The organism is Blastocatellia bacterium, assembly GCA_035275065.1.
Classification (GTDB): Bacteria; Acidobacteriota; Blastocatellia; order UBA7656; family UBA7656; genus DATENM01.
On the sequence record DATENM010000140.1, the window covers coordinates 1 to 57,324 of the forward strand.

Annotated in this window: 52 protein-coding genes and 1 tRNA gene (1 of these 53 only partly in view); 30 read left to right on the plus strand and 23 right to left on the minus strand. The window is 61.2% G+C overall.

Features of this window, described 5'->3' with window-relative positions; translation table 11 throughout:
- The coding region (locus VJ464_25920; GenBank protein ID HKQ08586.1) for an MOSC N-terminal beta barrel domain-containing protein at positions 1 to 153 on the minus strand (153 nt) is incomplete at its 3' end.
- Positions 154 to 373: 220 nt separating this feature from the next.
- Between VJ464_25920 and VJ464_25925 the strand changes: the two genes are divergently transcribed.
- From VJ464_25925 to VJ464_25940, 4 genes are all read left to right on the plus strand, one after another.
- On the plus strand, positions 374 to 2,827 hold the full coding sequence (locus VJ464_25925; GenBank protein ID HKQ08587.1) for an AAA family ATPase: 2,454 nt from the start codon (positions 374 to 376) through the stop codon (positions 2,825 to 2,827).
- Positions 2,828 to 3,148: 321 nt separating this feature from the next.
- Positions 3,149 to 6,088, plus strand: a complete 2,940-nt coding sequence (gene bamA, locus VJ464_25930) for an outer membrane protein assembly factor BamA (protein HKQ08588.1) — start codon at positions 3,149 to 3,151, stop codon at positions 6,086 to 6,088.
- A 183-nt stretch (positions 6,089 to 6,271) separates the two neighbouring features.
- Positions 6,272 to 6,901, plus strand: a complete 630-nt coding sequence (locus VJ464_25935) for an OmpH family outer membrane protein (GenBank protein HKQ08589.1) — start codon at positions 6,272 to 6,274, stop codon at positions 6,899 to 6,901.
- 18 nt (positions 6,902 to 6,919) lie between these two features.
- Positions 6,920 to 7,525 carry an OmpH family outer membrane protein gene (locus VJ464_25940; protein ID HKQ08590.1) on the plus strand — a complete coding sequence of 202 codons (606 nt, stop codon included), beginning with the start codon at positions 6,920 to 6,922 and terminating at the stop codon, positions 7,523 to 7,525.
- 91 nt (positions 7,526 to 7,616) lie between these two features.
- Here VJ464_25940 and VJ464_25945 read toward each other — a convergent pair whose 3' ends face one another.
- The 6 genes from VJ464_25945 to lpxD all read right to left on the minus strand — a co-directional run bounded on the left by VJ464_25945 (position 7,617) and on the right by lpxD (position 12,738).
- On the minus strand, positions 7,617 to 8,327 hold the full coding sequence (locus VJ464_25945) for a DUF4388 domain-containing protein (GenBank protein ID HKQ08591.1): 711 nt from the start codon (positions 8,325 to 8,327) through the stop codon (positions 7,617 to 7,619).
- Positions 8,328 to 8,432: 105 nt separating this feature from the next.
- Positions 8,433 to 9,239 (minus strand): UDP-2,3-diacylglucosamine diphosphatase LpxI, encoded by an 807-nt coding sequence (gene lpxI, locus VJ464_25950; protein ID HKQ08592.1) that lies wholly within the window; start codon positions 9,237 to 9,239, stop codon positions 8,433 to 8,435.
- Between the two features lie 159 nt (positions 9,240 to 9,398).
- Entirely contained in the window at positions 9,399 to 10,385 is a 987-nt protein-coding gene (locus VJ464_25955) for an ornithine cyclodeaminase family protein (GenBank protein HKQ08593.1), read from the minus strand.
- Positions 10,382 to 11,167 (minus strand): acyl-ACP--UDP-N-acetylglucosamine O-acyltransferase, encoded by a 786-nt coding sequence (lpxA, locus tag VJ464_25960; protein ID HKQ08594.1) that lies wholly within the window; start codon positions 11,165 to 11,167, stop codon positions 10,382 to 10,384. Before lpxA ends, VJ464_25955 begins: the two co-directional genes overlap by 4 nt.
- A 5-nt stretch (positions 11,168 to 11,172) precedes the next feature.
- Positions 11,173 to 11,670 (minus strand): 3-hydroxyacyl-ACP dehydratase FabZ, encoded by a 498-nt coding sequence (fabZ, locus tag VJ464_25965; protein ID HKQ08595.1) that lies wholly within the window; start codon positions 11,668 to 11,670, stop codon positions 11,173 to 11,175.
- A 12-nt stretch (positions 11,671 to 11,682) separates the two neighbouring features.
- The gene (lpxD, locus tag VJ464_25970; GenBank protein HKQ08596.1) at positions 11,683 to 12,738 is read right to left on the minus strand and encodes a UDP-3-O-(3-hydroxymyristoyl)glucosamine N-acyltransferase; all 1,056 of its coding nucleotides are present in this window, start codon (positions 12,736 to 12,738) and stop codon (positions 11,683 to 11,685) included.
- Positions 12,739 to 13,014: 276 nt separating this feature from the next.
- Here lpxD and gcvT point away from each other — a divergent pair, with 276 nt between their 5' ends.
- The 5 genes from gcvT to VJ464_25995 all read left to right on the plus strand — a co-directional run bounded on the left by gcvT (position 13,015) and on the right by VJ464_25995 (position 18,205).
- Positions 13,015 to 14,115, plus strand: coding sequence for a glycine cleavage system aminomethyltransferase GcvT (gene gcvT / locus VJ464_25975; protein HKQ08597.1), 1,101 nt, complete (start codon positions 13,015 to 13,017; stop codon positions 14,113 to 14,115).
- 92 nt (positions 14,116 to 14,207) lie between these two features.
- Positions 14,208 to 14,603 (plus strand): glycine cleavage system protein GcvH, encoded by a 396-nt coding sequence (gene gcvH, locus VJ464_25980; GenBank protein HKQ08598.1) that lies wholly within the window; start codon positions 14,208 to 14,210, stop codon positions 14,601 to 14,603.
- Between the two features lie 6 nt (positions 14,604 to 14,609).
- Positions 14,610 to 15,941, plus strand: coding sequence for an aminomethyl-transferring glycine dehydrogenase subunit GcvPA (gene gcvPA / locus VJ464_25985; protein HKQ08599.1), 1,332 nt, complete (start codon positions 14,610 to 14,612; stop codon positions 15,939 to 15,941).
- Between the two features lie 7 nt (positions 15,942 to 15,948).
- Positions 15,949 to 17,490: an aminomethyl-transferring glycine dehydrogenase subunit GcvPB gene (gene gcvPB / locus VJ464_25990; GenBank protein HKQ08600.1), complete on the plus strand. Its 1,542-nt coding sequence runs from the start codon at positions 15,949 to 15,951 to the stop codon at positions 17,488 to 17,490.
- A 166-nt stretch (positions 17,491 to 17,656) separates the two neighbouring features.
- A complete protein-coding gene (locus tag VJ464_25995; protein ID HKQ08601.1) occupies positions 17,657 to 18,205 on the plus strand; it encodes a DUF2934 domain-containing protein in 549 nt (182 codons plus the stop codon).
- Between the two features lie 194 nt (positions 18,206 to 18,399).
- On the opposite strand, the gene VJ464_26000 is transcribed toward VJ464_25995, so the two are convergent.
- A complete protein-coding gene (locus VJ464_26000; GenBank protein HKQ08602.1) occupies positions 18,400 to 19,461 on the minus strand; it encodes a VWA domain-containing protein in 1,062 nt (353 codons plus the stop codon).
- A 416-nt stretch (positions 19,462 to 19,877) separates the two neighbouring features.
- Here VJ464_26000 and bla point away from each other — a divergent pair, with 416 nt between their 5' ends.
- Positions 19,878 to 20,732, plus strand: coding sequence for a class A beta-lactamase (gene bla, locus VJ464_26005; GenBank protein ID HKQ08603.1), 855 nt, complete (start codon positions 19,878 to 19,880; stop codon positions 20,730 to 20,732).
- An 18-nt stretch (positions 20,733 to 20,750) separates the two neighbouring features.
- Here bla and VJ464_26010 read toward each other — a convergent pair whose 3' ends face one another.
- From VJ464_26010 to VJ464_26035, 6 genes are all read right to left on the minus strand, one after another.
- Complete coding sequence (locus tag VJ464_26010; protein ID HKQ08604.1) at positions 20,751 to 21,797, minus strand: VWA domain-containing protein; 1,047 nt, start codon at positions 21,795 to 21,797, stop codon at positions 20,751 to 20,753.
- Positions 21,798 to 21,996: 199 nt separating this feature from the next.
- Positions 21,997 to 23,262, minus strand: coding sequence for a DUF1501 domain-containing protein (locus tag VJ464_26015; GenBank protein HKQ08605.1), 1,266 nt, complete (start codon positions 23,260 to 23,262; stop codon positions 21,997 to 21,999).
- 75 nt (positions 23,263 to 23,337) lie between these two features.
- The gene (locus tag VJ464_26020; GenBank protein HKQ08606.1) at positions 23,338 to 25,404 is read right to left on the minus strand and encodes a DUF1800 domain-containing protein; all 2,067 of its coding nucleotides are present in this window, start codon (positions 25,402 to 25,404) and stop codon (positions 23,338 to 23,340) included.
- Between the two features lie 205 nt (positions 25,405 to 25,609).
- Positions 25,610 to 26,110, minus strand: a complete 501-nt coding sequence (locus VJ464_26025) for a PIN domain-containing protein (protein ID HKQ08607.1) — start codon at positions 26,108 to 26,110, stop codon at positions 25,610 to 25,612.
- Complete coding sequence (locus VJ464_26030) at positions 26,107 to 26,412, minus strand: hypothetical protein (protein HKQ08608.1); 306 nt, start codon at positions 26,410 to 26,412, stop codon at positions 26,107 to 26,109. The genes VJ464_26025 and VJ464_26030 overlap by 4 nt, the downstream gene beginning before the upstream one ends.
- A 103-nt stretch (positions 26,413 to 26,515) precedes the next feature.
- Positions 26,516 to 27,556, minus strand: coding sequence for a tocopherol cyclase family protein (locus VJ464_26035; GenBank protein HKQ08609.1), 1,041 nt, complete (start codon positions 27,554 to 27,556; stop codon positions 26,516 to 26,518).
- A gap of 242 nt (positions 27,557 to 27,798) precedes the next feature.
- On the opposite strand from VJ464_26035, the gene VJ464_26040 reads away from it, so the two are divergent.
- The 7 genes from VJ464_26040 (at position 27,799) to VJ464_26070 (ending at position 34,806) form a co-directional block, all read left to right on the plus strand.
- A complete protein-coding gene (locus VJ464_26040) occupies positions 27,799 to 28,602 on the plus strand; it encodes a hypothetical protein (protein HKQ08610.1) in 804 nt (267 codons plus the stop codon).
- The gene (locus tag VJ464_26045; protein HKQ08611.1) at positions 28,602 to 28,808 is read left to right on the plus strand and encodes a hypothetical protein; all 207 of its coding nucleotides are present in this window, start codon (positions 28,602 to 28,604) and stop codon (positions 28,806 to 28,808) included. Before VJ464_26040 ends, VJ464_26045 begins: the two co-directional genes overlap by 1 nt.
- Positions 28,809 to 28,814: 6 nt before the next feature.
- Entirely contained in the window at positions 28,815 to 29,474 is a 660-nt protein-coding gene (gene hisE / locus VJ464_26050; GenBank protein ID HKQ08612.1) for a phosphoribosyl-ATP diphosphatase, read from the plus strand.
- Positions 29,475 to 29,736: 262 nt separating this feature from the next.
- Positions 29,737 to 32,268 (plus strand): PBP1A family penicillin-binding protein, encoded by a 2,532-nt coding sequence (locus tag VJ464_26055; GenBank protein HKQ08613.1) that lies wholly within the window; start codon positions 29,737 to 29,739, stop codon positions 32,266 to 32,268.
- Between the two features lie 213 nt (positions 32,269 to 32,481).
- Positions 32,482 to 32,859 carry a HEAT repeat domain-containing protein gene (locus tag VJ464_26060; protein HKQ08614.1) on the plus strand — a complete coding sequence of 126 codons (378 nt, stop codon included), beginning with the start codon at positions 32,482 to 32,484 and terminating at the stop codon, positions 32,857 to 32,859.
- 18 nt (positions 32,860 to 32,877) lie between these two features.
- Positions 32,878 to 33,585, plus strand: coding sequence for a methyltransferase domain-containing protein (locus VJ464_26065; protein HKQ08615.1), 708 nt, complete (start codon positions 32,878 to 32,880; stop codon positions 33,583 to 33,585).
- Positions 33,586 to 33,597: 12 nt separating this feature from the next.
- Positions 33,598 to 34,806, plus strand: a complete 1,209-nt coding sequence (locus VJ464_26070) for an FAD-dependent oxidoreductase (GenBank protein ID HKQ08616.1) — start codon at positions 33,598 to 33,600, stop codon at positions 34,804 to 34,806.
- Between the two features lie 210 nt (positions 34,807 to 35,016).
- On the opposite strand, the gene VJ464_26075 is transcribed toward VJ464_26070, so the two are convergent.
- Complete coding sequence (locus tag VJ464_26075) at positions 35,017 to 35,298, minus strand: hypothetical protein (protein HKQ08617.1); 282 nt, start codon at positions 35,296 to 35,298, stop codon at positions 35,017 to 35,019.
- A 281-nt stretch (positions 35,299 to 35,579) separates the two neighbouring features.
- On the opposite strand from VJ464_26075, the gene VJ464_26080 reads away from it, so the two are divergent.
- Entirely contained in the window at positions 35,580 to 36,623 is a 1,044-nt protein-coding gene (locus VJ464_26080) for a PDZ domain-containing protein (protein HKQ08618.1), read from the plus strand.
- Positions 36,624 to 36,833: 210 nt separating this feature from the next.
- The gene (locus VJ464_26085) at positions 36,834 to 37,871 is read left to right on the plus strand and encodes a potassium channel protein (GenBank protein ID HKQ08619.1); all 1,038 of its coding nucleotides are present in this window, start codon (positions 36,834 to 36,836) and stop codon (positions 37,869 to 37,871) included.
- Positions 37,872 to 37,913: 42 nt separating this feature from the next.
- On the opposite strand, the gene VJ464_26090 is transcribed toward VJ464_26085, so the two are convergent.
- Entirely contained in the window at positions 37,914 to 38,828 is a 915-nt protein-coding gene (locus VJ464_26090) for a class I SAM-dependent methyltransferase (protein ID HKQ08620.1), read from the minus strand.
- A gap of 62 nt (positions 38,829 to 38,890) precedes the next feature.
- On the opposite strand from VJ464_26090, the gene VJ464_26095 reads away from it, so the two are divergent.
- From VJ464_26095 to VJ464_26105, 3 genes are all read left to right on the plus strand, one after another.
- Complete coding sequence (locus tag VJ464_26095; protein HKQ08621.1) at positions 38,891 to 39,361, plus strand: nuclear transport factor 2 family protein; 471 nt, start codon at positions 38,891 to 38,893, stop codon at positions 39,359 to 39,361.
- A 5-nt stretch (positions 39,362 to 39,366) separates the two neighbouring features.
- The gene (locus VJ464_26100; protein HKQ08622.1) at positions 39,367 to 40,362 is read left to right on the plus strand and encodes a multiheme c-type cytochrome; all 996 of its coding nucleotides are present in this window, start codon (positions 39,367 to 39,369) and stop codon (positions 40,360 to 40,362) included.
- A gap of 123 nt (positions 40,363 to 40,485) precedes the next feature.
- Positions 40,486 to 41,934, plus strand: coding sequence for an amidohydrolase family protein (locus VJ464_26105; GenBank protein ID HKQ08623.1), 1,449 nt, complete (start codon positions 40,486 to 40,488; stop codon positions 41,932 to 41,934).
- Between the two features lie 73 nt (positions 41,935 to 42,007).
- Here the strand turns inward: VJ464_26105 and VJ464_26110 are convergent, their stop codons facing one another.
- Both VJ464_26110 and VJ464_26115 read right to left on the minus strand, forming a co-directional pair.
- The gene (locus VJ464_26110; protein HKQ08624.1) at positions 42,008 to 43,708 is read right to left on the minus strand and encodes a class I SAM-dependent methyltransferase; all 1,701 of its coding nucleotides are present in this window, start codon (positions 43,706 to 43,708) and stop codon (positions 42,008 to 42,010) included.
- 159 nt (positions 43,709 to 43,867) lie between these two features.
- The gene (locus VJ464_26115) at positions 43,868 to 44,314 is read right to left on the minus strand and encodes a hypothetical protein (GenBank protein HKQ08625.1); all 447 of its coding nucleotides are present in this window, start codon (positions 44,312 to 44,314) and stop codon (positions 43,868 to 43,870) included.
- Positions 44,315 to 44,522: 208 nt separating this feature from the next.
- Between VJ464_26115 and mutL the strand changes: the two genes are divergently transcribed.
- On the plus strand, positions 44,523 to 46,496 hold the full coding sequence (gene mutL, locus VJ464_26120; protein ID HKQ08626.1) for a DNA mismatch repair endonuclease MutL: 1,974 nt from the start codon (positions 44,523 to 44,525) through the stop codon (positions 46,494 to 46,496).
- A 271-nt stretch (positions 46,497 to 46,767) separates the two neighbouring features.
- A complete protein-coding gene (locus VJ464_26125; GenBank protein HKQ08627.1) occupies positions 46,768 to 49,002 on the plus strand; it encodes a BACON domain-containing protein in 2,235 nt (744 codons plus the stop codon).
- Between the two features lie 122 nt (positions 49,003 to 49,124).
- On the opposite strand, the gene lpxC is transcribed toward VJ464_26125, so the two are convergent.
- Positions 49,125 to 50,003, minus strand: a complete 879-nt coding sequence (lpxC, locus tag VJ464_26130) for a UDP-3-O-acyl-N-acetylglucosamine deacetylase (protein ID HKQ08628.1) — start codon at positions 50,001 to 50,003, stop codon at positions 49,125 to 49,127.
- A 224-nt stretch (positions 50,004 to 50,227) separates the two neighbouring features.
- Between lpxC and VJ464_26135 the strand changes: the two genes are divergently transcribed.
- The 3 genes from VJ464_26135 (at position 50,228) to VJ464_26145 (ending at position 51,712) form a co-directional block, all read left to right on the plus strand.
- Positions 50,228 to 50,638 (plus strand): hotdog domain-containing protein, encoded by a 411-nt coding sequence (locus VJ464_26135; protein HKQ08629.1) that lies wholly within the window; start codon positions 50,228 to 50,230, stop codon positions 50,636 to 50,638.
- A gap of 89 nt (positions 50,639 to 50,727) precedes the next feature.
- Positions 50,728 to 50,825 (plus strand) — tRNA-Sec (locus tag VJ464_26140).
- Between the two features lie 32 nt (positions 50,826 to 50,857).
- Positions 50,858 to 51,712, plus strand: coding sequence for a carbon-nitrogen hydrolase family protein (locus VJ464_26145; protein ID HKQ08630.1), 855 nt, complete (start codon positions 50,858 to 50,860; stop codon positions 51,710 to 51,712).
- A gap of 92 nt (positions 51,713 to 51,804) precedes the next feature.
- On the opposite strand, the gene VJ464_26150 is transcribed toward VJ464_26145, so the two are convergent.
- Together VJ464_26150 and VJ464_26155 are read right to left on the minus strand one after the other, a co-directional pair.
- Entirely contained in the window at positions 51,805 to 51,951 is a 147-nt protein-coding gene (locus tag VJ464_26150) for a hypothetical protein (GenBank protein HKQ08631.1), read from the minus strand.
- Between the two features lie 261 nt (positions 51,952 to 52,212).
- Positions 52,213 to 52,797, minus strand: coding sequence for a Uma2 family endonuclease (locus tag VJ464_26155; protein ID HKQ08632.1), 585 nt, complete (start codon positions 52,795 to 52,797; stop codon positions 52,213 to 52,215).
- Positions 52,798 to 52,923: 126 nt separating this feature from the next.
- Between VJ464_26155 and VJ464_26160 the strand changes: the two genes are divergently transcribed.
- Complete coding sequence (locus VJ464_26160; GenBank protein HKQ08633.1) at positions 52,924 to 53,472, plus strand: DUF2721 domain-containing protein; 549 nt, start codon at positions 52,924 to 52,926, stop codon at positions 53,470 to 53,472.
- Here the strand turns inward: VJ464_26160 and VJ464_26165 are convergent.
- The gene (locus VJ464_26165; protein HKQ08634.1) at positions 53,469 to 53,849 is read right to left on the minus strand and encodes a response regulator; all 381 of its coding nucleotides are present in this window, start codon (positions 53,847 to 53,849) and stop codon (positions 53,469 to 53,471) included. The genes VJ464_26160 and VJ464_26165 overlap by 4 nt on opposite strands.
- Positions 53,850 to 53,958: 109 nt before the next feature.
- Positions 53,959 to 55,368 carry an arylsulfatase gene (locus VJ464_26170; GenBank protein HKQ08635.1) on the minus strand — a complete coding sequence of 470 codons (1,410 nt, stop codon included), beginning with the start codon at positions 55,366 to 55,368 and terminating at the stop codon, positions 53,959 to 53,961.
- Positions 55,369 to 55,668: 300 nt separating this feature from the next.
- On the opposite strand from VJ464_26170, the gene VJ464_26175 reads away from it, so the two are divergent.
- Together VJ464_26175 and VJ464_26180 are read left to right on the plus strand one after the other, a co-directional pair.
- Positions 55,669 to 56,124, plus strand: coding sequence for a hypothetical protein (locus tag VJ464_26175; GenBank protein HKQ08636.1), 456 nt, complete (start codon positions 55,669 to 55,671; stop codon positions 56,122 to 56,124).
- Positions 56,125 to 56,326: 202 nt separating this feature from the next.
- A protein-coding gene (locus tag VJ464_26180) for a glycosyl hydrolase (GenBank protein HKQ08637.1) crosses the window boundary here: on the plus strand, positions 56,327 to 57,324 show its 5' end (the start). It continues 2,407 nt past the right edge of the window; only the first 998 of its 3,405 coding nucleotides appear in the window; the start codon lies at positions 56,327 to 56,329; its stop codon lies off the right edge, out of view.

The window sequence follows — 57,324 nt, forward strand, 5'->3', positions numbered from 1 at the left end:
GAAACCGGAGGGGCCGTTCTCGATGGCGTAACGGCGGTCGGCGAGCAGGGTCTGGCCGGGGGCAAGCTCGGCATGGGCGAGCGGTTCCGGCGTCAGGCCCTTGACAGGGTAGCGGTAGATCCCGGCGATCCGGGCAGGCGAGGGAGCATCCATGCGACTTATTAAGGGATTCCCGCGGCTCGCGCCACCACTCCCGAATTTGTGAGCGAGCCTCTTCCGTTTTGCCGTGCCATGCCCACATTTGCACCAAGCCTGAAAACAGGGCGACGACCCGCGGCCGGTTGAGGAATGTCAATGCGGTTCGTGGATACCCAATGAAGATGCCGCAATCATGCCTCAGGGGTGAGGGTGGCATGCCGAGGGAAATAAACCGATGAATATTGAAAAATACACCGAGCGGGCGCGCGGCTTCGTCCAGTCTGCGCAATCGCTCGCCATGCGCGACGGACACCAGCAGTTCTCGTCGCTGCACATGCTCAAGGTCCTGCTTGATGACAGCGAGGGGCTTGCCGGCGGTCTGATCGACCGCGCCGGCGGTAACTCGCGCGCCATCCTCAAGGCTACCGAGGATGCGCTGAAGAAGCTGCCGAAAGTCTCGGGCAGCGGCGCCGGGCAGATCTATCTTGCCCCCGACATGGCGCGCGCCTTCGACGCGGCGGAAAAGGCCGCCGAGAAGGCCGGCGACAGCTTTGTCACGGTCGAGCGATTGCTGCTCGGGCTGACGCTCGAGAAGGGCGGCGAGGCCGGCAGCATTCTGGCCAAGGGCGGTGTCACGCCGCAAAACCTCAATGCGGCGATCGAGGCCTTGCGCAAGGGCCGCACCGCCGATAACGCGACGGCCGAAAATGCCTATGACGCGCTGAAGAAATATGCCCGCGACCTGACGCAGGCCGCGCGCGACGGCAAGCTCGACCCCGTGATCGGCCGCGACGAGGAAATCCGCCGCACCATCCAGGTGCTCTCCCGCCGTACCAAGAACAACCCCGTGCTGATCGGCGAGCCCGGCGTCGGCAAGACCGCCATCGTCGAGGGCCTGGCGCAACGCATCGTCGCCGGTGATGTGCCGCCTTTCTTGCGCGACAAGCGCATCGTCGCGCTCGACCTGTCGCTGGTCGTCGCCGGCACCAAGTACCGCGGCCAGTTCGAAGAGCGATTGAAGACGATCATGCGCGAGCTGATCGAGAACCCGCACTACATCATCTTTATTGACGAGCTGCACACGCTGGTTGGCGCGGGCTCGGCGGAGGGCTCGCTCGACGCCGCTAACATCCTGAAGCCATCGCTGTCGCGCGGCGAAATCCAGTGCATCGGCGCGACCACGCCGGCAGAGTTCCGCAAGAGCATCGAGAAAGACCGCTCGCTAGAACGCCGCTTCCAGGCGGTCAAGGTGCCGCCGCCGACCGAAGAAGAGACCATCAAGATTCTCGAAGGCGTTAAGGAGCGCTACGAGTCTTTCCACCAGATTCGCTACACGGTCGATGCGGTTGAGACCGCGGTGATTCAATCGCAGCGCTACATTCCCGACCGCTTCCTGCCCGACAAGGCGATTGACATCATTGACGAAGCCGGCGCCCGCGTGAAGCTGCGCGAGGCCCACTTGCCGGCAGAGATTCACGAGTGCCAGCGCAAGCTGCGCCGCGCCACGCAGAATTATGAGCGCGCCCACGCCGAGCGCGACTTCGAGCGCGCCAAGTTCTTCAAGCAGAAAGAGCAGGAAGAGCTTGAGCGGCTGTCGCTGCTGCGCGAGTCGCACAACCTCGTCCCCGAGCATTACCCGAACGTCACGCGCGCCGACATCGAAGAGGTCATTTCGCGCTGGACGGGCATCCCGATCACTTCGCTTAAAGAAGAAGAGACCGCCAAGCTGCTGCGCACCGAAGAGGAGCTGCATAAGCGCATCATCAGCCAGGCGCGGGCCATCTCGGCGCTGTCGCGCGCCATCCGCCGCAGCCGCGCCGGTCTGAAGAATCCCAACCGGCCTGTCGGCTCGTTCCTTTTCTTAGGCCCCACGGGCGTCGGCAAAACCGAAGTCGCCCGGTCGCTTGCCGAATTCCTTTTCGGCTCTGAGCACGCCTTGATCCGCTTCGATATGTCCGAGTACATGGAGAAGCACGCGGTGTCGAAGCTCATCGGCAGCCCGCCCGGTTACGTCGGCCACGAGGAAGGCGGCCAGTTGACCGAGAAGATCAAGCGCAGTCCTTATTCGGTGCTGCTGCTCGACGAGATCGAGAAGGCACACCCCGACCTGTTCAACATCCTCTTGCAGGTGTTGGAAGACGGCGTGCTGACGGATTCGCTCGGCAATCACATCGATTTCAAGAATGTGATTTTGATCATGACGTCGAACATCGGCGCGCGCTTCATCCAGAAGCGCGGCCACCTCGGCTTCCAATCTTCGACCAGGCAGCTGCAATCGAATGTCGAAGAAGGCGTGATGCAGGCGGTGAAGCAGACGTTCAACCCGGAGTTTATCAATCGCCTCGACGAGATCATCGTTTTTGAGCCGCTGACGGATGGCGACCTGTTCGAGATCGTCGGCCTGCTCGTCGCGCAGCTCAACCGCACCTTGATCCGTCGCAAGCTGCAAGTGCAGATGACGCCCGAGGCCCGCCAGTGGCTGGTCGAGCGCACCTGCACGGATCGCTCGTATGGGGCGCGCCCGTTGCGTCGGGCGCTGCAAAAATACGTTGAAGACCCGCTATCGGACGCACTGATCAGCGGCCGGTTCAGCGAAGCTTCGGTCATCGAAGTCTATCTCGAAGACAACGCGCTGCAATACCGCCCGATGGCGCTCGAAGAGATGGGTGACGCCTTGCTTGTGCAATAATCGGTCCTTGCCCCTTTGTGTTTTTTTGAAACGGATGGCCCGGATGTAGACCTCAAGCAGTTCATTGGCTTACCCTCCACATTTTTGTTACAATAACTGGTCAATTTCGCATTCTATAGATTGAGCAAGAAACCATTAGAGTTTAACCGAGTGTCCGGCTTGCGGGCGCAGGGGCTTGAAACCGCAATCAGCTCCCGGCGCCGGCTGCCATCCGTTGCGCTCGCGGAAGGCAGTTTTTGAGCCGCGCTCGCGCTCGAACCCGCGAGCCGAAGGCCGCGGATTGAGTCAGATTTAGGAATGATAGGGAGTGTGCAATTCTTTATGACTAAGCGTGTTCTTTGCCTGCTCGCAGTATTGGTAGCGGCAGTCGGTGTCTGGCCCGGCAGGGGCTACCTGGCGATGCTTGAATCTACGGCAGCGGTCAGTCGCTCGCAAAACGTGCCGGTCGAACAAGTCATCATCCGCGGCAACCGCCGGATCCCCGAATCCACCGTCAAAATCTGGATCGGCACACGCGAAGGCGACCCCTACAACCCGGTGCAGCTCGACCGCGACGTGCGCGCCCTTTACGCTCAGGGCCACTTCGAGGACGTCAAAGTCTACTCCGAAGAAGGCACGCGCGGCGGCAAGATCATCACCTTCGAAGTGCGCGAGCGCCCGCTGCTGCTCGACATCAAGTACGAAGGCTTGAAGTCGGTGCAGCAGTCAGCCATCCTTGAAGAGTTCCGCAAGCGTTCCGTCGGCTTGTCGAAAGAATCGCAGTACGATCCCGTCAAGGTGCGCCGCGCCGCCGCCGTCGTCAAAGAGCTGCTCGCCAACGAGGGCCGCCCCGAAGCCAAGGTCGAGCCGCAGGTCGAGGCGATCTCGGCGACCGCCGTCGCCCTGACCTTCAAGGTCGAAGAAGGGCCCCGCTATCGCATCGCCGACATCGAGTTCGAAGGCAACCAGGTCTTCTCTGACGGCTACCTGCGCTCGCACATGAAGCTGGTCAAGGAGATGGGGTTGTTTACAACCTTCTCGTCAAAAGACATCTATCATAAAGAGAAGCTCGAAGCCGATCTCGACCGCCTGCGCGTGCTGGTCTACGCCGATGCCGGCTACTTGAAAGCGCGCTTCGGCGAGCCGCGTGTCGAAGAGGTCGGCAAGGTCGGCTCCTGGGTGCCGCTCATCGGCCACAAGGGTCAGGGCTTGAAAATCGTCATCCCTACAGACGAGGGCCGCCAGTATCGCGCTGGCGCCATCAAGGTCGAAGACAACACCGAGTTTACCGCTGACGAAATCAAGTCGATCATCGGATTGAAGCCGGGCGACGTCGTCAAAGGCTACTCGGTCGTCAATAAAGGTATTGATAACCTGAAGAAGCTCTACGGCACGCGCGGTTACATCCAGTTCAATGCCAACTTCATTCCCGATTTCCATGACGACCCGAACGACCTGGCCAAAGGGACAGCCGATATCACCTTCACGATGGATGAGGGCAAGCAGTACGCCCTGCACCGCCTGGAGTTCATCGGCAACACCTTCACCCGCGACAACGTCCTGCGCCGCGAAGTGCTGCTCAACGAAGGCGAGCGCTACAACAAACAGCTCTGGGACTTGAGCATTCTGCGGTTGAACCAGCTCGGCTATTTCAATCAGATCAAGGACGAGGACGCGACGGTCAACACCAATGAGAAAGAGGGACAGGTTGACCTGACGCTGAAGGTCGAAGAGAAGGGCCGCCAGCAGATCAGCTTCACGGGCGGCGTGTCGGGCATCGGCGGCTCCTACCTCGGCATTGATTACTCGACCAACAACCTGCTCGGCTACGGCGAATCGCTGGCCCTTGCGCTCTCTGGCGGCAACTATCAAAAAGTCGCCTCTTTCTCGTTCACCGAGCCCTACTTGAAGGGCCGCCCGATCAGCCTCGGCTTCAGCGTCTTCTATCAGAATTATCAGTTCATCGGCCAGGGCTTTGGCGCCCTCACGTCGGGCAACATCTTTGGCGGCTTCCAGGGCGAATCGCTGTTCACGCAGCGCACCAAGGGCGCGTCGGTGAGTGCTTCGGCGCCGCTCAGTTATTTCGCCAAACGCTTCCGCATGGGCCGCTTCGTGCGCCTCGGGATGTCTTACTCGTTCCGCACGACAGACATTCTCGACCCGGCGGTCAACCGCGACTCCGACCCGTCTAACGACATTCTGGTCACCTTCCGCCAGACCGGGGTGACGCAGTCAACGCTGACGCCGACGGTTTCGTTCAACACCTTGAACTCGTCGCTCGACCCAACCAGTGGGCAGTCGCTGACGCTCGGCCTCTCGTATTCAGGCGGCGTGCTCGGCGGCAAGGTCAACACCATCGAGCCGACGGTGGAATATAAGCGCTTCTTCCCATTCTTTGCCGGCAAGGAAGCGCGCGCCCGCGTCGAGTCGGGCAGGCAGGCGCGCACCTTCGGGTTCCGCGTGCTGTTTGCTAACATCCGCTCGTTCGGTACGCCCTTTGTGTCGAACTCGTTTTCCTTCGTCGGCGGCACACCTTTGTACGCGCGATTCTTCCTCGGCGGCGACGACTCGATCCGCGGCTACAACATTCGCGGCATTTCGCCGACCGCGCCCATTCAAACGGCGATCACGACGCGCAACCTCTTTGCCACCGACCTTGCGGGCAATCGCATTCGGGTGCGCCCGTCGAGTCAAGCGACCGGCAGGAGCATCGATCCGAGCGTCTTCAGCAAGTTCCAACTGACCGAACAGCCGCTCGGCGTTCAGCAATTCCCGGCGTTTTTGGGCGGCGACACCGAGTTGCTGCTCAACTTCGAGTACCGCATTCCAATCGTCGGGCCGTTGCAGTTCGTGCCCTTCGTGGACGTCGGCTCGGCCTTCAACCTGAGCACGCTCGAAAATCAGGCCCAGCGCAGCGAGTTCATTCCAAACGTCGGCCTCGGAACGGTCATTCTGAATCCGCAAGGGCTCGAGACCACGCCCAGAGAGTTGCGTAAGGCGACGACGCCGGAAACGCCTGTGGGCGGGCTGCCGCCGGGCTTCCAGTTCGCCACCATCCGCGGCGAGCAGATGCAGGCGCAGGTCGGGCTGTTCTCGCAAGCTAAGAGCGGCATCCTCGATAACTATCGCGCCAGCCTCGGCGGCGAGTTCCGCATTCAGGTGCCGGTCATCAACGTGCCGTTTCGTTTGATCTTCGCTTATAACCCGAACGCGCGCGTCGATAATCCGTTCATCATCGAGAAGAAGAAGACCATCCGCTTCTCGGTCGGCAGAACCTTCTAGGAGTGTGACGAGTGACCAGTGACCAGTGACAAGTGATGGGCGAAAGCTTGAAGGGGCGTCCCCGGAAAGTTTTCTCTTGTCACTATTCACTTGTCACTTGTCACTGTTATAATGGTTTTTTCTCAGGGGGTGACTGACGTTCGCCGTTGGTCCGAACAATTCCAAAACACGACAGGAGCAGTTATGTTCAAGATTCGATTTGCTGCTTTCGCAGCACTGGTTCTGGCCGCAGTGGCATCAGTCGCTTCGGCGCAGCAGGCCACGCAGGCCGGCCTGGGCGCAGCCGTTCCCGACGGCAAGATCGCCGTTATCAACACGCAGCTATTCCCGGACAGCATCGCCGAGCTGAAACAGAAATACGATCAGGTCGGCACGCAATTCAAAGATCGCTCGCAACGCCTGCAAGAGGCGCAGACCCGCTTGCAGACCATGGAGAACGATCTGCGCACCAAGCAGGGCGTGCTGAAGCCGGATGATTACGCGAAATTGCAACAAGACTATGAGGATTTGAAGAAGCGGACGCAGCGCGAATACGAAGACGCCAAGGCCGATTTTGATCGCCAGGTCGAAACCGCCACCAAGCCTGTGCGCGACAAGCTCTATCAATTCCTACAGACCTATGCCACCCAGCGCGGCATCGTGATGATCATCAACCTGGCCGGCGCGGCGCAGACCGGAACGCTCGCTTACTGGAACCCCGGCGCCGACGTCACCGACGATTTCATTGCCGAATACAACAAGGCCAACCCGGTCGCCGGCGCGCCCGCTGCCCCGCCGAGGCCGCAGCCTGCCACCCCGACCCGCAAGCCTTAAGGCGCGATGAAAGGAGTTATGAGCATGAAGGTTTTGAAAGTCACATTCGCCGCCATCGCGCTGCTCGCCTTGACCTCTCTCGCCGCGGCACAGCAGCCCGCCGCGACTGCGCCGCCGGCGCTGCCGAAGGGCAAAGTCGCGGTCATCAACACGGCACAGTTCCAGGAGCAGGTGCAGGAGTTCAAGGCCAAGATGGACGAGCTGAACCGTCAGTTCGAGCCGCGCGTCAAGGACGTGCGCGGCCTGGCCGACCGCATTACGGCGCAAGAAAACACCATCAAGACGCAGAATCAGAGCGGCGCGCTTTCGGCAGCGCGCGTCGCCGAGATGACCGAGCAGCTTGAGACGATGAAGAAAGAGTATCAGCGCAAAGCCGAAGACCTGGAAGCCGATGCGGGCCGCGCCAAAGACCGCGCCTTCCAGCCGCTCAGCGAAAAGCTGGTCAAGTTCGCGCAGGAGTACACCGCCAAGCGCGGCATCGTTCACCTGATCGATCTGAGCAACTCGCTACAATCAGGCTTGCTCATCTGGTACGACCCGCGTACCGACGTCACGCAAGATTTCATCACCGAATACAACAAGACGCATCCGGCGACCGTCGCGCCCGCCGCGCCCAAGCCGTAGGCAAGTAAAAAGTAAAAAGGCAAAAGGCAAAAGTAAGGAGGAACCGCAACGGGTTCCCTACTTTTGCCTTTTTACTTTTTACTTTTGCCTTTTACTGAATGGTGCCGATGCCGTGATCTTCTTCGTCTTTGACGCGCAGCAGGTCGAGAATCAAAGCGGTGTTGTTGGTCGCCTGAATCGTCCGGTCGTAGGTGCGCGTGTTCTTCTCGACTTCGAAGTTGCCGTCTGCCGCGCCCGAAAGCACCGTCAGCGCTTTGCGGCCTGCTTCGGCGCCCGACTTCGCGCCAATGATCAAGCCTTCCAGCAAATAAATCTCGCCGCTGGCGGCTGACGACATCACTTGCAGGACGCCGGTGACGCGGCTGTTTTCGAGAATCTGAATAATATCGAACAGGCTGATGTCGGCGAGGCTGCCGGAGAGGATGCGCTGGCTCTGGCCGCGCGCCGGCATCGGCGGCGTTGGTGTCGCCTGTGTGTGGCGCACGTCGCGCAGTTGGCCGGTCACCGAGACGCGCGGGTCAAGCCGCTTGGCTTCGAGCAGGCGCTCGTTGGCGCGCTCCAGGTCGCCCGCGGAGATGTGCAGGCTGGCGAGCGCCAGGCAATGCTGCGCGGCCTGATCGCGCTTGCCGGTTTCAATCAAAATCTCGCGCAGCTTTTCGCGCAGCCCGATGTGGCGCGGCGCGCTATCAATCGCCCGTTCCAGGGTTTCGATGGCGCGGTTGACCATGCGGTACTTGACCAGCAACTCGGCGTCAATGATGGCGCTCTCAGGATCAAACTCGTTGGGGTTAGTCCTCGACATTACTTCCTTCTCTGCAACAGCAAGCGACCCGCATACATATTGTTGGTTCTGCCGCCGCTTGTCAATTCTTCGTTTCCGGCGCGTGAGGCGAGCGCCGCCGCCACGCTATAATCCGCCGACGATGCTGATGCGCAAAGCGTCGGCGCGCTCGATGAGCTGAGCTTTATCGAACAGCAAAGTCTTTTGCGGCGTGACGTGAAGCGCGGTGGCGCCGGCACGCCGCATCGCCTCGATGGTTGGCGGGCCGACAACCGGCACATCAAAGCGCATGTCCTGATCGGGCTTGGCGACTTTGATGACGACGAAGGGGCGGCCGTGAGTGATCTGGCCGGCGCGCTCGATGACGGCGTCAGTGCCTTCCATCGCTTCGATGGCGACGACGGCGCCATCCTTGACGGCAATGGTCTGCCCGAGGTCGAGGCGGGCGATCTCGCGGGCAATCTTCAAGCCGAATTCGATGTCGGCGCGCTCCGTTTTGCTCGGCGCGCGGCGCGTCATCACGCCGGCCTCGGCGAGCGCGTCTTCGAGAAACGTCGTCGAGTCAACCAGGGTGATGCCTTCGCGCGCCAGCTCGTCGGCGACCGCGCCGATCAAGCTGTCGGTGTTTTTGCCGGGCAGCCGCGCCAGCACCCGCACCATGCGCAGATCGGGCAGAGCGTTGAGGCGAAAGATTTGATGGTGCTTGACCTGTCCGGCCATGAGCGCATGGGTGACCGATTCACTCTTGAAGAAGCGAATCAGTTTGCCAAGCTGGCCGACGCCGACCCACTCGACGCGCGCCGCCTGCCCGGCGATTTCCGGCTCGGTCTCTTCTTTGATGGCGGCGACAACCATCTCAACGCCGCGACGCCGCGCGCCGTCCAGCACGAGGAAAGGGAAGCGCCCATTGCCGGCTATCAATCCGTATTTCATAAGAGGAAGGGAGTCAGGAGTCAGGAGTCAGGAGTCAGAATGAACAAGGAAGTCGGCGGCAGCCAGTACGCTTGTCCGCCGCCGCTTCTATTCTATCTTTTAGGCTCCCCTTCCTTTTCCATTCTGACTTCTGACTCCTGACTCCTGACTTCTTGTCTTTCAGTACTCCACCCAGGTGCCCGCTTGCCGGGCTTTCGCCTTTTGATAAAGGTACTCGGCTGAAGCGAGGTCTTCGACGGCCAGGCCGAGCGATTTGAACAACGTGATCTCTTCGGCTGATGTGCGGCCCGGCTTGCCTGCGAGCAAAAGCTCGCCAAGCTCTGCGCGAATGTGATCCGTGCCGATAGCGCCTTCGCGCAATGCAATCAGGTAATCGCCACTTTCATTGAGCGTTGATTCGCGCCGGTCTACGAAAAGGCTGGCGGCGGCCATCGTGGCGCTGTCGACTTCGCGGGCTGCCGCGATGCTCGCGCCGACGACGTTCAGGTGGGCACCGGGCGCGATCCATTCGCGCTGGATGACCGGCTCGCGTGACGAAGTCGCGGTGACGATCAAGTCTGCGCCGCGCACCGCCGCTTCTACCGACTCAACCGCCTCAATCGGGAAGGCATAACGCGGCGTGACCGATTCGACAAAGCGCCGGGCATGTTCGAGGCGGCGGCTCGCCACTCGCACACGCCGGATGGGCCGCGCACAGGCCATCGCTTCGAGATGGGTGTGAGCCTGTACGCCTGAGCCGATGATCGCCAGGTCGCCGGCATCTTCGCGCGCCAGCAGCTCGGTCGCGACGCCCGAGACGGCGGCGGTGCGAATCGCCGTCACCGCCGAGGCATTCATCAGCGCCAGCAACTGGCCGGTCTCGCCGCTCAGAAGCAGCACGCTGCCCTGATGCGCATCCAGCCCGCGCGCCGGATTATCAGGGAATACGCCGATTACTTTCACGCCATAAGCGGCGCGCTCGCCCGCTTGATGGGCCGGCATCAAACCCAGCAATCCCTTTGCGCCCGGCGGCGAGATGACCATGCGCAACGGCTGCGTCAGCTCGCCAGCCGCCAACGACCGCAGCGCATCACGCATCAGCGCGAGGCATTCGGCCATCGGCAAAAGGCGCTCGACTTCCATCTGGCTCAATATCAAGACGCTCACTTGGTGACTCCGCGCTCCGACGATTCGATGAACTGGACCAGGTAATCGATCTCCGCGTGACCGTTCAGCTCTGCCTTGATGCGCTCTACGGCCTGCGTCGTGTTGAGCTTTGCCGCAAGCAGCAGATGAAAGGCATGGTCTATGCGGCGGATGACTTCGGATGAGAAGCCCTGGCGCTTGAGACCGATGGTGTTCGGGCCGTAACAGCGCGCGTGATTGCCGGCGCTGCGCGCAAACGGCAGCGCGTCTTTGACGACCACCGCCGACGCGCCGATGAAGGCATACTTGCCGACGCGACAGAACTGATGCACGCCGGAGAACGCACCCAGTGTCGCGTGGTCTTCGACGACGACGTGGCCGGCAAGCGCCGCCGAGTTCGAGAAGATCACGTGATTGCCGATGTGGCAATCGTGGGCGACGTGCGCTTGCGCCATAAAGAGATTGTCCGAGCCAATCGTCGTCAGGTTGCCGCCGCCCTCGGTGCCGCGGTGGATGGTGGTGAATTCGCGGAAGACGTTGCGCTCGCCGACAACCAGGCGGCTCGGCTCGCCTTTGTACTTCAAATCGTGCGGGGCCTGGCCCGCCGACACGAACGGAAAAAAGAGCGTGCCGCTGCCGAATTCCGAAGGGCCTTCGATGACGCAATGACTGCCGACGCGGACGCCATCGTGGAGGATGACGCTATCACCGATGATCGAGTAAGGGCCGATAGATACCTCTTTGCCGATCTCGGCTTGCGGGCTGATGATGGCCGTCGGGTGGATGCTCGCGGGCTCATTCATCTCGATCATTGCTCGACGGGCTTGAAGGCGGCGTGATTAATCTCGCTGCCGCGCTCGATCAGGCTGCGGTCAACCAGCGACGAAGCAATCTCGGCTTCGGCCACCAGTTGCGAGTCAACGTAGGCTTCGCCGCGCAGCCGGATGTAGCGCGGGCGCAGGCGCAGGACAGTTAGCTCCATGCGCAACTGGTCGCCGGGGACGACGGGGCGGCGGAACTTGGCGTTATCAATGCCGGTGAAGAAGACGAGCTTGGTCTCGCGGTCGGGCAGTGAAGCCAGCATCAGCACGCCCGCAGTCTGCGCCATCGCTTCGACGATCAAGACGCCGGGCATGACGGGCGCGCCGGGGAAGTGGCCTTGGAAGAATGGCTCGTTGAGCGTGACGTTTTTGATGCCGACGACGCGCTTGTGCGGCTCATATTCGATGATGCGATCAACGAGCAGGAAGGGGTAGCGGTGCGGCAGGATTGCCTGAATCTGTGTGATGTCGAGTAAGGTTTCCATAGCCTCCTTCGATCATTCAGCGCTTAGATCATGGCCGGCCTCTAAATCAAAGCCCGCGTCGCGGATGATGGCTTCCAGTAGCTTCACGCGGTCGGCCAGCTCGGGCAACCTTGAGTATAGCGCATGCCGGCGGCGCCACGCATTGTACTCCTGAGCCGGGATCATGCCGCCCATCAATGCGCCGGCGCGCACGCTCTTGGTGACGACGGCGCGCGCGGTGATCGTCGCGCCGTCGCCGATCCTGACATGCTCGACCGTGCCGACCTGCCCGGCGATCACGCAGCCGCGCCCGATTCTCGTGCCACCCGAAAAGCCCGCCTGCGCCGCGACCACTGTGTCTTCGCCAAGCTCGCAGTTGTGGCCGACTTGAATCAGGTTGTCGAGCTTGACGCCGCGCCGCAGCACGGTGTCTTCGAAGCCGCCGCGATCAATCGTGCAATTGGCGCCGATCTCACAATCGTCTTCGATGCGCACGCGACCGAGCTGTAAGAGTTTCACCTGGCGGCCCTCTTCATCAGGCACGAAGCCGAAGCCTTCGGCGCCGATCACCGCGCCGGCATGAATGATCACGCGACTGCCGATCTCTGTGCGCTCATAGATGGCGGCGTTCGCATAGATCACCGCGTCGTCGCCGACATGACATTCATTGCCGATGACGACGCCGGGGTGCAACGTCACGCGGTCGCCGATGCGACAGTGCTTGCCGATGGTGACGCGCGCATGAATCGAGAGGTCTTCGCCTAGCGCCGTCCCTTCGCCGACGACAAGATCGTCACTAACGCCGAGCGGCTGATAGGCGACGGCGTGCAGCGCATGGATGGCGCGGGCGAAGGCGAGTTTGGGGCTGCGCGCGACCAGCAAGTTGGCGGTCGCGCCGGGAACGGCTTCCGCGACAATGATGGCCGTGGCGCGGCACTCGTTGACGCGGGCGCGATAAGCGGCATCGGCAGCAAAGGTAATGTCGCCGGCTTCGGCCTGCTCGAAGGAGTGCGCGCGGCGGACGACCGCCCGCGGGTCGCCGAGGAGGTCGGCCTTGATGATCTGCGCCAGTTGCGCAAGCGTCTGCATAGCTTATCACCCGGTCAAAGATTTACGCTTCTAAGGCGCGGCAGCAAGCTTGAAAGTTTCCCAGAAACCCGCCATGCGCGCAAGGAAAGGGGCTGACGGAATTGATGAATGATGAATGATGAATGATGAACTGCCGGAGCGAGCGCCCATCGCAAGGGGACTGGTCTCTTTAATTCATCGTTCACCGTTTTGGAGGCTGCCTTGACTCTGCAAAAATGGCTGTGGTAGCTTGCGAGTTTTCGGCGCGGCAGTTAATCTCGATAATTGGGAACTACAATGCTCAAGCGCACACCGCTACATGATTCACACGTCTTGCTTGGCGCGCGCATGGTCGAATTCGCCGGCTGGGACATGCCGGTGCAGTACAGCGGGCCGATCCCTGAGCATCTGGCCGTGCGCCAGGCAGCCGGCCTCTTCGACGTTTCGCACATGGGCGAAATCGAAGTGCGCGGCGAACAGGCGCTCGCCCTCGTCCAGCGGATCACGACCAACGATGCCGCCAAGCTCCAGGATAACCAGGTACAGTATTCGACGATGATCAACGAGCAGGGCGGCGTCATTGACGACCTGCTGGTCTACCGCATCAACGAGCATTACTATTTGCTCGTCGTCAACGCCGGCGGCACCGACGCCGATTTCGCCTGGATCGCCGAGCACGCAGCCGGCTTCGACGTCGAAGTGATGAACACCAGCGCCGCCTTCGCGCTGCTTGCCCTGCAAGGCCCGCGCTCCGAGCGCATTCTGCAATGTATCTGTGATCACATGCTCGACCGCATCCCGTATTACTGGTCACAGCAGCTTGCGGTTGACGGCATCAGCTGTCGCGTCTCGCGCACCGGCTACACCGGCGAAGACGGCTTCGAGATTCTCTGCCCCGCGGCGGACGCTCGGCACATCTGGAACCGGCTGCTGGTCACTGGCCATGAAGACGGCTTGATCCCCTGCGGCCTGGCGGCGCGCAACACCCTGCGCCTGGAAGCCGCTTTCCGCCTTTACGGCAATGACATGGATCAGACGACGACGCCGCTTGAAGCCGGGCTCGGCTGGGTCGTCAAGCTCAACAAAGGCGACTTCATCGGGCGCGAGGTGTTGCAGAAACAGAAGGCCGACGGCCTGCAACGCAAGCTGGTCGGCTTTGAAATGCTCGACCGAGCGCCGGCGCGCGACGGCTATCCGGCGGTCCTCAACGGCCAGCCGGTCGGCACCGTCGCTTCGGGCAGTCCCGCGCCGTTTCTGAAAAAGAACATCGGCATGCTCTATCTTCCCATCGAGCACGCGGGCGTCGGCACCGAGTTTTCCGTCGTGATTCGCGGGCGCGAAATCCCTGCCCGCGTCGTTGAAACTCCCTTCTACAAACGGGAAAGACGATTTGATTGAGTTATCAGTTACCAGTTGTCAGCTGCCAGAAAAGAGCAAAGAACAACCGACAACTGGCAACTGATAACTGATAACTGGTTTCGGAGATAAAGATGGCAAACACCCCTGAAGACCTAAGCTACACGAAAGACCATGAATGGGTTCGCGCCGCCGCCGAGCGGGCAACCGTTGGCATCACCGACCACGCGCAGCAACAACTCGGCGACGTGGTCTATGTTGAGCTGCCGCGTGTGGACGATAAGTTCGAGGCCGGCGAGCCTTTCGGCTCGGTCGAAAGCGTCAAGGCCGTGAGCGAGATTTACATGCCCGTCAGCGGCGTCGTCGTCGAAGTCAACGGCGCGCTCAACGACGCGCCCGAAAAAGTGAACGCCGACCCGTACGGCGACGGCTGGATGATCGCCATCAAGCCCGACAACCCGTCGCAGCTCGATGCCTTGTTGACCGCCGCCGAGTACGAAGATTACATCAAGGAAGAAACCTCGGAGTAAGCACGAATGCGGTATATCCCGAACTCGCCCGACGAGCGGCGCGCCATGCTCGAACAGCTCGGGTGTGAGCGCATCGAAGAACTCTTTGAGCAAATCCCCGAAAACCTGCGACTGAACGACGCGCTCGGCATCGGCCCGGCAATGAGCGAGCCGGACCTGATTGCCTACTTTCGCGAGCTGGCGGCGCGCAATGCCAGCTCGTATCAATCCTTCCTGGGCGCGGGCGCCTATTCGCACTTCATCCCGGTCATCGTTGATCCGCTGATCTCGCGCGCCGAATTCTTTACCGCTTACACGCCATATCAGCCGGAGCTGAGCCAGGGGACGCTGCAATACATCTTCGAGTTTCAAACCATGGTCTGCCAGTTGACCGGCATGGATGTGGCGAACGCTTCGCTCTACGACGGCTCGACGGGCGTGGCCGAAGCCGTGATGATGGCTAACCGCGTCACCCGCCGCAACCGTTTCATCATTGCCGACACACTGCACCCGCAGTACCGCGAAGTCACCGAAAGCTATACGCGACAGCTCGGCCTCAAGCTCGACTTCGCGCCGCACACCGAAGCCGGCACGTTGGATTTGAACGCTCTGCAAATTGACAAAGAGACGGCGGCGGTCGTCGTGCAATCGCCGAACTTCTTCGGCTGCGTCGAAGACCTGCAAGCCATCGCCGACGCGGCGCACCAGGCCGGGGCGCTGTTCATCGTTGCCTTCAGCGAAGCGATGAGCCTGGGCGCGTTGAAACCGCCCGGCGCGTGCGGCGCTGACATCGTCGTCGGCGAGGCGCAATCGTTCGGCATCCCGCTCAGTTTCGGCGGCCCTTACTGCGGATTGTTTGCGACGAATGAAAAGTTCTTGCGCCAGATGCCCGGCCGCCTGGCCGGCGAAGCCTATGACCACGATGGGCGGCGCGGCTACGTGCTGACGCTGTCGACGCGCGAGCAGCACATCCGCCGCGAGAAAGCGACTTCCAACATCTGCACCAATCAAGGGCTGTTCGCGCTGATGGCGACCGTCTATATGGCGACGCTGGGGCGGCGCGGCGTGCGCGAAGTCGCGCATCAGAACTTGCAAAAGGCGCACTATGCGGCTCAGGAGATCGCCAGGCTCGACGGCTACGGCTTGCGTTTCAGCGCGCCGTTCTTCAACGAGTTTGTCGTCACGACACCGAAGCCTGCAAGCGAAGTGGTGGGCGCGCTGCTCGACCGTCAGATCATTGGCGGGGTGGCGCTCGACGAGTATTACCCGGAGATGAAAGACGCGCTGCTGGTGTGCGTCACCGAAACGGCGCGGCGTCCAGCCATTGATCAACTGGTCGCGGCGCTCGCCGAGGTTTAGTGAACAGATGGACAAGAGCAGAATCAAAAAAGCAGCTACGCACGTCGTTCAGAAAGAAGGGCTCCTTTTTGAAACCTCGCGCCCCGGTCGCATTGGTTATTCGATCCCGGCGCTCGACGTGCCGGAGGTGGAAGCCAGCGAGATGATGGACGCGCGCCTGCTGCGCGACGACGATCTCGAAGGCATGCCCGAGCTTTCTGAAGTCGACGTGATTCGTCACTTTACGCGGTTGTCGACGTGGAACTATTGCATAGACCACGGTCTCTACCCGCTCGGCTCCTGCACGATGAAATACAACCCGCGCATCAACGAAGCGGTGGCGCGCATCGAAGGCATCGCCCGGCTGCACCCGCTGGTGCCTGCACCGCTTGCGCAGGGCGCGCTTGAGATCATCGCGCGGCTCGAAGACTGTCTGGCGAAGATCACCGGCTTGCCGGCGGTGACGACGCAACCGGCAGCCGGGGCGCAGGGCGAGATGACCGGCATCATGATGGTTCGCGCGGCGCTCACCGAGCGCGGCAACCCGCGCAAGAAAGTCTTGATCCCCGACTCGGCGCACGGCACCAACCCGGCCTCGGCGGTCATCTGTGGCTACACGGTCGAAACCGTGCCGACCTTAGCCGACGGCGGCACCGACATCGACGCCTTGCGTCGCATCATGAGCGAGGATGTCGCCGCCTTCATGCTCACCAACCCGAACACGCTCGGCAAGTTCGAGCGCAACATCGAAGAGATTTGCCGCATCCTCCACGAAGGCGGCGGCTATGTCTACATGGACGGCGCCAATATGAATGCGCTGGTCGGGGTAGCCAGGCCCGCGGACTTCGGCATTGATGTCATGCACATCAACCTGCATAAAACCTTCTCGACGCCGCATGGCGGCGGCGGGCCGGGCGCGGGGCCTGTGGCCGCAATCGCCGAGCTTGAGCCTTACCTTCCCTTCCCGCGCGTCAACCGCAGCGCCTCGAACGAGCTGACGCTCGACTACGACCGCCCGAAATCGATTGGCCGGGTGCGCGCCTTCTTCGGCAACTATGGCGTGCTGGTGCGGGCCTTGAGCTACATGCTGACACACGGCGATACGGGCTTGCGCGAAGCGACGGAAACCGCCGTGCTCAACGCCAACTACATTGCCGAGCAGTTGAAAGAGGTCTACGACATCCCGTATCCGGGACGCGTCATGCACGAAGTGATCTTTTCCGACAAGCAGCAACAGAAGCATGGCGTGCGCAACATAGATATCGCCAAGCGCCTGATCGATTATGGCTTCTACCCGCCGACCATGTCATTCCCGCTGGTCGTGCCCGGCGCGCTGATGGTCGAGCCGACCGAGACCGAAAGCCGCCAGGAGCTCGATCTGTTCATCGAAGCCATGCGCGCCATAGATGAGGAGGCGGCGGAAGATCCCGACATCCTCAAACAGGCACCGCATTCGACGAAAGTCGGCCGCCTGGATGAAGTCGCCGCGGCGCGCAAGCCTGTGCTGCGCTGGCGGCCCAAAGAGAGCGGCGACAAGGATCGCGCCAGAGGCACGTCATCCTCGACCTAAATCGGCGACGCCCAGCCGGAATATCGCGCTCACCGCTTGCGGGTTTTCCACGGATTGCGGAGGGCGGAATCTATCTAGTAAACTCCTTGGCTTTGACTGAGTGGACAAACGTTGACAAGGGAGGACTCTTTCTTTATTCGCAGTACGCCGTTTGAAAGGACACACCATGAGCAGAGAAAGTACAGACGCGTTAAGAGAAAAATTGTTGGCCGATCCCGAAGTGCAATTGATGATCCGCATGCGGGCTTTCGAGATTTACCAGATGCGCGGCGGCGAGCCGGGCAATCCGGCGACCGACTGGTTCCGCGCCGAATCCGAAGTGCTGGAGTTTTTGATCGACGAAGAGAATCGCCGCGCCGCCGAAGAGCCGCAGCCGTCATCGCCTGAGACGGTTGCCGGCGTTGAGCTGGCGAGTGATGCGCAGGCGGCCGCCGACCCTGAAACCAGCATCGGCGCGTGGTCGGCAACCGAACCGGCTGGCATGGAGCTAGCCCCGGAGATCGGCGGCAGCGCACCGCTTGCGGAGCGGGAGAAGACGCGCACGCGGTCGGCGACGAAATCGCCCTCGACCCGAGCCGGCAAGTCCGGCAACGACGCGGCCCCCAAGTCGGCGCCGCGCCGAGTCGCCGCCAAGAAGACCGCCGACGCGACGGAAAAACCGAAACGCACCCGTAAGAAGGCCGACGCCTCAAAAACAGCGACCGGCGAGAAATAACGCGACCAGTTGCCAACCGGCAGCGCCTTAAGTGGCGGAAGGCAGATGATTGGTGGGTCAGGCGATTCGCTTACGCGCCTGTTCTATCAACCATCTGCCTTCCGCTATTTCAGGCGGGTGTGGCGCAAGGCGGTTAGCTTGCGCATCGCCTAGCGCAAGCTAACCGCCTTGCGCCACAGGTCTAATACAGCAGATTACTTATTCGGAGCGTAATAACTGTCGCGGGTGCGCGCGTCGTAGCCGGCGCGCGTCAGGAAGACTTTGACGTGGCGCAAGCGCCCGTCGCGCTGCTCGTTCTTCGAGACATAGGTGAGGATGTACTGATTCTTCAACTCGTGCGCCACCTGCCCATACATCTCTTTCATCTCGTCGTCGCGCGACGGCGAAAAGATTCTGCCGCCGGTGCGCGTCGCCAGATCGGTCATCAAGCGCTCGGCATTCTCGAACTCCGAGATGACGCGGTCGGCGGTTCGGCCCGTGCCGAAGACGCGCCCCATTTTGCCGCCGTACTGGCTGCGAATCTCGTTGATGAACTGCCGCGCTTTGCTGACGACGTAGACGACCGCGCCCGAACGGATGACCGCGTCGAGCGACTGCTGGTAAGTGATCTTGCTCGACGTGTCGTCGCCGTCGGTGAGCAGGATGATCGCCTTGCGCCCCTGGACTTTGGCGAGTTGTTCGTCCGCCGTCGAGTAGACGGCGTCGAAGAGCGCCGTGCTGCCATACTGAGTGTTGCCCTCGGCGGTGCGCACCATGCCGGGCTTGAAGCGCCACGATAGCGCGTGGCGCACGTCTTCGGCCTTCGCCGTCCAGTCCTGGATCAGCTCGACGTTGCTATGAAACTCGATGACCGAGACCTTGTCTTCCGGGCCGAGCTTATCGAGAAAGTTCACTGCCGCCTCGCGCAACGACGAGATGGCGCCGGCCACGGACCCCGAAGCGTCGAGCATCAGGACGACGTTGACGGGCACGCTGCTGATTAGAAAGCTGGCGATGTCTTGCCGCTGGCCGTCTTCGGCGATGATGAAATTATCCTTCGCCAGATCGGTTGCCTGCCGGCCATAGGGATCCGTGACCGTGACGTTGAGCAAGACTTCGTCAGCGCGCAGCTTGATCGAATCGTCCTGGCCGGAGTTGGAAGACTGCGGATTAGCCGGTGGCAATCGGCGTCCGCTCTGCGACAGGGCGACGCCGGCAATCAGCAACAGCAACAGCGCGCAGGTGAACCAGCGAATCTTTACTTGAGGAGTCTTCATAACAACTGCAATCAGTATAGCCTATCGGAAGTGACAAGTAACAGGTGATAAGACGGTGATGGGCGAGAAGAAGTAATGAGTGATGAGCAAGCTCTGCGTTAAAGCACGAAGCCACATTCGGCATGGGGTCAGGAAACTATAGAGCGTGTCTGAAAAGTCCCGTAGGGACGCGATGTTTATAGTGACAGGCATGAAAAAGAAACAAGCCCCGTAGGGGCGCAATGTTGACATTGCGCCCCTACGGGGCTTGATGAATAAACCGACCCGTGACTATAAACATCACGCTCCTAACGGAGCTGACTTTTCAGACACGCTCTATAAAGACTGAGCCAGGCAACCTGCCGCAGCTTTGCGCTATCATAGGCGCTATGCTGAAAAACTATTTACGCCTGTCTTTGACGCTCGCCTTGTGCGCGATGACTGTTCAAGCACAGTCGCCTTCGACAGAGAGCCTGCGCGGCAGAATCGAGCAGCTCGCCCGCAACGCTCGTGGGCGCGTCGGCGTCGCGATCACCTTGCTTGAAACGGGCGAATCGCTGTCGCTGCAAGGCGGCGAGCGCTTTCCCATGCAGAGCGTCTACAAGCTGCCCATCGGCATGGCGGTGCTCGATCAGGTGGATCGCGGCACGCTGAAGCTGGGGCAAATGATTCGCGTGCGACGCAGCGATATGGTGCCGAGCGGCGCGCACAGCCCGGTTCGTGACCGTCACCCGAATGGCGTGGACTTGAGCCTCAACGAGCTGTTGCGCCTCAACGTGTCCGAGAGTGACGGCACCGCCTGCGACGTGCTGCTGCGTGTTGTCGGCGGCACGGCAGTCGTCAACCGCTATCTGCGCGGCCTCGGCGTCAACGGCATCAACGTCGAGACGACCGAAAACGCGATGTCGCAAAACGAGATGGTGCAGTATCGCAACTGGGCGCAGCCTGAGGCGGCGGTCGCTTTGCTGCGCGCGCTGCACGAAGGGCGCGGCGTGTCTGCGGCCAGCCGCGCGCGACTGCTGCAATGGATGACGGAAACGCCGACCAGCGCCCGCCGCATCAAGGGCCAGTTACCCGCCGGCACCGTCGTCGCCCATAAGACCGGCACTTCGGGCACCCACAGAGGCTTGACGCGCACCACCAACGATATCGGGATCATTACGCTGCCGGATGGTCGGCACCTGGCCGTCGCCGTCTTCGTTTCCGATTCGCCGGCAGACGAAGCGACGCGTGAAGGCGTGATCGCCGGTATCGCTCGCGCCGCATGGGAGTTCTGGACGGCGGCGCGCTAATCGCCGCCGGCGTGAAGGTCATTGCGACGGCGTTGCATGGTAAGTGCGGCGCGCGCGCACGACCGCGTCGGGGTGAGCGACCTGAACGGTCAAACGATGAACCGCAGCGCCTGCCGGCTCGCCGCTCGGATAAAAGCCGAGGCGGTACTGGTGGCGCAGCTCATCGGCGATCAGGTCGAAGGTCTTCTTGAGGTCGGTCACTTCGCCGCTGTAAAAGCGACCGGCTGAGGCGTCGGCGAGCTGGCCTAGATAATCCGCCGCCTGCTCGTTATTGCGCTCGGCGCGCTCGCGGCGGCGCTCGCGGCGCTCGTTGTTCGGGCCGCGGCGCGGCAGCGAGTCCCCGAAGATGCCGCCACGCCGCCCGAAGCCGCCCCGCCCGAAGCCGCCCCGCCGATTGTCGAAACGCGGCGCGAACCCCGTGCGATAAAAGATGGTGTAGATCATCGCGCCCGATTCCTGCGCCGCTTCGAGCGATTCGACCTCGCTGACTGCGCTGCCGTGATCCTTCCCGTCCGTCAGCAAGACAATGGCTTTGCGCCCTTCGACGTGGCGCAGCGAATCATTCGCCGCTTTAATGACGGCATCGCGCAGCACTGTGCCGGCGTACGCGCCAATCTCTGCGCGCTTGACCGCCTGCTCCAGCGCCCGGCGGTCGGCGGTGAGCGGACTCAACAGGTGAACGTCATAGTCGAAGCTCACGATCACCGCCCGGTCTTGCGGACGCAGCCGCTTGATGAAACTCAGGGCGGCGTCCTTAATGTCGCCCAGCACATCGCGGGTGCTAAGACTGGTGTCGAGCAGCAAAGCGACATTGAGCGGCTCTTCTGTGGCTTCAAAGACGGCGATGGGTTGTTTGACGTGATCGCTGTAGAGCGTGAAATCTTCGGCGCGCAGGCCGCTCAGGTAGCGCCCGTTGCGGTCGCTGACGATCACCGGCACGCTGACGAGCGTGGCTTTGAGCTTAATGCCATCTTGCTCTGTCGGCGGCTGTGCGGCGGCGCTGCCGGCACGTGCGACGACAACTAGAAAGGCGGCCAGCGCGAGGGGCAAAATTCGGTTATTCATTGTTACGCCTTGGAGGGGTTCTTACATCAGTGCCGTAGGAGCGCAATGTTTATAGAAAGTGATGAGTAATGTCAGCAAGCTCCGTAGGAGCGCAATGCTGACATTACGCTCCTACGGAGCTTGCTCCAACTACTTACCTCTAGCTATAAACATTGCGCTCCTACGGAGCTGGGCGGTTTCCAACACAACACGAATCAACTTAGCCGCGGATCAATCCCTTGAAGCTCGCCGGATTCGGTTTGTAGCCAGGGAAGATCGCGTCCAGATTGGTCGCGCCCATGTGACGCGCGGCAACCTCGGCGAAGACGTCGCGGAAGTCTGTCGTCAATCGCAGGTCGCGGCCTTCGTATAACTGCTCGGTCGCAAGGCCGGGCCATTCGCCATACACCTTGCCGCCCTTGACCGCGCCGCCGAGCGCGAAAGCGACGCTGGCGTGGCCGTGGTCGGTGCCGCCCGAGCCGTTCTGCCGAATGGTGCGTCCAAACTCGGTCATCGTCAGAATCACCACATTGCGCATACGGTCGCCGAGGTCTTGATAAAGCGCCGCGATGCCCTGGCCAAAATCCTGCAAGCGATTGGCGAGCTGGCCGCGCGCATTGCCTTGATTGGCGTGGGTGTCCCAGCCGCCGACATCCGTGAAAGCGACTTCGACGCCGATGTCGGATTTGATCAACTGGGCGATTTGCAGCAACGCCTGACCGAACGGCGAGCGCGGATAGCTGGCACCGCTGGCCGGCTGGTACTGCTGCGGGTTCGCCTTCTTCAACATCTTCACCGCTTCAAATGCCTCTTTGCCGGTGCCGTGCAACACGTCGCTCATGTTCTGCGCGTAGAGCTCTTCAAAGCCTTTGGCGACCTGCCCGTTGCCCTGCCCTGCGCGAACGCCGAAGTCGCCGATGTTGGTCATGGCGATGGCCGGCGCGTTACCCAGCAACGTGCGCGGCAAATTGGCGGTCAGCGACACGGCGCGGAACGGCGTCGCCTTCGGGTCGCGCTTGGCCTGCAAGTAGCGGTTCAGCCAGCCGTCTGATGTCCCTTTGTTGCCCGGCGTCGCCGATTCCATGTAATCCTGCGCATCGAAGTGCGAGCGCGTGTTATCAGGCGAGCCGACGGCGTGAATGATCGCCAACTGGCCGGCGGCGTAGAGCGGCTTGAAGGGCGCCAGCGCCGGGTGCAAGCCGAAGTAGCCGTCCAGATCAATCGCCGTATCAGTGCTGCCGCTCTTGGGCTGCGGGACGGCAATGTTCGGGCGCACGCTGTAGTAATTCTTATCGCCGAAGGGCACCACCGCCGAGATGCCATCCATCGCGCCGCGCTGAAAGATAGCGATGATGATCGGGCGGTCTTTGCCGCTGCCGGCAAGCGTCTGGCCAAGCGCCGTGCGCTTCAGAAAAGACGGGGCCGCCGCCAGACTGACCATCGCCAGACTCGATGACTTTAAGAAGAATCTCCGTGTTACTGACATAGCTTTACTCCTGGGTGACGAGTGACAAGACCACGCCTTCCACTGTCCCTCTTGTCACTCGTCACTTGTCACTGTTTACCTTCTTTGAAACTCCGGCGAGCCGAGCACCAGGCCGAAGACTTTGGCGATCTCCTGCTCTCGCGGCGTTAGCACCGCCAGCGGCTCATTGCGAAATGCCTGCCGGTTCTCGCGCCCTCGCGGGAAATCGTACTTAGCGACCTTGTCGCCTTTGCCCGGCCGCTGCGGCATCGAGCCGTCAGCCAGAAGCGCCTCGCCGGTCTCGGCCATCATCGCGTCGTTCGGCTTGCGCTCCGGCACAAACTCGCCTTTGACGGGCACGCCTTCGGTCATCTGCTTCTCGAGCACGGCGCGCGTCTGCGGCGACACGTCCTTGTTGAGCAACAGGGCGATGGCTTGATCGAGCGTCTGCGTCGTGTCCTTGCCTGCCGTCTCGGGCGCGATACGCTTGAGATCAACGGTCGTGCCCCGGAGCTTATTCGCGCTCAGCGCCAGGCCGAAGTTCAAACGCTCAAGCAGCGCGCCGGTGTTGACCCACTGCTCGGCTTTGTCCGGGTAGCCGGTCGGCGGCTGGTAGCGATAGAGCGGCTGGCCCATCTTCGAGATGAACTGCGTCACCATCATCGGGTTGTTCATCTCGCCGCCGACGGCGCGGATCGCCGACACCGCCAGCTCGAACGGCGATTTGATCTTGGCGCGGTATGCCTCTTTCGCGTAGAACTCCGGCGACGTGAAGATGGCGCGCAGCATTTCGCGGATGTCGCCGTCGCTCTTCAGATAAACTTGCGCGACGCGATCCACGAGCGCCGGCGGCGGCGTGTCGCTGACGAAGCGCCGCACCAGCTTGGTCGAGATGAATTTCGCGGTGCTGGGATGATGCGCCAGAATGTCAATCACCATCTCGCCGTCTTTGATGCCGCCGCCGGCAGGAATCTTGTGGCCGAGCACCATCTTTTCGCCGTCGTCATGCATGAACGGGCGGAAGACGAAGCCGCCGCCGCGACGCGGTTGCACAATCGTCCAGCCGGTCAGGCAGCGCGCCACTTCCTGCACGTCTTTCTGCGTGTAGCCCCCTTCGACGCCGAGCGTGTGCAGCTCCATCAATTCGCGCGCATAGTTCTCGTTGATGCCGGGCTTGCGCTTGGCGAACTGCTGCGCCGCCTGGGCGCGGCGCTGCTGTTGCTCCGGGCTCATCTGGCCCGACGGGCTATTCGGCTGGCCGAAGCCGCCGAGCCGAGCCGCCCGCTGCAAACGACCTTGCTGGCCGGCTCCCGCGCGACCGGGCAGCTTGGCGTCGGGCGAGCTCGATTGAAAATTGTCGAGATAGAAGAGCATCGCCGGGCTTTTCGCGGTCGCCAGCAGCAAGTCCTGGAACTTGCCGAAGGTGTGCGGGCGAATGGCGCTCATCTCGAAATCGGTGGTCAGTATCTTATCGGCGCCCTTCGGCCAGAAGATGTTGAAGTGGTTGTACCAGAAGTCGGCCATCACTTCCTGCAACTGGCGCTCGCTGTAGACGGCGCGGATCAGCTTCTGCTGCATCAGGTCTTGCAGCAACACTTGCGGCGGCTTGAGGCCATGCTCGCGGTAATACTCCATGACCATCTGCCGGTTCTCTTGCTTGCTCAGATCGAGCTGCGCGTCAGCGGCCTGATTGGCCGGCGCGTTGTCGCCGTTCGGGCTCGCCTGCGGGGCAGGCATCGCCTTTGGCGCGGCATTCTTGCCCTTCAAGCCAAGCTCGCGGGCGATCATGCCGGGCTCCGGGTATTTCTCGGCCAGCTCAGACAGTCCCATATGAATTGATTCAATATTCTTAAGCCGCGCCTCGACCGCCGCGTCCTCAAGCCGTTCGGGGTGAAGCTGCTGATCGATGAACTTGTCTATGCCGATCTGCCGGACGCGCTCGACATCGCCGGGACGCGGGCCGAAGCCGATGCGGTTGAGCAGGTGAATGATCTTCTGATCTTCAGTCAATGCCGTCGTCTTGGCGGCTTTCGCGCGGCTATCGCCAAAGGCCGGCGCCAGCGCGCCGAAGCCGAGGGTTGCGGCCATCACGATGGCCATCAGCCTTGAAGCCGCGCGCCACCCCGCGGCAGTTCGTATCAATGAGTTCTTTTCAGGTTTCATGGTTTACGTCCTCTGATGCTGCGAATTAATTTGATGAAGGAATCGGCGCATGGATTGCCCGCGATCACGCACCGCCCGGATTAAATAGCTTACTCCTTGAAGGCCCCCTACGCGACTTGCTGCCCTGGTTCCTTCGCCGGTTTTCGCGCATTCAGTAGCTAAGACGCGAGATGTTTTGAAATAGTTTGGAAAAGTGATTCTCCTGTTACGTCCATCCGAGCGGACGGAGATGATTGAAGTTGATTACATCAACGCCCTTGCTGCCAAGCAACTGTGATAATTTAAAATCATCTGTAAGGACTAGATAATTGCCTTCAGAAACTGTCCATATTCCGACATCGGTCAGCCCTATTTTGACAAACTCAGCGTGCCCGGCTATTTTCTGACTCTCGACGTACTCTTCCTCCAGAAGTTTGATACCTTCTGCAAAAGTCCGAAAATAAGAGCTTCTTGCAGGCTCGCCAAGCTGGCCAGAGAGATTGGTCACCTCAGTCAATATGTTGGGGGTTGTGACGAGTTTATTGAAAGGGCGCAGGAGAACGACGAGAAGATCGTAATCTTCAATTGTAAACTGTACAGTCCGCTTAAAATTCCTGATCAGATTCTGGTCGTAACTGCCGATAAAAAGCAAAAGCAGAATATTCGTGTCGATGAGCAGTCCCTTCTGTGAATAACGCGCAATCAGTTGTTCAGTATGGCCAATCATGCCGCTCGCATCTTCATAGACTTAACTTGGCCTGTGGCTGAATCGATTTGAAATACCTTGTACTCTCTTTGGTATTTCTGGGGCCCAGCCCCTGATCCACTAATCTTCCAAATTGTTTCACTAAGCTTCCCCATAGGGTCTGTTGAATATATTAGCCGGGAAAACCCTATTGTCACATACCAAAATTTCTCATCATCAGATAGCACGACCTCTTCAAGCAATATATCTTGAAGGGTGCTCATATCATATAACTTTCCCAGATAATCTAGAGCGATGTCTACTGCCTCTTTTACGTCAATCATTTGATCACCATTTTAAACCTCTCAGAACGTGCGGTGGCAATTTTAGCTCCAACTCTTCGAGCCGCACAACTACATTGTCTGATTTGCTCATCCAGGTATTTCTCTACTTAAACGCCAGGAGCACGCCGCCGTCAAGCTGGCGCGCGGCGTGCTCCAGGTGCGCCGTGGCGCGGGCGTTGATCGTTTCGACGTGGCGATAACGAATGCCGCGCACGCGCTGGTAGAGGCGAATCTTCAAGTTCGCCACTTCGCTGTTGATGCAGTAGAGCGCCTCGCCGTCAGGGTCGCGGTATTCGGCTTGAATCATGTCGCGCAAGCGGCATTGCGCCACGCCTTCGATGTGCAGCCGCGTGTTTGAAGCGGTAAATGACCAGTAGCCCATCCCCAGGCTGCGCTTCCACTGCTCGGACAGGCGCAGTCGCGTGAACCGATGCTCCTGGCCGCGGTGCCGCAGGTACAGAGACTGCATCGGCGGCAAGGTCTTGCCGGCGCGGCGCGGGCGCGCCGCCAGCCCTTCAAAGACCGTGCCCGCATGCCCTTCAAAGGCGTTGGCGTGAACCCAAACCCACTCGTCCACATGCTTGCGGCCCCAGAGGTGCGACTGGCAGCCCGGCTCGTCTTCGATGACAAACTCGCGCTCGTCAATCGTGACCGTCCCCGTAAAGCGCGTGTCGAGGTTCGGCGAGCAGACAAAAGACGAGGGCCGCACGAGGTTGACCAGCATCGGCGGCACGTGATGATAAGTGCGCGGGTTCGGTTGATAGCGCAAATCCCATGCGATAGAGCGGCCCGCCTGTTCGACGCGGCCCCGTGCCTGCGAGCAGGTGAATTCGCCGTCGCCGAGGCGCAGCCGGAAGGCTTCGTCCCCGGCGACCGTCAGATGCTCGATGGCATATTCTTGCTTCAGTCCGAGGTTGGCCGAGGAGTTGGCGCGGTCAAACGCCGCCGCCCAGAGCGCGGCGCGCGGCTCGTGGTCGAGCGGCGCTTCGATGCAGTAGCGGAACCAGAAGCCCCGCCGCGTGGCGCGCTGATTCAGCGTCAGGAACCACACCTCGTAATGATTGGCGTTGCGGCGATTCCAGCGACAGAGGTTGTCGGCCTCGTTCGCCGCTACGTCGGAAGCAGGCTTCAGGCTAACAGTCATCCTGGCTCTCTGTGATTGGCGGATCGCAGATTGAAAATAGGAATGTGCTCCCTTGAATCTGCCGGCAGCGGGCGCGACCTCCGGCGCCCGTTTGACGCCAACACCATACCGCAGCAAGCCGGCGGAAGGCAAACTTTGCCACCGCCTCCCGGCTTCTGATAGAATTTTTGTCGCCGCGCCATCGCCCCACGCATCCGGCTGGCGCCGGCTTTCGAGTAACAGAAGGGTAGAATCTGGGTTTCATGCATAGAGCAATTATCCTGGCTGCTTCCATACTGATTTTCGCTGCTTCCCCGGCTCGCGCGCAGAGCGCCGCGCCCGACTCACGGGCGGACGCGATACTCACCGCGGCGCGGCAGCAGATGGCCAAAGGCGAAGCCTGCCTGGCAGCGGGCAACGTCGAATGCGCCCGCCGCGAGTTCGACGGCGCGGTCGATTATGTCTTCGAGCAGGGCATAGACGTGCGCAGCGACCCGCGACTGCGCGCCGGATTGATGGAGATCATTGAGAAGATTTATCGCTACGAAACGCAGCCGGCCACAGACCAGACGGCGCGGCTCTGGAAGTCGCAAGAGTACGAAGGCCGGCCCGTCACGGACGAGCCCGAAGTCGCCGCCGACGACTTGCCGCTTGGGCCGATGAATGCCCCGGAATTTCAGCGGCGCTTCGGCCTGCTGCGCGCCGCTTTCCGCGAGCGCTATGACCGCGACATGACGCTTACGGGCGCCGACCACGAAGAGCACCGCCGGCTCTACGGGCGCGGCAGCGCCTATGACATTCGCGTCCGCGACCTGACGCGCGAGCAGGTCGCCTTTATCGTCGGCAAAGGCAACGAGCTTGGCCTGCGCATCAAGGATTTCTCGACCTGGGAGCGGGTGGCGGCGCACAACGCGCGCTCGGCGCAACTGGGTCGCGCCCTCGACACCTACGCCACCGGCGTTCACCTGCACATCGACCGCATGGGGGTGATCCGAGCGCCGCGCATGATCGCGCAGCCGGCCCTCAGCAAGCCGCGCTTGCAGCCGTCGGTGCCTGAGAATAAGTGATGAACTGGAACGGCGAAGAGCGCAGGTCGGGCAATGACCGCCGCCTCAGCGAGCGGCGACGCACGATGCGCTATGGCGTGCAGAATCTGGTCATCATTGACGGCATCACCTGGATTGACTCCGAAGGCCAGGAGCGCCGCCAGCAGATTCGCCGCCGCCAGGATCGCGAAGCCCTGGTGCGCCAGCTGCTGGAAAGAACAAAGTAATCGGACATGGCAGATGACGTGTTGATTCATAATGTGAAGTTTGATGAGCGCGGCTTGATCCCGGCCATCGTTCAGGATGCCGCGACGCTCGAAGTCGTGGCCCTCGCCTACCTTGATAACCTGCGGCTGGCCCGGGCGCTGCAAACCGGCGAGACGCGCTTCCTCGGCGACATGCAATCCCTCGCCAACATGAGCGATTACCGCCTGCTCGACGTGCGCGTTGACGCGGACGGCGGCTCGTTGATCGTCTTGATTGAACGGCAGACCGGTGAAGCCCGGGAGCGCGAAACGGTCAGCCTCATGAATGCATCCGTTAACGCCGGGCGGTCGTCGGAAGTCGAGCTGGTCGACGTCGCTTCGATGGAATTCGGATTGGGACTTTATAACCTTTACGCGCTGATCGCCGAGCGCAAAGACAAGCGACCGGAAGGCTCGTACACAACCTACCTGTTTAACAGCGGCCTCGATAAAATTCTCAAAAAAGTCGCCGAAGAATCGGGCGAGGTGATTATCGCCGCCAAGAACAAAGTGCCGCGCGAGATCATCTCGGAGCTGGCCGACCTGTTTTATCACCTGCTGGTCTTGATGGTCGAGCGCGACGTGAAGCTCGGCGAGGTCGCGAGCGAGCTGACGCGCCGCGCCGCGCCCCGCGCCAAGAGAGAGTAGGAGGCAGGAGGCAGTTTCCCCAGCTCCTAGCCCCCTGGTCAGGGTCTATTCATTCTCGAATAACCATTGGGGGATGAACCGCCAAGACGCCAAGACCGCCAAGAAAAGCTCGGCGTTCTCTTGGCGTCCTTGGCGTCTTGGCGGTTCAAGTCCGGAGAATGAATAGACCCTGGGTCCCTTCCCTTTACAATGGCTGCGCCGGTGCGGTAAGTTTATAAGACGGTCACGAAGCTCCTATCTTCAACTATCTGCGAGAGTGATTATGGCGATATTCAATAAATTCAACCTGCGTGGCATGGGCGGCGGCTCGGCCAATCTGCTGCAAGACTTCTTCCGCCGCTACACCTTTCTGGCGTTGCTGACGCTGTCGGTGATCGCCGGCATCATGTTCGGCGCGACGGTCGCTTACCAGGCCAGCATGACCGAAGAGGCGCAGCAGGTGGCGGCGCTCGCCAGCTATCGCCCGAACCTGGTGACCCGCGTGCTCGCCGATGATGGCAAGACGGTCGTTGGCGAGTTTTCGCTCGAACGCCGCATCCCCATTACCTACGAGCAGATTCCCGAGAACATGAAGAACGCCATCTGGGCGATTGAAGATGATCGCTTCTTCCAGCACATCGGCGTTGACCCGATCCGCATCGTCAGCGCCGCTCTGAAAAACGTCGTCAAGAGCCGCAAGGCCGAAGGCGCTTCGACGCTGACTCAACAACTGGCGCGCGCGCTCTTTTTGTCGCCCGAAAAAACCTACACTCGCAAGGTCAAAGAGATTCTCCTGTCGTTGCAGATCGAGCGTTACTACACCAAAGAACAGATCATGGAGATGTACTGCAACCAGATCTTCCTGGGCGGCGGCGCTTACGGGTTCGAAGCCGGCGCGCAGTATTACTTCTCCAAGTCGCTCAAGGATTGCACCCTCGAAGAATGTGCGCTGCTGGCCGGATTGCCGAAAGCGCCGAGCTACTATTCGCCGACGCGTGACGAGAAAGCCGCGCTCGACCGCCGCAACGTCGTGCTCTACCGCATGCACGAAGAAGGCTACATCAACGACGACGAATATAACCGCTCGCGGCAGACGCGGATCAATCTGAGCATCAACCCGCAGCAAGCCAACAACAACTCGATCTATGGCTACTTCGTCGAAGAAGTCCGCCAGGAGATGGAAGACACCTTCGGCACCTACCAGACGCAGACCGGCGGCCTGAACATTTACACGACGATTGACCCGAAAGCGCAGCGCGAAGCCATGCGCTCGGTGCGCCGCGGGCTGAACGCTTACGAGGACCGTCACGGCAAGCGCTGGCGCGGCAAGCTGCTCAACGTGCTGGAGACCAAACAGGCGACCGACCTGACGCACTACACGCACGCCGACTGGCTGGGCGATTACGTCGCCGGCGAATACCTCTACGGGCTGGTGATGAATGTGGCGGCGGCCACTGCCGACATCCGCTTCGGCGATTACAAGGCGGTCATCACCGAAGCCAACACCAAGTGGGCCGGCGCGCCGCCTTCGCGCTTGCTGAAGCGCGGCGACCTGGCGGTCTTCCGCGTCGTCAAGGTGGACAACGATAAGAAGACGATGGAGGTGAATCTCGATCAGGTGCCGTCGGTCGACGGCGCGCTCGTCTGTATCGATTCCAAGAACGGCGACATCAAAGCGATGGTCGGCGGCTATGACTTCACGACCCGCAAGTTCAACAACTCGACGCAGGCCGAGCGGCAGACCGGCTCGACCTTCAAGCCATTCATCTACACCGCCGCCATCGAAGAAGGCTTCACGCCCGACACGGTGGTGAGCGCCGGGGCGTTCGTTGATCCGGGGACGGGGTGGTCGCCGACGAATTATGACGGCTCGGCGGGCGGCGGCATGCTGCCGCTGCGCAGCGCCTTGCAGCAATCGCTGAACGTCGTCGCCGTGCGGCTGCTGTCAATCGTCGGCGTCGAGAAGGGCGCCGAGGTAGTCAAGCGCTTCGGCCTGCCCAACCCGATGAAGCGCGTGCTGCCGTCGGCCCTCGGCGCGACGGAAGAGCCGCTGCTCGACATGACGAGCGCCTACTCGGCGTTCTCGAACATGGGCACGCGGGTCAAGCCGCACCTCATCAAGCAGGTCACAAACGCCGATGGCAACCCGGTCGAAGGCGGGCAGTTTAAGGAAGAGACGTACAAAGTCATCTCGCCCTACGTCGCCGCGCAGATGCAGGACATGATGCGCGGCGTCGTCACCGGCGGCACCGCCGGCTCGATCATGGGCAACAAGGAATTAAGCAAACGCATGATCTGCGGCAAGACCGGAACCGTGAATGACTTCACCGACGCCTGGTTCATCGGCTATACGCCATCGTACACGGCGGGCGTGTGGATCGGTTATCCCGGCTTGAAGAAATCGCTCGGCAATAAAGAAGCCGGCTCGGTGGCGGCCTTGCCCATGTGGATCAGCTTCATGGAGAAGTTCCTCGCCGACAAGCCGAACGATAAGTTCCCCAAAGCCCCTGGCCCGGATAGAGAGATCGTCGCCAAGCGCGCCCAGGCCGAGAGCGCGATTCGCAAGGCCGCGGCCGCCGAGGCCGAGAGCACCGCCAAGGGGACCGACGATACGGCCGACAAAGCCAAGAGCGCGGCGCAGGACGAGACGCCGCCGAAAGACCCTGGCGCACGCCCCGCGCCGAAGATGGACGACGCGGGCGAAACGCCGCGCCCGCCGCGCCCGCCGCACGACGTCGAGCGTACACCGTCATCGCGTCCGCCGACTTCACAACCCGAACCGCAAACGCCGAAGAAGCGCGGCAAGAACGGATGATTAGCGTTAGGAGTCAGGAGTCAGGAGTCAGGAGTCAGAATAAATTTGGAAGGCGCGAAAAGCATACCCGCTGCCGCCGATTTCCTTGCTCATTCTGACTCCTGACTCCTGACTTCTGACTCCTCATTCTCGTTGCCTATGCTACCCTTCATTCTCATTGTCTTGATCGTCATAGCGGTGTTGTGGTGGGCGAACAGGCGCAGAGGGCTATCGTTGAATGAGCGGCAATATCTGAAAAGCCGCGGCTACGAAGCCGACGCCGCGATGGATGCCGGGCCGCCGGTGGCCAGGGATACACGCCTTTCAAGTTTGATCGAATCGCTCGGCGACCTGACGCCTTATGCGCGCCAGCGCGCCGCCGAAGACCTGGCGCGATTGTGTCAGTCGGGCGCGCCCGATCCGCGCATGCTGCCGCCGCTGCTGACGGCGTTAGATGATAAAGACGCCGCGGTGCGCAGCGCGGCGGCCAATGCGTTGACTCAACTGGGCAGCACAGACGCGGTCGCGCCGCTCAAGCGCCGCCTCGAAGTCGAAGAATCCATCCACGTCCGCGCCAGCCTGCAACGCGCCATCGAACGATTGGAAACCTAGAGCGCACCTTTAAACCTGATGCTGACGCCGCCACGAGTTTATATCGAAGAGCTGCTTGATCTGGGCGAAGGCACCGACGCGGACGTGGCGCGCAATCTCGCAGACCTGCGCCGCATCAATCGCTTCCTCGGCGGGCGGCGCGTCGTCATCGAATCGCTCGACCGGCTCGTCACCGATGGCCGATTGCCAAGGCTTTCCCTGCTCGATGTCGGCACAGGCTCGGCGGACATTCCCGGCGCGGTCGCCGACTGGTGCCGGGCTCGCGGCATCACCTCCAGCATCACCGCGCTCGATCTGAGCGAGCGCAATCTACGCATCGCCCGCTCGCGGCTCGGCATCAACGAAGACGTGCAACTGGTGCGCGGCGATTCGCTGGCGCTGCCCTTTGCCGATCACTCGGTTGACGTGGTCACCGCTTCGCTCTTCCTGCACCACTTCGAAGACGCCGACGTCGTGCGGCTGCTCAAAGATTTCGCGCGGGTGGCGCGCCGCGCCGTCATCGTCAATGATCTGATCCGCCATCTGGTGCCTTACTGGTTCGCGCGATTGAGCGGGCCGCTGCTGGCGACAAGCTACCTGACGCGCTACGATGGGCCGGCGTCGGTGCTGCGCGGCTTCACTGTGCAAGAGATGGCGACGCACGCCGAGCGCGCAGGCTTCCGGCAGGTGCGCGTCCGCCGCCGCTTTCCTTATCGCCTGTCGCTGGTGGCGCGAGTCGCTGATTGATTCCTTTCACTCATGACCGTACACGACATCATCATCATCGGCGGCGGGCCTGCCGGAACGAGCGCCGCGATCACGCTCGCCGGGCGCGGCGCTCGCGTTCTCGTGCTGGAAGAGAAGCGCATGCCGCGCGGCAAGCTCTGCGGCGAATTCATCACCCCCGAATCGTTCCCGACGCTTGAACGCTTAGGCGTCATGGGGTTGATGCTCGGCGCCGGCGCGCAGCGGCTGACACATCTGTCGCTCGTGGTGGCTTCGGGTAAGCGCGTCGAAACGCCGCTTTCGGCGATGTCTGCAACGGCGGACTGGGCGATGAGTCTGAGCCGCGCGCGCTTTGATCAAATCCTCTTCGAACGCGCCCGCGCCATTGGCGCCGATTGCCGCGAAGGCGTAGCGGTCAAACAGTGCATCACCGAAGGCGGCCGGGCGCGCGGCGTCGAAGCGTTGTCGCTTGCTGATGGCCAGGTGGTGCGCTTTGAGGCCCCGTTGATAATCGATGCATCGGGGCGCAACTCGCGCTTGATGGTCAACCGCGATGAGCGCCGCGCAGGGCCGCGCGGCGCGCGCCTCTATGGCTTGAAAGCACACCTCACGAACGTCCAGGGCATCAACGAACAGGTCGAGCTGTACTTTTTCCCGCAAGGTTATGGCGGGTTGTCCCTTGTCGAAGACGGGCTGGTGAATCTCTGCTTCATTGCCGACGAGCGCAGCTTTCGCGCTGCCGGCGGCGACGCCGCGAAGATCGTCGAGCAAACCATCATGCGCAATCCGCTCGCGGGCGAGCGCCTGCGCGGCGCGGAAGTCGTCGGTAAGTGGCACAGCGTCGGCCCGCTCGTCTTCGGCCACCGGCGGCTTTCGCAAGGCGGCGTGCTGGCCATCGGCGACGCTTCAGGCATGATCGATCCATTCACCGGCACAGGCATTCAGATCGCCCTGCGCACCGGCGAGCTGGCAGCCGAGGCGGTCACCGAGGCAATGAGTGAAAGCCGGGTCACGCCATCGTTGGATTTGTTCGAGCGCGCGTTGATGCATTACACCGAAGCTTACGGGCGCGAGTTCGGCACGCGCATGAAAGTCGCGGGCTGGTTGCGCCGTGTGGCGCTATCGCCAGCGGTCGCCGGCCCCGCCGCGAGGGTGCTTGCGTGGTCGCCGGCCTTGACGCGCCGTGTATTGCGCGCCACGCGCAGCGGCGGCCTGGCGTCAGTTTCAAGTTCGCAAGCCTGATCGCAGACTGATGTAAAACCCATAAGCGAAAGCCTGCGGTAATTTATGCCGCAGGCTTTTCGAATCTTTGACACAAGCGATTCGCTTGCGTGTGTGGTCATCAGATAACCATCGCCACGAAGGCACTAAGAATCACGATCTCTGTTTTGTTTCTTCGTGTCCTTGTGCCTTCATGGCGCTTCCCCCGGTTCAACTCATTTGAAACCCGCTTTAGGGTATACGGTGCTGCCGGTCATAATACCGATAGTACCGCGGATGTCTGCGCGTTATGACCATGACTCTGCCGTCGCGCATGCGCACGACTCTGCCGTTGCGCATACGAAAAACCCGGGCGTGACGATGATAACCATCGTTGTCTACGGTGGTGCGCACAACAGTGACGCGCCGGTGATGATCGTCCCGATCACGATCCCATCTCTGGCCGGCAAAGGCAAAGGTCGAACCCGCTAACAAGGTCAGCGATATGACTCCCGCGGATAGAAGTTTTCTCATGATTTACCCTCCTGTTCTTTCACTCGCCCACGTCCACTTTGCCCAACTCAATAATTCGCAAGCCCTATGCCAGGAAGGCTCCCGCGCCTCAGGGTGCCGTTGAGCCGCCGAACCACACGGGCTGTATGATCTTGGCGCGGCGGCGTGAATCATTTCGCTATCCGTCACTCAAACCCGCTCGGCGGCGCGCGTCCGCGGGCCTCAATTTTTGGAACTTTGCGGCGTCCCGCGCGTGCGCAAACCTAGCATTAAGCAAAAAGACAAATTCAGGAGGGAGTAAAATGCGCAAACGCTTTTATCTCTTTGTATCGTTATTCGCGGCGCTCAGCCTTTCGGTTGCGCTGGGCAGCGTCTTCGCCGCTCAGAAAGAGAAGGCAAAGGAAAAGACTCGCGCCCCGGAGGCGCAATCCAAAGCGGAAAGCGAAACGCCGCAGGTTTACACGATGTCCGGTTTCGCCGGCAGCGGCAGCTATCTTGGCGTCTACCTCGAAGAAGTCACGGCGGAGCGCGCCAAAGAATTGCGGCTCAGCGAAGAGCGCGGCGCCATCGTCAGCCGGGTGGTCGAAGGCAGCCCGGCAGAGAAAGCCGGCTTGAAGGAGAACGACTGCATCGTTTCGTTCAACGACCGGCGCATCGATAGCGTCGGCGAGTTGCAAAGGCTATTGAGCGAGACCCCCGCGGGCCGCAACGTCAAATTGGAAGTGGTGCGCGGCGGCAGCCGGCAAACGATCACGGCGGCGATGAGCAAGCGCGCGTCGAGCTTCGCCTACGCCTTCAATGCGCCGGAGTGGAAGGGCCAGGCGTGGGCGCAGACTGAAGAAGGCCGCAAGCAGTTGGAAGAGAACCGCAAGCAGATGGACGCGTGGCGTAAACAGTATCAAGACCAGTTGCGCCAGCATCAGGACGAGTTCAGGTACCTGCCCAACTTCGGCGACTTCAACCTTGACTACAACGTTGATAGCTCCGGCCGCTTCGTCTTCTTCAGCGGCTCGCGACTCGGCATTGGCGCCGAATCGCTGACCAATCAACTGGCGGAATTCTTCGGCGTCAAAGACGGTCACGGCGTGCTGGTGGCGTCGGTCAAAGAAGAGAGCCCGGCGGCGCGCGGCGGCCTGAAAGCCGGCGATGTCATCATCGCGGTCAATGACCAGAAGATCGAAAGCGTCAACTCGCTGGTCACGGCGCTCGCGGGTAAAGAAGGCAATGTGACCTTGAAGATCATCCGCAACCACGCCGAGCAGACCGTCAACGTGACGCTCGAAAAGCGCGACACGCCGCCCCCTGTGCGCCGCGTCACGACCTCGCGTCCGGTGCGGTCGGTGTAACCTCGGAATAAAGCACGTGACGCGGGAAGAGTGACGCGGGGACGCGGCGACGCGGCGACGCGGTGAAAGGAAAGCAAGCGGTTAGCCTCCGTCTCTTTCCCTCGCCGCGTCGCCGCGTCTGCTTTCCCCTCGCCGCGTCGCCGCGTCGCATTTTCTCTACTCCCCTTTTCGCCCCTTCCTTGATAACATAAGGCGTCGGCTCGGTTCCTTATGTCGCCCAAAAGAAAACTTCAACTCGCGCTCGGAGTCATCGTCGGCCTGATCGCCATGGGGACGATGGGCTTCAAGTTATTCTTGCCGACGCAGACCTGGTTCGAGTGTTTCTACTTCACGCTGATTACGATCACCACCATCGGCTATAAAGAGCTGGATGGCATGACCGAGCCGGCGCGTTACTTCACGGCCTTTCTCATTCTCACAGGCGTCGGCAGCATCGGCTTTGCGCTGTCGGCGGCGGCCCAGGCGCTGGTCGAATTCGAGATGGTCACGCAGTTCGGAAGGCGAAGGATGTACAAAGACATTAACAAGCTGACGCATCATTACATCGTCTGTGGCTCGGGGCGCATCGGCTCTGGGGTGATCCGCGAGATTGCCCGGCGCGGCCACGATTTCGTCATTATCGAGAACGACGAGACGATTGCCGACAAGCTGCTCGCTCAGGGCCATCTGGTGCTGATGGGCGACGCCACGAATGATGAAGTCTTGCGCGCCGCCGGCATCGAGCGGGCGAGCGGCCTGATCTGCGCCGTCTCGTCAGACCCCGACAACCTTTATATCACGCTCGCGGCGCGCGACCTCAACAAGACGATTCGCATCGTCGCCCGCGCCAACGAAGAGTCGGGCATCCCGCGCTTGCTCAAGGCGGGCGCGGATAAAGTGGTGTCGCCGGCCATCACCGGCTCGAACCAGATGGCGCAGGTTTTGTTGCGTCCGGCCGTCGCCGACTTCATGGAGATGGCGACCATGACCGAGCAACTTGAGCTGGAGATGGAGCAGATCGAGATTTACGACGGCTCGCCGTTCATCCGCCGCGCCTTGAAAGACACCGGCATTCGCGCGGCGCTCGACATCATCGTCATCGCCATCCGCCGCCAGAGCGGCACGATGATCTTCAATCCCGCAGCCGACACGGTGATCGAACTGCATGACGCGCTGGTCGCCATCGGCAGCCATAACAGTTTGCTCGCGCTTGAGCGCATGGCCAATCCCGGCAGCCCCCGCGGCGCGGTCTTACAACACCGCCATTGATCGGGCGAGTTGATCTTTGAAGGCCGGGGAAGGACTGGCACGCTACACGGCACGCGCCGCGACGGTCAGCGTCGCGCCCTGCCCGGCGGCGCTCATCAGGTAATCAAAGGGTCTGAGGAAGGGGATCGAAGCGAGAAAGGCGGCGCGCCCGAGCGCGCCCGCCGCCGGCCCGTAGAGCCGCGACTTCAGGCTCTGCCTGAGCGCGTGTGGGTTGTGGGCTTTCGAGTGAAAGCTGGTGCGATAAATCTCGAACCCGGTCGAGCGCAGCAAGCCCGCGAGCGTCGCCACAGTGAAGTGATAGCGGTGGCGCGGCACGTCGAGCGCGAACCAGTCGCCGCCGAACCAGCGCGCCTGATAGCTGGCGGCGTTCGGCACTTGCACAATCAGGGTGCCGCCGCGTTTCAGGATGCGCCGCGCTTCGACCATCTGCTCGCGCGGCTCGTTCGTATGCTCAAGCGCCGACCAGAAAGTCACCACGTCAAAGTATTCGTCCTCGCAGGCCGATGCGGTCAGCGTGCCGTTGAAGATGCGCAGCGGGCCGATGACGCGCTCGGCGGCGGCGGCAGCGGCGCGGCTAATCTCGACGCCGAACGGGTCCCACGCCTTCGGGTCGAGGGCGCGCAGGAAGAAGCCGGCGCCGCAGCCGACATCGAGCAATCGTCCGCTGCGCGGCTCGCACGCCGCCAGGAAACGGGTCTTCTCTGCCTGCGATTTGCGTATCCAGTCGAGCGACGGCTCGCCGCCCCAATAATCCGCGGGATAGAAATAGGCGAGCTCGTCGTCGCTCATCTCCGGCAGCGTGCGCAAGACGCCGCAGCCCTCGCAGCGCGCGATGGTAAAGGGGTGTTCCGAGTTGCGCAAGCGGTCGCGCGCCGTGTAGAGTTCGCGCGCCGAGGTTGCGCCGCAGATGCCGCAGCCGCGCGGCACGGGTCGGGGTTGTGACAGGGCGTTCATCATCTCGCATGAAAATTCTACCCCGCGAGATGGCAGGCAACAAACGGATGGAGGTGAAACGCGCCATGCGATTACGAATGCCGTGGGCAGCGCTTTTAATCGTCCTTCTCGCCGTCTTCGGGTCGGCAAAGCAACAGCGGCGCAAGTCGGATAGTGTAGCCGCGACGACAAAAGCCATTCTCGACGTTCTCAACCGACAGGTCGCCGCCTGGAATCATCACGACCTTGAAGGCTTCATGGCCGGCTACCGCAACTCTGAGAAGCTGTCGTTCTATTCGGGCGGCACCAAAACCTCCGGCTGGCAGCCGACGCTGGATCGTTACCGCAATCGCTATCAGAGCGCGGGCCGCGAAATGGGCCAGCTTGAGTTCACCGAGCTGGAAGTCGAGACGCTCGGCCCCGACACCGCTTTCGTGCGTGGTCACTGGAACCTGAAAATGACGACGGGCGACCAGGGCGGGCTGTTCACGCTCATCTTTCGCAAGTTCGCCGATGGCTGGAAGATCATTCACGACCACACCAGCGCCGCGTCCTGAACACGATGAAACCAGACACACGGATCAAGCTGGCGGCTCTACTGTTGGCGCTTGCCGGCTTCAAGCTAATCGCCGGGCCGAGCGTCGGGGCAGCGGCACAGCAGTTCGACCCGGCGGCCTGGGGCAGCAACCATGTCGGTAAGCCTGCGCCCGACCTTTACGGAGGCGACGAATGCCTCTTCTGCCATCGCGGCACGGTCGGCACCGTCTGGCAGAACGATCCGCACTTCCGCGCCATTCGCGACAAGTTTCAAGGCGGTCACACGGCGACTGAAATCGAAGCGCTCGGCGCGCAATCGTCATTCAAGCAGGCCGCGCCTCAGGCTGACTTCATCCTCGGCCACCGCCGCGCCGCGCGCTTTCTGCGGCGCAACGATCACGGCGGCTTCGACCTGCTCAACGCCACTTTGATCGATCCCAAACAGCCGCGCTTCGAGGCCCGTCGCCGCGCCGAGTGGGACGCGCAGAAGTTCGCCACGAAATGTATCGGATGTCACATGACCGGCGTTGACCCGGCGAGCCTGCGACCCTTTGAAACCTTTGTCGGCTGCGAATCCTGTCACGGCCCGTATGATGACCGCCACACCGGCGGCACCATCTTCATGCGCTTTGCGAAGAAGGCCAAAGAGACGCCACAGATGATCGCCTCGGCCTGCGGCAGCTGCCACCTGCGCGGCGGCGCGTCGCGTTCGACGGGCCGGCCTTTCGCGAATAACTTCGTATCGGGCGACAACCTCTTCAAAGATTTCGCCTTTGATTTTTCACATGCGGATGATGCCAATCTCAACGCGATGGACGCGCACATCCAGCGCAACGTCCGTGACATCGTCTTGCTCGGGCGCGACAATCTGACCTGCCTGTCGTGCCACAAGCTGCATTCGACAGGCTCCGCCCTGCACCGTCGCCAGCCGAAGACCGATTACTGTACCGTCTGCCACAAGAATGAGCCGTTTAAAGAGCTGAAGCCGTACGAAGTTCACAGCGCCCTATGTGAATATTAGCCGGCGGCTTTGCAGACGCCGCGCGTTTGTGGATAATAGTTACGGCTCGATCTCAAGTTCTCAAACACCAATCACCGTCAGCTTGTATGGCTCAAGGCTGAATTGCTCAGGAGGCAACCGTCTATGTGGATACCCAAGCACATCCGCGACCGGCGCAAGGGCATTGACACGCCCATCCCGACGCAAGCGATTTCCAACGAAGAGTTCTACCCGCTGCCGCAGACCCCAGAGCAGCATAAGGTCGAACACCTTATCAACGAGATGGCCGACAAGAAGGCCAAACGGCTCGGCGTTCCGCGCCGCCAGTTCCTGCGCACCAGCGCCGGCATGGCCACCGCCTTCGTCGCGATGAATCAGGTCTTCGGTAATTTCTTCGAAGTCGCCGAAGCCGAGACCTGGGAGCAGGCGGCTTACGACGAGCGCTGGCCAAAGAACCAGTTCATCATGGACGTGCAGACGCATCACGTCAAAGACGGCATGAAGATCGGCGGCGCGACCGGGTTCCGCGCCTTCGAGTTTTTGAAAGACCTCGGCGTGCAGTTGAAAGACGACACCGACGCCTACAGCTTTAAGACGTTCGTCAAAGAGATCTTCCTCGACAGCGACACCGTGATGTGCGTCATCAGCGGCGTGCCCGGCCACGAAGAGTACGGCGTGCTGCCGACCTCGCTGATGGCCAAGAGCCGCGACCGCATCAACGAGATGAGCGGCACGACGCGGGCGCTGTCGCAGAGCAACGTCGCGCCGAATCACTACGCCAGCCAGCAGCAGCTCTTCGACCGCATGGAGTTTGAAGCCAAGACCTATAAGCACAGCTCGTGGAAGCTCTACCCGCACACGACGCCGAGAGGCTCGACGGGTCAGCCGTGGTGGCTCGATGATGAAAAGGTGGCTTATCCGTATTTCGAGAAGGCCAAGCAACTCGGCATCAAGCTGATCAGCGTCCACAAAGGTTTCCCCTCGACGGGCCAGCATCACGACTACGCGCACCCGCGCGACGTCAAAAAGGCGGCGCTCGATCATCCGGACATGACGTTTGTCATCTATCACTCGGCGTTCAAGGCGGACGTTCCGCCGGGCGCAAAAATGAACGTGCCGATTGCCGAAAACGGCGCCTTCGAGTGGACCTGGGACTTTGTGCAGGATCGCAAGAAGAATCCGAAGATGACTAACGTGTACGCCGAGATTGGCTCGTCATTCGGGCTATCGGCGAGCATGCAGCCGGTGTTGGCGGCGCACTTCATCGGCCAGTTGCTCGACGCCTTCGGCTCGGATCACATGATCTGGGGCACCGATTCGCTCTGGTGGGGCTCGCCGCAGTGGCAGATCGAAGCCTTCCGCCGCTTCCAGATTCCTGAAGATATGCAGAAGAAATTCGGTTACCGTGCCATCACCGACAAGGACAAAGAGAAAATCTTTGGCTTGAACGCCGCGCGCATTTACAAGATCGATGTCGCGGCCAAGCGCAAAGCCATCCCCAAAGATTACATGTCGCACATCAAGACGGCGTACAACCAGAACGGCGCCGAGCCGTCGAACCACTTCTACGGCTGGGTGGCAAACACCAAATAGCGCCGCCATCTACAACCCGGCGGCCCGACAGGGATGGGGCACAACCCATCCCTGTTTTCTTTAGCCGAATGGGCTATCGCAGCCCGTAGACGCCATTCAACTCAATCGCCCGCCCGCCCCTGCGAAACAGGTCAACGTCCAGATGCACAGCTTCCTCGACGAGCGCGACATCTACAGGGTTTTGCATATCATAGTTCTCTGAATACGTCGGGCTGAATAGCTTCCAGACGATGCAGTTGTGCTTGCTTACGTGAATCGGGGAGAGAAAATTCAACAGTGTCGGCTCGATGGCTTCACAGCGGATCCCTTCAAAACAGCCGATTGAACAGTCCGTGTCCAGAAGGTTGTCTTCAACGTTGAGTCCGGTCATCCGGTTTACCCGGTATTTCTTATCCAGCTTGCTGAAGAAAGCGTTGGCCACTTCATACGACTCTGGCCAAAGCTTCCCGCCATTCCTTCCTATGGTCTCCCCGATAGCCCAAAACTCGCCTCCGCCGCTCAGTCCATGAGCGATGGCGCCGATCAATCGCTCCAACTCCACCACGTGGTGAAGGCCGGAGACGCATAAAATGAGGTCGAACTTTTCACCCTGTAGGTCCAGTTCATTGACGTCTTCAATGACCACCTCGACGTCGCAATACTTTGCGATCCTCTGTCTCGCCATTTCCAAAAGCTTGGGATTGATGTCAACGAGGGTCACATGGAGGTTGTCGGAAGCCACGCTGCGAACAAAATCGGTCTCGATACGTGCAGCGCCGGCGCAGAGCGACAGGACGCGGAACTTGGATGATCCATTTCCCTTCCCCGCAGCCTCGAACTCGCTTAACTTGGTTTGCAGCCGCCAGCCGAACGGCGGCGGATTAAGCTGCAACAGCTTAATGAGAAGTTCGTGAGAATAGGCAAACGCGCTGGTCGGGGCCGCGGGCGTTTGCGGTGCGGGCGCCTCTTCCACCCGAGCTATAGCGGGGGAGTTTTCGGGCGTCGTCTCTGCCGCTGTGAAACGGCGATGCCAGCGCGCCCACATATTTCGCAATAGCCCTTTTGGCTCCGGAGGCGGAGGTTGAGGATCAGCCGCTGCGACCGAGCCGCCTCCAACTGCGACAGCCGTGATGACCGGATCAGGCTCGGGCTCGACAGCGGCGGTAGGACCAGCTTCGGGGTCCGCGGGCGGGGGGGGGTCTGCGCACTGAAAAATCGCGTTCTGGTAGTAAGCATCAAAATTCGCTTCTTCATTGCGCATCCGCAGTGCTTTGAATGCTCTGGCGCGGTTAAGGTCAATCGACTTCTCATCGCTTACAACGAACTCATAAAAGCCAAGCTCGTCCGCTTCGGAGGGAAGCGTAGATGTCGGGACGCACTCGACGACGAACGCTCCGACGCGGCCAACGACTTCATCCAGTTCGAACGGCTGCTCGATCCAGGGCTGTTGCGGGTCAAAGCCGGGCACAGACTGCCGAAGTAATTCGACTTCGCGCGTTGCGTTTTCCGCAGAGCCGGGGTCATCTGTGGGCCGAAACCGCACGCTCACCTCAACTCTGTCGGCAACTGCTTCTCTTTCCGTAGGGCCAAAGGTGATGAAGCCTGTGTCGCCCGCGCTAACCTTCAACGGTTCGAAGACTACTCGGGCATTCGCCTTCACGGCTAACCCTAGCCTGGCAATGATGTTGGTGCGCATCGTCCGCCAACCGACCGAGCCGGCGTCATCCGCAGGGGTTAGCCGTTTAGACCCTGCCGAGTCTTCTACGGCTAGTGGGGTTTCTTCCGAGAGAAACATGCCGATCTCCTTGACCTCACACAGTCAGCTTAGTGACTTGCGCCTAATGAAGGCGGCGGGCCTGAGTGTTTAACATTACATTCAATCGCCGGAGGGAGTGATTGCCCGGAAAGCACGACGAGGGGCCGGGGCGTCCGTGAAGGAGAGTCAGCAACCAGGCTACTTGCACCCCTCCTTCGTATGCATGACGGTGACCGTTGCTAGCGTGTTTTCGCTGGTTAAGGGCAAGCCATCGGAAACATCTTGCAGATAGAAAACCTGACCATTAGCCACCCACTCGCCCGTCGGCCAGGACCCCTTGAACGGAACGCGCCCGAACAGCGGGCCGTTCGGCGAGCCGATGTGAATTTCCATCTCCTTCACCCCCGACGCCTCCCAGGTAATGGTGGTCTTCCCGGAGGTTTCGTTATGGCACAGCTGGATCGGGTTGGGGCCCGCGGTGATCGTTCCCCTTCGCGTCGCGACCTGACTCGGCGCCGCGTTTGAGGAGGGGGTCGAGGCAGCGCGATTGGCGGGCGCGGAGTTATCCTTGACGTCCGAACACCCGTAGAGAGCAAAGACACTCAATAGCAATAACCACAGTATACGGCCCGCTGACTTAAGCATCTGTTGTCCTTTTCGTTTGAAAATCCTCGATGATGTTGACGGTCGACGGTATCTTAACTTCTTCCCAAATAAGGAAGGAAATTCTAGAAAAAAGCCAAAGAGAAGTCAAGGCAGGACCCCATCGCGAGCAAGGCTGTAATCAGGCCGCTGGGAGATTCTGTCGCGCTAATGTAATAATTAAATTTGGACTCTCAAGAAGGGAAATCACATGGCTAAAATCAGAGTGCTGCCCGATACGCTCGCTAATCAGATTGCCGCCGGCGAAGTCGTCGAGCGGCCCGCATCCGTAGTCAAAGAGTTGTTGGAGAACGCGCTCGACGCCGGCGCCCGCAGCATCAACATCGAAGTCGAATCGGGCGGCAAACGCCTGATTCGCATTATCGATGACGGCGAAGGCATGACGCGCGATGACGCCATCACCGCTTTCGAGCGCCACGCGACCTCGAAGCTGCGCCGCGCCGAAGACCTCGAAGCAATCACGACGCTCGGCTTTCGCGGCGAGGCGCTGCCGAGCATCGCGTCGGTATCGCGCCTGCACCTGCGCACCAAGACGGCCGACGACGTCGAAGGCACCGAAGTCGAATTCAATGGCGGCAAGCTTACCCATGCCCGCGACATCGCCTGGCCAGGCGGCACCGAAGTCGAAATCAAAGACCTTTTCTTCAACGTGCCGGCGCGCAAGAAATTCCTCAAGAGCGACGCCACCGAAACCTATCACATCACCAATCTGGTGCAGCATTATGCGCTCGCCAACCCCCAGCTTTCGTTCTTGCTCATCAATAACGGGCGCGATGCGATTCGGGTGGCCCCGGCGCGCTCGTTGAAAGAGCGCGCCTATCAGATACTCGGCAGCGCGCTGCTCAACAAGCTTTTGGAAGTGAAAGCCGAGAGCGGCGGCTTGCGCGTCGAAGGCTTTGTCTCGAACCCGCAGGAGCAACGCTCGTCGCGCGATCAGCAATACCTGTTCGTCAACCGCCGCTTTGTCCGCGATCAACTGATTGGCCGGGCGATCTCGGAAGCCTACCGCTCGATGATGCCTTCGGGGACCTACCCGGCGGTGGTGCTGTTCATTGAGGTGCCGCCGACCGAGGTCGATGTCAACGTCCACCCGGCGAAGACCGAAGTGCGCTTTCTGCACGAGAGCGCCATCGTCGCGTTCGTGCGCGATGCCGTCGCCGAAGCCATCCGCGCCATCGAGCCGACGACGCGCATCGGCGTCAACCGGGACAACAGTGGCGTCGCAGAAGAATCGCGCCGCTGGCCCGCGCCGCAAGCGGCTGAAGAACGTCAGGGAGAAGCGATTCGTCTTTCGGTTCCTACCCGGCCGAGCTTAACGGACAGGCCGGACGAGCCCATGCGTTCAGCGTCCGGGCCATCCACATCACAGAGCGAAGAACCGCTTGATCGCTTGAGCGGCGCGCTGCCGGTTGCAGCGATGAACTCAAGTCAAGCCATTGCAGCGGACTCAGGCAATAGCGCCGAGCAGCCATCGCTTGAATCACCTGGCCAGTTTGCGCCGTCTGCTTCAGAGATTACTGAATCCGTGCCCGAACCCGTCGCGCCGAGTGCAGCGCCCGAAGCCCAGGCCCTGCCGAATCTCGGCCACGGCATCAAGCCGCTCGGTCAGATTCGCGATAGCTACATCGCCGCCACCGACGAAGAAGGCTTGCTGCTCGTAGATCAGCACGCCGCCCACGAGCGCGTGTTGTTCGAGCAGTTCCGCGACATCCGGCTGACGCGCCCGGCGGACGTCCAGGCGTTGCTGATTCCTGAAACCCTCGACCTCACCCCTGCCGAAGCCGACGCCTTCAGCATCGTCCAAGAAGAACTGGAAAGCATCGGCATCGAAACCATGCGGCTGTCCGGGCGAACCATCGCCATCAAGACGGCGCCCGCCGGCCTCGCGGCGAAAGACGTGATTGCCCTGGTGCGCGAGATCGTCGGCGTCGTCGAACGCGAGCGGCGCAGCTTTTCGCTCGATCACCTGCGCGACGAGATCGCCGCCTCGCTGGCCTGCAAGGCAGCGATCAAAGTCAATATGCGGCTGACTTCGGAAAAGATGCAGTGGCTGATTGATGAGCTGATGAAGACGCAGAACCCGATGACCTGCCCGCACGGGCGGCCCATCCTCATGCGCATGGGCCTGCGCGACATCGAGCGCGGCTTCAAGCGACCCGTGTGAAGGGTGCTGCGGAAATCCGCCGAGTCAGCCTCATCTTTTCGATGCCTCTCCGGGCCGCCCCGCCAACCGCTCTGGAATTCCTTGGCCGATGTTGCCACTCGGGCTATCCAGCCACACCGCCGTCGTGTAATATGGGCCGGTCGCAGTAGCATTCTCAAGTAAAGAAAAAATAGAAGCTTCCGATTATAAGGAGCGGCCCGGCCTGCCGCGCCCTGCCAGATTGTAAAGGCAGTCGCGCGCGTCTCCATGCGGTCAGGCACGGGCCTTGTTTATGATGCAGGTACGTACTTCCCCAACACCTTCACGGCCAAGGTGTGCCAGAAACCAGGCCGAACACCTTCAAACGGACGAGGCCACTCGCGAGCTTTGGCTTCGCCGCCAGACCAGCCGGCGCTTCGCCGACGCGGCGCTGGCGTTCGGATTATTCTTTACTCTGATCTTGTCATCGCCCGGCGGCCGTATCCGCGCAGCGAGCGGCGCAAGCATCAGCCTGACGGCGACCGCCGTGACTTACACACAGGACTTCAACACGCTGGCCGGCAGCGGCTCGTCGAGCACGCTGCCGACGGGCTGGGCCTTCATTGAGTCCGGCGCCAACGCCAACACGACTTACACTGCCGGCAGCGGCTCAAGCACCACCGGCGACACCTACAGCTTCGGGGCATCGGGAAGCAGCGAACGCGCCCTGGGCGGCCTGCAAAGCGGTAGCCTCATCCCCACTGTCGGCGCTTGCTTCACCAACAACACGGGCGGCACGATCAACGCGCTGGCCGTCGCTTACACAGGCGAACAGTGGCGACTCGGCGCGAGCGGGCGCGGCGCCGACCGCCTGGACTTTCAATTGAGCACGAATGCGACCAGCCTGACGACTGGAACCTGGATTGACTACGACAGCCTCGACTTTTCCAGCCCCGTCACCACCGGCACAGTCGGTGCGCTCAACGGCAACACGGATGTCAATCGGTCGAGCCTGAGCTTCACGATCAACGGCCTGAACATCGTCAACGGCCAGACCTTCTTCATTCGCTGGCTCGATTTCAACGTCTCGAATTCCGACGATGGGCTGGCCATTGACGATTTCTCGCTGACGCCTGATGGCAGCGGTGGCAACGGCAACCCGTCGGGCGTCGGCGCGGCCAATCCTTCAACGGTGAATCCGGGCAGCGCCACGCTGCTGACTGTGCAAGCCATGCCGGGTACAAATCCGCCGAGCAGCGGTCTGGCGGTTGCCGCTGACCTGACGGCGATTGGCGGCGCGGCCAATCAGCATTTCTTTGACGACGGCACGCACGGCGACCTCACGGCAGGCGACAATATCTTTTCATTTCAAGCCACGGTAGCCGCCGCGACCTCAACGGGCAACAAGAGCTTGCCGGTGACGATCAGCGACGCGCAGGGGCGAACCGGGACGACGGCGATCCTCTTGAGCGTGGTCACGGCGGGCGGCGCTTGCGCTCGTTGCGGCGTCGAGCGCTGGTCTGTGAAGACCGGCACAGACCCCGATGCCGCCCTCATCGATACAGCGCATCCCACAACGACGACGATTGCCGTCATGCGGAGCTGGCCGAGCCAGCCCAGCCCGCCTAGCAACAGCCGCATTGCGCCTTACGAAACGACCGCCTGGACGGTCGAAGCAACCTTGACACTTTACAAGAAGGAAGACGACTCGGATTATCACCTGGTCTTGCAAGACGCGGCGGGCAACACCCTCGTTTCCGAGATTCCCTGCCCCGGCTGCGTCGGCAGCGGTTGCCCTTTTGCCTCGATGATCAGCAATGCGCGAGCGACTTTCGATGCGCGGCTGACGGCAACGGGCAGCTTTCAGACGGCGAACCTTCCGGTGCGTGTGACCGGCATCGGCATGTTCGACTTCCCACATGGACAGACGGGGGCAGCGCCAAATCAAATTGAATTGCACCCGATCATCGACATCGTCTTCGAACCGAACTGTAGCCTCGGCGTGTCGAACCTGTATCCATTCGCCAGGGCAACCGGCGCACAGGCGACGGTGAAGGTGACCGCCAGCGGAGCTTGCCCGTGGACTGCGACCAGCAATGCCAACTGGATCACTATCACGTCGGCAGCCTCCGGCATTGGCATCGGCTCTGTAACCTATGTGGTACGCGATAACTTCACGGGCAGCGCGCGACAGGGAACGATGACCATCGCCGGCCAGACCGTCACGGTCACGCAGGACGGTGGAGCGGGCAATGATTGCCTGTATTCGATCTCGCCGCCGGCGCAAACCTTCAGCAGCAGCGCCGGCAGCGGCACGCTTCTCATTGCGGTTTCCGAGCGTTGCTCGTGGCAGGCAGCCGCAAATGTGCCCTGGATTACAATCACTTCAAGTCCGAACGGCATCGGCAACGGCTCGGTGACGTTTTCGGTCGCCGCCAATTCGGGCAGCCTCGCGCGCAAGGGGGCGATCACCATCGGCAGCCAGTTCTTCAATGTCAAACAGAAAGGCGCGCCCACGAGCGCAGCGATTCATCGCCGGGTAAATTAAAGTCCTTCCCGAAAAGTTTAGAGTGGGTTGCAATCGCGTGTAGCCTGGGAGCGCGGGCGTCTCGCCCGCCGGTCTTTCGCATGCGCGCAGCAAGCGGGCGGGACGCCCGCGCTCCCAGGCCATCAGAAAAGGCCGGCGGCGAGGCTTGGACGGTCGGTGATCTCCCAGGCGGTGTCGTCGCGCAAGACGCGTGAGACCAGCGCCGTGTGAACGCCGTGGCCTGTGCGCTCGGCCTCGACGCGACCGAGGATGGGCATGCCAAACAATGCCAGGTCGCCCATGATGTCGAGAATCTTGTGGCGCACGAACTCGTCGGCAAAGCGCAGCCCTTCGCGGTTAAGGATGCCGCCCTCGGGCGTCAAGATGATGGCGTTTTCAAGCGAGCCGCCGCGAATCAGGCCGGAATTGCGCAGCGCCTCGATCTCGTCGAGAAAGCCGAAGGTGCGCGCCGCCGCGATGTGACGCGCGAACTGACCATCAATGATGCTGACTTCGCGCCGCTGTGTGCCGATCATCGGATGCGGGAACTCGATCAGGCACGAGATGGCAAAGCGGTCCGCCGGCGCCAGGCTCATGCGCCGGTTGCCCTGCACGACTTCCGTAGGCTTGAGGACGCGCAGGAACTGGCGCGGCGCTTCGAGTGTGACCGTGCCCGCCGCCTCAATCAATTCGATGAAGGGTTCGGCGCTGCCATCAAGGATCGGCACTTCCAGCGAATCAATCTCGATGATGCAGTTGTCTATGTGTGTGCCGGCGAGCGCGGCCAGCAGATGCTCGACCGTCGCGATCATCACCCCCTGGCGCATCAGCGTGGTGGCGTAACTGACGCGCGCGACGAACTGCGGCGCGGCGGGTATCTCGAAGTTATTTAAATCGGTGCGGCGAAAAACGTAGCCGCTATAGGCGGGCGCGGGCCGCAAGGTCAGGCGCGCCGGCTCGCCGGTGTGCAAGCCATGGCCGGCGGTCGAGACTGCTCTTGCAAGCGTCGTTTGTCTTATCAACAGTCTTTCCCCTCTCGCGTCATTGCACTACGGGTGCTTTAGATTAGGCATGGGCCGTGCCAAGCAGTTTGCCTGGTAAAAGCGGCTTTTTTCAAGGGAAATCGAGCAATGCCTGCGGGCGGCGGTCGCTAGCTGTCGCCTGCCTGCCACAACCGCTGTGGCGCGACGCGCACAATCAATTTAGAATGTCAGGTCTAATTCGCGAAGATCAACGGGAGCGACCCATGAACGTCACAGAAAATATTCCCATCGGCACGGCGGTCGAGCATGTCATCGAAGTCACACGCGAAATGACAGTCGCGCACTTTGTCGAAGCGATGCCCGCGGTCTACGGCACACCCATCATGATCTTTCACATGGAGAATGCCGCAGGCCAGGCGCTCGCCCGGCACCTGCCCGCGGGATGGGTGTCGGTCGGCGTCGTCGTCAACGTCAAGCACCTGGCGGCGACGCCGGTCGGCGCGCGAGTCACTGTGCGCGCCGAAGTCGTTTCGGTAGACCCGCACACAGTGACTTTCAAAGTCGAAGCCCACGATGGCCTCGACAAGATCGGCGAAGGCTTGCACGTGCGAGCGCCGGTCGAGCTGGCGCGGTTCCTGAAGCGCGTCGAAGCCAAAGCGCAAAAGCTTGAATAAGCCAAAGGCTTGAATGAGCCGCGGCAGTGACCGATTATGCCGGGCTGCTTGCGTCAAGCGCGATGGGCTTGCTAGTTTTGTTGCAACGCGGAGGTGAATGGGGCCTGGTGGTTCTCGCGGGCTTCAAACCCGTTGCGGGTCGCCGAGAGGCGGTCTGGGTGGGTTCGATTCCCACACACCTCCGCCAACCTTTTATTGAGCAGAGCAGAAGGAAACGTCATGGCCGATACACGCATTGCCTGTGTGCAGATGGACGTCGCGATTGGCGATGTCGCCGCGAACCGCCAGCAGATTACCGAACGACTCCGCGAAGCCGCCGCTCACGACGCGCAACTGGTCATCTTTCCCGAATGCGCGCTGACCGGCTACTGTTTCGATTCGCTCGATGAAGCCGCGCCGTTTGCCGAGCCGCTCGATGGGCCGTCGGCGCAGGCCATCGCCGCGGCCTGCCGCGAAGCGGATGTGCATGCCATCGCCGGCTTCATCGAGCGCCAGGGTGAGCGTTATTACAATGCGGCGATGGTGGTCGGGCCGGCGGGCGTCGTCGGCAGTTACCGCAAAGTCCACCTGCCCTTCCTCGGCGTTGACCGTTTCTTGACGCCGGGCGACCGGCCTTTTGAAGTCATTCGGCTGCCCTTCGGTCGCATCGGCGTCAACATCTGCTACGACGCCAGCTTCCCCGAAGCGGCGCGGGCGCTGAAACTGCTGGGCGCGGAGATGGTGATTCTGCCGACGAACTGGCCGGGCGGCGCATGGCGCACCGCCGAGTTCATCGTCAACGCCAGGGCGAGCGAGAACCACCTGCACTTTGCCGCCGTCAATCGCGTCGGCACCGAGCGCGGCTGGCAATTCATCGGCAGGAGCAAAGTCGTCGACTGCATGGGCGATACGGTTGTCGAAGCGAGCCGCGAGCAGGCTGAAATTGTTTACGCAACGCTCGATATGGAATGGTCGAACCGGAATAAGATCGTCAATGTGGCGGGGTCTTATGAGATAGATCGACTGGCTGACCGACGACCGGAGTTTTATGGTGTGATTGCGCAGCCGGTGACCAGGGCGCAGGCCGCGGACTGATGGGCGGCGCAGACGGCGGCGGGCCGGCGCGCCTGCTAATTCTGACCCGGCGCTCGGGGGCCGAGCAAGCCGGGTCAGAATCGGGGGCAGCCTCAGGCCGCGATCAGGTTGACTTGAACCTTCTTCGACTTGCCGCAGCCGTAACAGGTCATCACCACGGCGTTGACATCATCTTCGCAACGATGCGGGACGCCCCAGTAGTGCCGATGATTCGTTAAGAATTCCCAGATAATCGCCATAACCCTCTCCCTCAGATCAATTGTTCCTGCAGTCCGTTATACCGTTCGCAAATCCCATGCCGAGAGACGGCGGCGGCATAACTCGCGTCGATTTCAAATAGCCGGAATAGTTTGGCGCAGCAGCGTGCGGCTAAGCGAAACGCGCGCATCCGAGCGACGTACGCAATTCATGCACGCGCGTATTTAAAACAGACGTGCAAGCGTAAGCTCTCTGTAAGGCGCGTCTGGTGTGTGGGGTTCAGCTAAGGGGAATGCCAGAGGTCAGTCGAACTTCACATCTTCGTAGACATCGCTGAGTGATAGCCTCCCGCCGATGCTGTCGAGTGTCAGCGTGCCGTCGAGGCCGGTCACTTCCTCGCGCGCCCATTCGCCGTCCGCCTGCCGCGTGAAGTGGATGGCGCGTGGCGCGTCCTGAGCAATCAACAGGTATTCACGGTAGGTCGCAATCGCTTTATAGGCGGTGAACTTTTCTTCAAAGTCGCGCGACGCCGTCGTCGGTGACAGGACTTCGACAATCAGTACAGGATTAATCAGCGCATCAACGCCGTGAATGGTTTGAAAGCGCAGCTCGCCGCAGGCCACCGACGCATCCGGGTAACGGTAAGGCGGCATCGTCGGCGTCCATATAGGCGTGTCGCCGGTAAATGCTCGGCATCCATCGCCAAGTTGCTGACTCAGGCGATGATGGACATTGCCGGAGATGAGGTAGTGTTGTCGCTTGCCGCCGCTCATGCAGACAAGCTCGCCGTCCCAATACTCCCAGCGCGCCTCGCTCGCCTGCTCCAGCGCGAAATACTCCTCCAGCGTGAAGTAATGCTGCGGCATGTCTTTTCGGTTAGTCGCCATGCTCTACCTTCCTTCTTTGTGGAGCCAGTTTAGCACACAAAGACGACGGGCGCATTGAGCGACGCACGGCGGCCATTGCGCGACCGGCACCCGTTCGCGGAGAATAGGCGCGAAGGAGACGATCTCATGTTTGAAGGCTTGTCATCGGTGCTTGCCGTGCTGACGGCGATGATTACGCCGGCGGTGTTGATCTCGGCGTGCGGCTCGTTGATTCTCTCGACCTCGACGCGCCTGGGACGCGTCGTTGATCGCGTGCGCGAATTGTCAGACCGCTTCGAGCGCATGGCGACCGACGAGAAGGAGATTGCCATGGCCAGAGAGAAGCGCGCCATGATCTTCGACCAGCTCGACCGTCTGACCAGCCGCGCGCGCATCCTGCAACGCAGCATGACAAGCTTTTATCTGGCGCTCGGCATCTTCGTCGCCACCAGCTTCGCCATCGGCATGGTCGCCATCCTGAACACGCGCCAGGGCTGGATACCTGTGGCACTGGGGCTGCTGGGCGCGGCCTTCCTGTTCTATGGCAGTATTCTGCAAATCCTTGAAGCGCGGCTGGCACTGGCGGCGACTTATCGCGAGATGGATTTTATTTGGGAGATGGGCAAGCATTACGCGCCCACTGAGCTGATTGACCAGCGCGACGCGCGCAAGCGCAGCATCTGGCGGTCGCGCTAAGCCTGCCGGCTCGCCAGGCGGTCGAGATGGCCGGCGACGATGTCGGGGAGCATCTGGTTGAAAGCCGAATGCGGTAAGACCAGGTCGCAGCCGGCGGCGCGGGCGCGGCGGATCGCATCGGTCTGGACGTGTGAAACGAAAGCGACGACGGGAATCGCGCGCAACGCGTCTTGTGACTTCAAGTGTTCGATGGCCTGCACCGGGTCAAGGCGCTCGGCCTTCAAGTCTATGATCACCAGTAGCGGCGGCGCTGTGGCAAGCGCTTCGAGCTGCTCAAGCGAGCGGATGCGCTCGACGGCGCGCCCGGCAGCACTGGCGGCGGCGTTGATCTTCGCCGCGAAAAACATATCGTCAACAATCAGGCTGATCTTTTCCATTCCTGCCTTCTATTCTACGACTCGCCTAAGCAGGCCGCCAGTGCGCTTCGATGCCGCCGCCGGCCAGCAGCCCGGCGGCACGGCTGGCCGGACGCCTCTGCAACCCTCATCAATGCGAATGTCCCGCGTGATGCAGGGAGGCCATCATTGATCGCGGGCTCGATGTTAACGGCAAGTCAACGTGCTGGTCCTGCATGATCTCTCTAATCTGCGCGACGATGTCAGGGTGCTCAGCGGAAACGTCGCGCGTTTCGGCGATGTCGTTGGCCAGGTCATAAAGCTCAATCGCTTTTTTCTTATTCTTCTTTCTGCGATTGCGATCATTGATCCGCACGCCTTTCCATTGGTCGAGGCGTACCGCTTGAATGATGCCGCGATCATTCTTGATGCGGAACTCCCAGTATAAAGGCGGGTGCGGCGGCTGTTCGTGGCCCAACAGGGTCGGCAGCATGGAAATGCCATCGAGATTCATCGGCGGGGACGTGCCCGCAAGCGCAACGGCGGTCGGGAAAAAATCCCAGAAGGCCCACGGCGTGCTATTGACCTGCCCCTGCATGATCATGCCCGGCCAGCGCACGATCATGGGGATGCGAATGCCGCCCTCGTAAAGCTGACGCTTGAGGCCGTTGAGCGGCCCGGCGCTCTGAAAAATGTCGCTGCTTTCGGGGCCATTGTCGCTGCTGAAGAAGACAATCGTGTTCCCGTCAATTCCGAGGTCTTTCAAGAGGTTGATTAAGCGCCCGACATCGCGATCCAGATAGGTGATCATCGCCGCGTAGTTCTTGTCTAACTGCTCCCACGGCTGATCCGAGTAAGGCGCGTCGGAAGGAATTGTGTAGGGCGCGTGCGGCACCATATAAGCCAAGTACAAAAAGAATGGGCCATCCTTTTGGCGTTGGATGAATTTGAAGGCGTCGTCCGTAAACAAATCTTGTTGATATGATCTGGCAGGCACGGCCTCCGGCTGTCCATTGCGCCACAAGGTGGTGGGATAATACGTGGCCTCCGAATGCTCCAGAAAACCGTAGGCGTAATCAAAACCTTTGCGATTCGGGCTGCCGCTCGTCGTGGCATTGCCCAGCCCCCATTTGCCGACTACTCCGGTGGCATAGCCCGCCGCTTGCAACTCCTGGGCAACCGTGGTGTCCTCTGGCCGCAAAGGCGTATCCGGGGGACTGGAGTTGTTGCGAATGTAGGCATGTCCCATATGCAGGCCGGTCATCAGGGAACAGCGCGCCGGCGCGCAAACGGCGTTGCCCGTATAGCTGTCCGTAAACCGGATGCCTTCAGCCGCCATACGGTCGAGATTCGGCGTTTGAATCATCCGTTGTCCGTAACATCCCAGGTCACCGTAGCCGAGATCGTCGGTCAAGATAAAGATGATATTCGGCGGCTTACCCTCTGCCGAGCGGACGTGCGCCGAACGACCCGGGCTGATAAATGATGGGACGATGGCGAGCGTGAGCAAGAGGAAAAGCGGTCCTCGCCTGGCGAGGCTATGCCGGCGGGCTTTCTGCATGCAACCTCCCACAATGCATTCCCGCAAACCTGGCGAGTGGCGCTTAAAGGCCGCAGCCGGATGCGGGCCGTTGATTTCACACAGTCCAAGTCCGTAGATTTTGGAGTCTAAGAAGTTTCCCGACTTGTTCGATTTTTCCAGGGCCAACTAAAGGCGTCGTGCAGTATACGGCGCGAGCGGCTGCTGAGGCAAGGCCGCCTCGTCATTGGCCGGTCACTCACTTGAAAAGGCGGCGCGGCTGCGGCTAATATTCGTCATTCTGACAGCACTCTCACATTTCAAATTACGGAGGCATCTCGAATGAAACTGAAAGCACTGATGTTGTGCGCGCTGTTGTTTGCCGTGAGCGCGCAGGCCGTCGCCAAAGGGCCGAAACTCGACGGCGCGTACCGTTACGTCTCAACCACCTTCTCCGGCGGCAAGCAGACCGACGCCGAGACCAAAGGCATGCTGGTCGTTCACGGCAAGTACATGGCGTTCGTGCGCGCTAACATTGACCGCAAGACATGGGATCAGCAGGAGCCCGCCGACGAGCGCACGAAGAAGATCGTCGCCGCTTACCAGGGGCTCGCGGCGACCTGCGGCGAGTACAGCGTGGAGGGCAACATCATCACCTTGCAACAACTGGCACAGGCCAGCCCGCTGACCATGGGCAAAGCCGTCAAGTGGGAATATAAGCTCGCAGGCACCACCCTGACGATCAAGCCGGTCGCCAATCCCGGCGTCGAATTCACCTTTGAGCGCCTGCCGGAGTAGGAAATAGTAGGCAGTCCCGTGGGGGCGCGATGTTTATAGTTGGCAGCAGCAAAAGAACCTCTGCCCTGTAGGGGCACGATGTTGACATCGCGCCCCTGGCGGAGCTTGATTCTTTAAGGGCATTAGTGACTATATACATTGCGCTCCTAACGGAGCCGAACCAGGCGCTTCTGACTACCTACTGCTCTGGAGGAGGATTGTGATGAAAGCAATGCGTGGGCTGGTATTGATCTGCACCCTCGCGGTCGCGGCGGGGCCGCTCGCGGCTTTTGCTCGACAGGATAAGACTGTTGATAAGGCCGCCGCCAAGTCACGGGCCGAAGAGGTCAAAAAAGCCGAGAATCCCGGCCCGGTGCCGCAGGCCGGGGATAAAAAAGAAGAGGCGAAAAAGGAAGAGCCGAAAAAGGCCGACCCGTTCTCGACGCCGACCTTTAACGGCCTGCGCTTCCGGCTGATCGGCCCGGCCTTCACATCGGGGCGAGTCGTCGCGGTCGCGGTTGATCCGACCGACCACAGCCGTTACTTCGTCGGCGCGGCTTCGGGCGGCGTCTGGAAGACGACCAACTCCGGCACGACCTGGACGCCGGTCTTCGATAATGAAGGCTCTTATTCAATCGGTGTCGTCGTCATCGATCCGAAGAACCCGTTGACCGTCTGGGTCGGCAGCGGCGAAAACAATAGCCAGCGCAGCGTCTCTTACGGCGACGGCGTCTATCGCTCGGACGACGGCGGCAAGACCTGGAAGAACATGGGCTTGAAGGCTTCCGAGCACATCGGCCAGATCAGCATCGATCCGCGCGACTCAAATGTCGTTTACGTCGCGGCGCAGGGGCCGCTGTGGGGGCCGGGCGGCGAGCGCGGCCTGTTCAAGACCACCGACGGCGGCAAGACATGGAAGCCTTCGCTCACCGTCAGCGAAAACACCGGCATCACCGACGTTGCGATTGATCCGAACAATCCCGACACGCTCTATGCCGCCGCCTATCAACGCCGCCGCCACGTCTACACGCTGGTCAATGGCGGCCCGGAGAGCGCGCTCTATAAATCAACCGACGCCGGCGCGACCTGGAACAAGCTGCGCGCCGGTTTGCCGACTTCCGAGATGGGCCGTATCGGCATCGCGATTTCGCCGGTTGATTCAAATGTGATCTATGCCTCTATCGAAGCGGCGGACCGCAAGGGCGGCATCTTTCGTTCGAG

Coding starts and splice junctions, on each gene's coding strand:
- VJ464_25925 (HKQ08587.1), top strand. CDS start 374: ATGAATATTGAAAAATACACCGAGCGGGCGCGCGGCTTCGTCCAGTCT.
- bamA (HKQ08588.1), top strand. CDS start 3,149: ATGACTAAGCGTGTTCTTTGCCTGCTCGCAGTATTGGTAGCGGCAGTC.
- VJ464_25935 (HKQ08589.1), top strand. CDS start 6,272: ATGTTCAAGATTCGATTTGCTGCTTTCGCAGCACTGGTTCTGGCCGCA.
- VJ464_25940 (HKQ08590.1), top strand. CDS start 6,920: ATGAGCATGAAGGTTTTGAAAGTCACATTCGCCGCCATCGCGCTGCTC.
- VJ464_25945 (HKQ08591.1), bottom strand. CDS start 8,327: ATGTCGAGGACTAACCCCAACGAGTTTGATCCTGAGAGCGCCATCATT.
- lpxI (HKQ08592.1), bottom strand. CDS start 9,239: ATGAAATACGGATTGATAGCCGGCAATGGGCGCTTCCCTTTCCTCGTG.
- lpxA (HKQ08594.1), bottom strand. CDS start 11,167: ATGAATGAGCCCGCGAGCATCCACCCGACGGCCATCATCAGCCCGCAA.
- fabZ (HKQ08595.1), bottom strand. CDS start 11,670: ATGGAAACCTTACTCGACATCACACAGATTCAGGCAATCCTGCCGCAC.
- lpxD (HKQ08596.1), bottom strand. CDS start 12,738: ATGCAGACGCTTGCGCAACTGGCGCAGATCATCAAGGCCGACCTCCTC.
- gcvT (HKQ08597.1), top strand. CDS start 13,015: ATGCTCAAGCGCACACCGCTACATGATTCACACGTCTTGCTTGGCGCG.
- gcvH (HKQ08598.1), top strand. CDS start 14,208: ATGGCAAACACCCCTGAAGACCTAAGCTACACGAAAGACCATGAATGG.
- gcvPA (HKQ08599.1), top strand. CDS start 14,610: ATGCGGTATATCCCGAACTCGCCCGACGAGCGGCGCGCCATGCTCGAA.
- gcvPB (HKQ08600.1), top strand. CDS start 15,949: ATGGACAAGAGCAGAATCAAAAAAGCAGCTACGCACGTCGTTCAGAAA.
- VJ464_25995 (HKQ08601.1), top strand. CDS start 17,657: ATGAGCAGAGAAAGTACAGACGCGTTAAGAGAAAAATTGTTGGCCGAT.
- VJ464_26000 (HKQ08602.1), bottom strand. CDS start 19,461: ATGAAGACTCCTCAAGTAAAGATTCGCTGGTTCACCTGCGCGCTGTTG.
- bla (HKQ08603.1), top strand. CDS start 19,878: ATGACTGTTCAAGCACAGTCGCCTTCGACAGAGAGCCTGCGCGGCAGA.
- VJ464_26010 (HKQ08604.1), bottom strand. CDS start 21,797: ATGAATAACCGAATTTTGCCCCTCGCGCTGGCCGCCTTTCTAGTTGTC.
- VJ464_26015 (HKQ08605.1), bottom strand. CDS start 23,262: ATGTCAGTAACACGGAGATTCTTCTTAAAGTCATCGAGTCTGGCGATG.
- VJ464_26020 (HKQ08606.1), bottom strand. CDS start 25,404: ATGAAACCTGAAAAGAACTCATTGATACGAACTGCCGCGGGGTGGCGC.
- VJ464_26025 (HKQ08607.1), bottom strand. CDS start 26,110: ATGATTGGCCATACTGAACAACTGATTGCGCGTTATTCACAGAAGGGA.
- VJ464_26030 (HKQ08608.1), bottom strand. CDS start 26,412: ATGATTGACGTAAAAGAGGCAGTAGACATCGCTCTAGATTATCTGGGA.
- VJ464_26035 (HKQ08609.1), bottom strand. CDS start 27,556: ATGACTGTTAGCCTGAAGCCTGCTTCCGACGTAGCGGCGAACGAGGCC.
- VJ464_26040 (HKQ08610.1), top strand. CDS start 27,799: ATGCATAGAGCAATTATCCTGGCTGCTTCCATACTGATTTTCGCTGCT.
- VJ464_26045 (HKQ08611.1), top strand. CDS start 28,602: ATGAACTGGAACGGCGAAGAGCGCAGGTCGGGCAATGACCGCCGCCTC.
- hisE (HKQ08612.1), top strand. CDS start 28,815: ATGGCAGATGACGTGTTGATTCATAATGTGAAGTTTGATGAGCGCGGC.
- VJ464_26055 (HKQ08613.1), top strand. CDS start 29,737: ATGGCGATATTCAATAAATTCAACCTGCGTGGCATGGGCGGCGGCTCG.
- VJ464_26065 (HKQ08615.1), top strand. CDS start 32,878: ATGCTGACGCCGCCACGAGTTTATATCGAAGAGCTGCTTGATCTGGGC.
- VJ464_26070 (HKQ08616.1), top strand. CDS start 33,598: ATGACCGTACACGACATCATCATCATCGGCGGCGGGCCTGCCGGAACG.
- VJ464_26075 (HKQ08617.1), bottom strand. CDS start 35,298: ATGAGAAAACTTCTATCCGCGGGAGTCATATCGCTGACCTTGTTAGCG.
- VJ464_26080 (HKQ08618.1), top strand. CDS start 35,580: ATGCGCAAACGCTTTTATCTCTTTGTATCGTTATTCGCGGCGCTCAGC.
- VJ464_26085 (HKQ08619.1), top strand. CDS start 36,834: ATGTCGCCCAAAAGAAAACTTCAACTCGCGCTCGGAGTCATCGTCGGC.
- VJ464_26090 (HKQ08620.1), bottom strand. CDS start 38,828: ATGATGAACGCCCTGTCACAACCCCGACCCGTGCCGCGCGGCTGCGGC.
- VJ464_26095 (HKQ08621.1), top strand. CDS start 38,891: ATGCGATTACGAATGCCGTGGGCAGCGCTTTTAATCGTCCTTCTCGCC.
- VJ464_26100 (HKQ08622.1), top strand. CDS start 39,367: ATGAAACCAGACACACGGATCAAGCTGGCGGCTCTACTGTTGGCGCTT.
- VJ464_26105 (HKQ08623.1), top strand. CDS start 40,486: ATGTGGATACCCAAGCACATCCGCGACCGGCGCAAGGGCATTGACACG.
- VJ464_26110 (HKQ08624.1), bottom strand. CDS start 43,708: ATGTTTCTCTCGGAAGAAACCCCACTAGCCGTAGAAGACTCGGCAGGG.
- VJ464_26115 (HKQ08625.1), bottom strand. CDS start 44,314: ATGCTTAAGTCAGCGGGCCGTATACTGTGGTTATTGCTATTGAGTGTC.
- mutL (HKQ08626.1), top strand. CDS start 44,523: ATGGCTAAAATCAGAGTGCTGCCCGATACGCTCGCTAATCAGATTGCC.
- VJ464_26125 (HKQ08627.1), top strand. CDS start 46,768: ATGATGCAGGTACGTACTTCCCCAACACCTTCACGGCCAAGGTGTGCC.
- VJ464_26135 (HKQ08629.1), top strand. CDS start 50,228: ATGAACGTCACAGAAAATATTCCCATCGGCACGGCGGTCGAGCATGTC.
- VJ464_26145 (HKQ08630.1), top strand. CDS start 50,858: ATGGCCGATACACGCATTGCCTGTGTGCAGATGGACGTCGCGATTGGC.
- VJ464_26150 (HKQ08631.1), bottom strand. CDS start 51,951: ATGGCGATTATCTGGGAATTCTTAACGAATCATCGGCACTACTGGGGC.
- VJ464_26155 (HKQ08632.1), bottom strand. CDS start 52,797: ATGGCGACTAACCGAAAAGACATGCCGCAGCATTACTTCACGCTGGAG.
- VJ464_26160 (HKQ08633.1), top strand. CDS start 52,924: ATGTTTGAAGGCTTGTCATCGGTGCTTGCCGTGCTGACGGCGATGATT.
- VJ464_26165 (HKQ08634.1), bottom strand. CDS start 53,849: ATGGAAAAGATCAGCCTGATTGTTGACGATATGTTTTTCGCGGCGAAG.
- VJ464_26170 (HKQ08635.1), bottom strand. CDS start 55,368: ATGCAGAAAGCCCGCCGGCATAGCCTCGCCAGGCGAGGACCGCTTTTC.
- VJ464_26175 (HKQ08636.1), top strand. CDS start 55,669: ATGAAACTGAAAGCACTGATGTTGTGCGCGCTGTTGTTTGCCGTGAGC.